The organism is Candidatus Devosia phytovorans (assembly GCA_029202405.1).
Classification (GTDB): domain Bacteria; phylum Pseudomonadota; class Alphaproteobacteria; order Rhizobiales; family Devosiaceae; genus Devosia; species Devosia phytovorans.
Map to the genome: position 1 here is coordinate 62,672 of CP119312.1, position 55,167 is coordinate 117,838.

The 55,167-nt window shown below is 61.9% G+C and carries 59 protein-coding genes, 2 tRNA genes and 1 pseudogene (2 of these 62 only partly in view); 29 read left to right on the forward strand and 33 right to left on the reverse strand.

Going from position 1 to position 55,167, the window contains the following annotated elements:
• The 3 genes in view from P0Y65_00285 to P0Y65_00295 are tightly spaced (each overlapping or abutting the next) and all read right to left on the reverse strand, a layout consistent with a single transcriptional unit that may run on beyond the window.
• Positions 1-2,777 carry the 5' portion of an error-prone DNA polymerase gene (locus P0Y65_00285; GenBank protein WEK04733.1) on the reverse strand. 484 nt of this gene lie to the left of the window's left edge, so only the first 2,777 of its 3,261 coding nucleotides appear in the window; its start codon is at positions 2,775-2,777; the stop codon falls past the left edge of the window.
• Positions 2,774-4,297: a DNA polymerase Y family protein gene (locus P0Y65_00290; GenBank protein ID WEK04734.1), complete on the reverse strand. Its 1,524-nt coding sequence runs from the start codon at positions 4,295-4,297 to the stop codon at positions 2,774-2,776. Before P0Y65_00290 ends, P0Y65_00285 begins: the two co-directional genes overlap by 4 nt.
• Complete coding sequence (locus P0Y65_00295; GenBank protein WEK04735.1) at positions 4,212-4,973, reverse strand: ImuA family protein; 762 nt, start codon at positions 4,971-4,973, stop codon at positions 4,212-4,214. Before P0Y65_00295 ends, P0Y65_00290 begins: the two co-directional genes overlap by 86 nt.
• Before the next feature lie 152 nt (positions 4,974-5,125).
• Here P0Y65_00295 and dinB point away from each other — a divergent pair, with 152 nt between their 5' ends.
• From dinB to P0Y65_00310, 3 genes are all read left to right on the forward strand, one after another.
• Positions 5,126-6,250 carry a DNA polymerase IV gene (dinB, locus tag P0Y65_00300; protein ID WEK06688.1) on the forward strand — a complete coding sequence of 375 codons (1,125 nt, stop codon included), beginning with the start codon at positions 5,126-5,128 and terminating at the stop codon, positions 6,248-6,250.
• A 63-nt stretch (positions 6,251-6,313) separates the two neighbouring features.
• Entirely contained in the window at positions 6,314-7,063 is a 750-nt protein-coding gene (locus tag P0Y65_00305; GenBank protein WEK04736.1) for a DNA polymerase III subunit epsilon, read from the forward strand.
• 60 nt (positions 7,064-7,123) lie between these two features.
• Positions 7,124-7,321, forward strand: coding sequence for a hypothetical protein (locus P0Y65_00310; GenBank protein WEK04737.1), 198 nt, complete (start codon positions 7,124-7,126; stop codon positions 7,319-7,321).
• Between the two features lie 140 nt (positions 7,322-7,461).
• Here the strand turns inward: P0Y65_00310 and P0Y65_00315 are convergent, their stop codons facing one another.
• The 3 genes from P0Y65_00315 to P0Y65_00325 form a co-directional block, all read right to left on the reverse strand.
• Positions 7,462-7,794 (reverse strand): response regulator, encoded by a 333-nt coding sequence (locus tag P0Y65_00315; GenBank protein WEK04738.1) that lies wholly within the window; start codon positions 7,792-7,794, stop codon positions 7,462-7,464.
• Complete coding sequence (locus P0Y65_00320; protein WEK04739.1) at positions 7,794-8,048, reverse strand: hypothetical protein; 255 nt, start codon at positions 8,046-8,048, stop codon at positions 7,794-7,796. The genes P0Y65_00315 and P0Y65_00320 overlap by 1 nt, the downstream gene beginning before the upstream one ends.
• Positions 8,049-8,927: 879 nt before the next feature.
• Positions 8,928-9,593: a hypothetical protein gene (locus P0Y65_00325; protein WEK04740.1), complete on the reverse strand. Its 666-nt coding sequence runs from the start codon at positions 9,591-9,593 to the stop codon at positions 8,928-8,930.
• A gap of 110 nt (positions 9,594-9,703) precedes the next feature.
• On the opposite strand from P0Y65_00325, the gene P0Y65_00330 reads away from it, so the two are divergent.
• Complete coding sequence (locus P0Y65_00330) at positions 9,704-10,054, forward strand: helix-turn-helix transcriptional regulator (protein ID WEK04741.1); 351 nt, start codon at positions 9,704-9,706, stop codon at positions 10,052-10,054.
• A gap of 88 nt (positions 10,055-10,142) precedes the next feature.
• Here the strand turns inward: P0Y65_00330 and P0Y65_00335 are convergent, their stop codons facing one another.
• The 5 genes from P0Y65_00335 to P0Y65_00355 form a co-directional block, all read right to left on the reverse strand.
• A complete protein-coding gene (locus P0Y65_00335; GenBank protein WEK04742.1) occupies positions 10,143-10,529 on the reverse strand; it encodes a hypothetical protein in 387 nt (128 codons plus the stop codon).
• Complete coding sequence (locus tag P0Y65_00340; GenBank protein ID WEK04743.1) at positions 10,522-11,115, reverse strand: hypothetical protein; 594 nt, start codon at positions 11,113-11,115, stop codon at positions 10,522-10,524. Before P0Y65_00340 ends, P0Y65_00335 begins: the two co-directional genes overlap by 8 nt.
• A 536-nt stretch (positions 11,116-11,651) precedes the next feature.
• Positions 11,652-12,323 carry a hypothetical protein gene (locus P0Y65_00345; protein ID WEK04744.1) on the reverse strand — a complete coding sequence of 224 codons (672 nt, stop codon included), beginning with the start codon at positions 12,321-12,323 and terminating at the stop codon, positions 11,652-11,654.
• Entirely contained in the window at positions 12,323-13,609 is a 1,287-nt protein-coding gene (locus tag P0Y65_00350) for a tyrosine-type recombinase/integrase (protein WEK04745.1), read from the reverse strand. Before P0Y65_00350 ends, P0Y65_00345 begins: the two co-directional genes overlap by 1 nt.
• Positions 13,610-13,855: 246 nt before the next feature.
• Positions 13,856-15,250 (reverse strand): L-serine ammonia-lyase, encoded by a 1,395-nt coding sequence (locus P0Y65_00355; GenBank protein ID WEK04746.1) that lies wholly within the window; start codon positions 15,248-15,250, stop codon positions 13,856-13,858.
• Positions 15,251-15,398: 148 nt separating this feature from the next.
• Between P0Y65_00355 and P0Y65_00360 the strand changes: the two genes are divergently transcribed.
• Both P0Y65_00360 and P0Y65_00365 read left to right on the forward strand, forming a co-directional pair.
• Complete coding sequence (locus P0Y65_00360) at positions 15,399-16,001, forward strand: alpha/beta hydrolase (GenBank protein ID WEK04747.1); 603 nt, start codon at positions 15,399-15,401, stop codon at positions 15,999-16,001.
• 76 nt (positions 16,002-16,077) lie between these two features.
• Complete coding sequence (locus P0Y65_00365) at positions 16,078-16,284, forward strand: hypothetical protein (protein ID WEK04748.1); 207 nt, start codon at positions 16,078-16,080, stop codon at positions 16,282-16,284.
• 1 nt (position 16,285) lies between these two features.
• Here the strand turns inward: P0Y65_00365 and P0Y65_00370 are convergent, their stop codons facing one another.
• On the reverse strand, positions 16,286-16,582 hold the full coding sequence (locus P0Y65_00370; GenBank protein WEK04749.1) for a GNAT family N-acetyltransferase: 297 nt from the start codon (positions 16,580-16,582) through the stop codon (positions 16,286-16,288).
• 65 nt (positions 16,583-16,647) lie between these two features.
• Positions 16,648-17,349 carry a DedA family protein gene (locus tag P0Y65_00375; GenBank protein WEK04750.1) on the reverse strand — a complete coding sequence of 234 codons (702 nt, stop codon included), beginning with the start codon at positions 17,347-17,349 and terminating at the stop codon, positions 16,648-16,650.
• 128 nt (positions 17,350-17,477) lie between these two features.
• On the opposite strand from P0Y65_00375, the gene P0Y65_00380 reads away from it, so the two are divergent.
• Positions 17,478-17,852, forward strand: a complete 375-nt coding sequence (locus P0Y65_00380) for a RidA family protein (GenBank protein WEK06689.1) — start codon at positions 17,478-17,480, stop codon at positions 17,850-17,852.
• 42 nt (positions 17,853-17,894) lie between these two features.
• On the opposite strand, the gene P0Y65_00385 is transcribed toward P0Y65_00380, so the two are convergent.
• From P0Y65_00385 to P0Y65_00395, 3 genes are all read right to left on the reverse strand, one after another.
• A complete protein-coding gene (locus P0Y65_00385) occupies positions 17,895-18,749 on the reverse strand; it encodes a fumarylacetoacetate hydrolase family protein (protein WEK04751.1) in 855 nt (284 codons plus the stop codon).
• Between the two features lie 88 nt (positions 18,750-18,837).
• Complete coding sequence (locus P0Y65_00390; GenBank protein ID WEK04752.1) at positions 18,838-19,272, reverse strand: RbsD/FucU domain-containing protein; 435 nt, start codon at positions 19,270-19,272, stop codon at positions 18,838-18,840.
• A 27-nt stretch (positions 19,273-19,299) separates the two neighbouring features.
• Entirely contained in the window at positions 19,300-20,049 is a 750-nt protein-coding gene (locus tag P0Y65_00395; protein ID WEK04753.1) for a GntR family transcriptional regulator, read from the reverse strand.
• A gap of 121 nt (positions 20,050-20,170) precedes the next feature.
• Here P0Y65_00395 and P0Y65_00400 point away from each other — a divergent pair, with 121 nt between their 5' ends.
• Both P0Y65_00400 and P0Y65_00405 read left to right on the forward strand, forming a co-directional pair.
• Positions 20,171-21,709: an altronate dehydratase family protein gene (locus P0Y65_00400; protein WEK06690.1), complete on the forward strand. Its 1,539-nt coding sequence runs from the start codon at positions 20,171-20,173 to the stop codon at positions 21,707-21,709.
• Positions 21,706-22,035 (forward strand): TfoX/Sxy family protein, encoded by a 330-nt coding sequence (locus P0Y65_00405; GenBank protein ID WEK04754.1) that lies wholly within the window; start codon positions 21,706-21,708, stop codon positions 22,033-22,035. The genes P0Y65_00400 and P0Y65_00405 overlap by 4 nt, the downstream gene beginning before the upstream one ends.
• Here the strand turns inward: P0Y65_00405 and P0Y65_00410 are convergent.
• From P0Y65_00410 to P0Y65_00420, 3 genes are read right to left on the reverse strand one after another with little or no spacing between them, the layout of a single operon-like run.
• Complete coding sequence (locus P0Y65_00410; protein WEK04755.1) at positions 22,032-22,664, reverse strand: 50S ribosomal protein L11 methyltransferase; 633 nt, start codon at positions 22,662-22,664, stop codon at positions 22,032-22,034. The two genes, P0Y65_00405 and P0Y65_00410, sit on opposite strands and share 4 nt — an antisense overlap.
• Positions 22,661-23,575 carry an SMP-30/gluconolactonase/LRE family protein gene (locus tag P0Y65_00415; protein ID WEK04756.1) on the reverse strand — a complete coding sequence of 305 codons (915 nt, stop codon included), beginning with the start codon at positions 23,573-23,575 and terminating at the stop codon, positions 22,661-22,663. Before P0Y65_00415 ends, P0Y65_00410 begins: the two co-directional genes overlap by 4 nt.
• A 60-nt stretch (positions 23,576-23,635) precedes the next feature.
• A complete protein-coding gene (locus P0Y65_00420) occupies positions 23,636-24,532 on the reverse strand; it encodes an N-formylglutamate amidohydrolase (GenBank protein ID WEK04757.1) in 897 nt (298 codons plus the stop codon).
• Between the two features lie 256 nt (positions 24,533-24,788).
• Here P0Y65_00420 and P0Y65_00425 point away from each other — a divergent pair, with 256 nt between their 5' ends.
• Entirely contained in the window at positions 24,789-25,148 is a 360-nt protein-coding gene (locus tag P0Y65_00425; GenBank protein ID WEK04758.1) for a response regulator, read from the forward strand.
• A 123-nt stretch (positions 25,149-25,271) separates the two neighbouring features.
• Here the strand turns inward: P0Y65_00425 and P0Y65_00430 are convergent.
• The 3 genes and pseudogenes from P0Y65_00430 to P0Y65_00440 form a co-directional block, all read right to left on the reverse strand.
• Positions 25,272-25,346 (reverse strand) — tRNA-Val (locus tag P0Y65_00430).
• A gap of 28 nt (positions 25,347-25,374) precedes the next feature.
• Positions 25,375-25,449 (reverse strand) — tRNA-Val (locus tag P0Y65_00435).
• A 123-nt stretch (positions 25,450-25,572) separates the two neighbouring features.
• Positions 25,573-26,189 (reverse strand): annotated as a pseudogene (locus tag P0Y65_00440) (pyridoxamine 5'-phosphate oxidase family protein).
• A 140-nt stretch (positions 26,190-26,329) separates the two neighbouring features.
• Between P0Y65_00440 and msrB the strand changes: the two are divergent.
• Positions 26,330-26,734 carry a peptide-methionine (R)-S-oxide reductase MsrB gene (gene msrB, locus P0Y65_00445; GenBank protein WEK04759.1) on the forward strand — a complete coding sequence of 135 codons (405 nt, stop codon included), beginning with the start codon at positions 26,330-26,332 and terminating at the stop codon, positions 26,732-26,734.
• A 30-nt stretch (positions 26,735-26,764) separates the two neighbouring features.
• On the opposite strand, the gene hrpB is transcribed toward msrB, so the two are convergent.
• Positions 26,765-29,212 carry an ATP-dependent helicase HrpB gene (gene hrpB, locus P0Y65_00450; protein ID WEK06691.1) on the reverse strand — a complete coding sequence of 816 codons (2,448 nt, stop codon included), beginning with the start codon at positions 29,210-29,212 and terminating at the stop codon, positions 26,765-26,767.
• A 58-nt stretch (positions 29,213-29,270) separates the two neighbouring features.
• On the opposite strand from hrpB, the gene P0Y65_00455 reads away from it, so the two are divergent.
• The 3 genes from P0Y65_00455 to P0Y65_00465 all read left to right on the forward strand — a co-directional run bounded on the left by P0Y65_00455 (position 29,271) and on the right by P0Y65_00465 (position 32,213).
• A complete protein-coding gene (locus P0Y65_00455; protein WEK04760.1) occupies positions 29,271-30,134 on the forward strand; it encodes an aldose 1-epimerase family protein in 864 nt (287 codons plus the stop codon).
• Positions 30,135-30,561: 427 nt separating this feature from the next.
• Positions 30,562-31,743 (forward strand): alpha-hydroxy acid oxidase, encoded by a 1,182-nt coding sequence (locus tag P0Y65_00460; protein WEK04761.1) that lies wholly within the window; start codon positions 30,562-30,564, stop codon positions 31,741-31,743.
• Positions 31,744-31,913: 170 nt separating this feature from the next.
• Entirely contained in the window at positions 31,914-32,213 is a 300-nt protein-coding gene (locus tag P0Y65_00465) for a GIY-YIG nuclease family protein (GenBank protein WEK04762.1), read from the forward strand.
• A 5-nt stretch (positions 32,214-32,218) separates the two neighbouring features.
• Here P0Y65_00465 and P0Y65_00470 read toward each other — a convergent pair whose 3' ends face one another.
• The 3 genes from P0Y65_00470 to P0Y65_00480 are packed head-to-tail and all read right to left on the reverse strand — an operon-like array spanning position 32,219 to position 33,952.
• Complete coding sequence (locus P0Y65_00470) at positions 32,219-33,019, reverse strand: anti-sigma factor (protein WEK04763.1); 801 nt, start codon at positions 33,017-33,019, stop codon at positions 32,219-32,221.
• Entirely contained in the window at positions 33,016-33,522 is a 507-nt protein-coding gene (locus P0Y65_00475) for a sigma-70 family RNA polymerase sigma factor (GenBank protein ID WEK04764.1), read from the reverse strand. Before P0Y65_00475 ends, P0Y65_00470 begins: the two co-directional genes overlap by 4 nt.
• Before the next feature lie 31 nt (positions 33,523-33,553).
• Positions 33,554-33,952, reverse strand: coding sequence for a hypothetical protein (locus P0Y65_00480; protein ID WEK04765.1), 399 nt, complete (start codon positions 33,950-33,952; stop codon positions 33,554-33,556).
• A 244-nt stretch (positions 33,953-34,196) separates the two neighbouring features.
• On the opposite strand from P0Y65_00480, the gene P0Y65_00485 reads away from it, so the two are divergent.
• Together P0Y65_00485 and P0Y65_00490 are read left to right on the forward strand one after the other, a co-directional pair.
• Positions 34,197-34,802 carry a TRAP transporter small permease subunit gene (locus P0Y65_00485; protein WEK04766.1) on the forward strand — a complete coding sequence of 202 codons (606 nt, stop codon included), beginning with the start codon at positions 34,197-34,199 and terminating at the stop codon, positions 34,800-34,802.
• Positions 34,799-36,286, forward strand: coding sequence for a TRAP transporter large permease subunit (locus tag P0Y65_00490; protein WEK04767.1), 1,488 nt, complete (start codon positions 34,799-34,801; stop codon positions 36,284-36,286). The genes P0Y65_00485 and P0Y65_00490 overlap by 4 nt, the downstream gene beginning before the upstream one ends.
• A 55-nt stretch (positions 36,287-36,341) precedes the next feature.
• On the opposite strand, the gene P0Y65_00495 is transcribed toward P0Y65_00490, so the two are convergent.
• Entirely contained in the window at positions 36,342-37,448 is a 1,107-nt protein-coding gene (locus P0Y65_00495) for a TRAP transporter substrate-binding protein (GenBank protein WEK04768.1), read from the reverse strand.
• Between the two features lie 219 nt (positions 37,449-37,667).
• On the opposite strand from P0Y65_00495, the gene P0Y65_00500 reads away from it, so the two are divergent.
• Positions 37,668-38,612 carry a carbohydrate kinase gene (locus P0Y65_00500; protein WEK04769.1) on the forward strand — a complete coding sequence of 315 codons (945 nt, stop codon included), beginning with the start codon at positions 37,668-37,670 and terminating at the stop codon, positions 38,610-38,612.
• 150 nt (positions 38,613-38,762) lie between these two features.
• Positions 38,763-39,638, forward strand: coding sequence for a cytochrome c (locus P0Y65_00505; protein WEK04770.1), 876 nt, complete (start codon positions 38,763-38,765; stop codon positions 39,636-39,638).
• 2 nt (positions 39,639-39,640) lie between these two features.
• On the opposite strand, the gene P0Y65_00510 is transcribed toward P0Y65_00505, so the two are convergent.
• The gene (locus P0Y65_00510; protein WEK04771.1) at positions 39,641-39,940 is read right to left on the reverse strand and encodes a type II toxin-antitoxin system RelE/ParE family toxin; all 300 of its coding nucleotides are present in this window, start codon (positions 39,938-39,940) and stop codon (positions 39,641-39,643) included.
• Positions 39,930-40,202 carry a type II toxin-antitoxin system ParD family antitoxin gene (locus tag P0Y65_00515; protein ID WEK04772.1) on the reverse strand — a complete coding sequence of 91 codons (273 nt, stop codon included), beginning with the start codon at positions 40,200-40,202 and terminating at the stop codon, positions 39,930-39,932. The genes P0Y65_00510 and P0Y65_00515 overlap by 11 nt, the downstream gene beginning before the upstream one ends.
• 129 nt (positions 40,203-40,331) lie before the next feature.
• Here P0Y65_00515 and P0Y65_00520 point away from each other — a divergent pair, with 129 nt between their 5' ends.
• The 5 genes from P0Y65_00520 to modB all read left to right on the forward strand — a co-directional run bounded on the left by P0Y65_00520 (position 40,332) and on the right by modB (position 43,362).
• A complete protein-coding gene (locus tag P0Y65_00520) occupies positions 40,332-40,778 on the forward strand; it encodes a hypothetical protein (protein ID WEK04773.1) in 447 nt (148 codons plus the stop codon).
• An 87-nt stretch (positions 40,779-40,865) separates the two neighbouring features.
• Complete coding sequence (gene eda, locus P0Y65_00525) at positions 40,866-41,501, forward strand: bifunctional 4-hydroxy-2-oxoglutarate aldolase/2-dehydro-3-deoxy-phosphogluconate aldolase (GenBank protein WEK04774.1); 636 nt, start codon at positions 40,866-40,868, stop codon at positions 41,499-41,501.
• Between the two features lie 2 nt (positions 41,502-41,503).
• The gene (locus tag P0Y65_00530) at positions 41,504-41,872 is read left to right on the forward strand and encodes a LysR family transcriptional regulator (GenBank protein ID WEK04775.1); all 369 of its coding nucleotides are present in this window, start codon (positions 41,504-41,506) and stop codon (positions 41,870-41,872) included.
• Between the two features lie 66 nt (positions 41,873-41,938).
• Positions 41,939-42,670: a molybdate ABC transporter substrate-binding protein gene (modA, locus tag P0Y65_00535; protein ID WEK04776.1), complete on the forward strand. Its 732-nt coding sequence runs from the start codon at positions 41,939-41,941 to the stop codon at positions 42,668-42,670.
• Positions 42,671-42,681: 11 nt separating this feature from the next.
• On the forward strand, positions 42,682-43,362 hold the full coding sequence (modB, locus tag P0Y65_00540; GenBank protein ID WEK04777.1) for a molybdate ABC transporter permease subunit: 681 nt from the start codon (positions 42,682-42,684) through the stop codon (positions 43,360-43,362).
• Here modB and ligD read toward each other — a convergent pair.
• A complete protein-coding gene (gene ligD / locus P0Y65_00545; GenBank protein WEK04778.1) occupies positions 43,359-45,902 on the reverse strand; it encodes a DNA ligase D in 2,544 nt (847 codons plus the stop codon). The two genes, modB and ligD, sit on opposite strands and share 4 nt — an antisense overlap.
• Before the next feature lie 194 nt (positions 45,903-46,096).
• Between ligD and P0Y65_00550 the strand changes: the two genes are divergently transcribed.
• The 3 genes from P0Y65_00550 (at position 46,097) to P0Y65_00560 (ending at position 48,928) form a co-directional block, all read left to right on the forward strand.
• Positions 46,097-47,083: an SPFH/Band 7/PHB domain protein gene (locus tag P0Y65_00550; protein ID WEK06692.1), complete on the forward strand. Its 987-nt coding sequence runs from the start codon at positions 46,097-46,099 to the stop codon at positions 47,081-47,083.
• Between the two features lie 15 nt (positions 47,084-47,098).
• Positions 47,099-47,551, forward strand: coding sequence for an NfeD family protein (locus tag P0Y65_00555; GenBank protein WEK04779.1), 453 nt, complete (start codon positions 47,099-47,101; stop codon positions 47,549-47,551).
• A gap of 114 nt (positions 47,552-47,665) precedes the next feature.
• Positions 47,666-48,928: an outer membrane beta-barrel protein gene (locus tag P0Y65_00560; protein ID WEK04780.1), complete on the forward strand. Its 1,263-nt coding sequence runs from the start codon at positions 47,666-47,668 to the stop codon at positions 48,926-48,928.
• Positions 48,929-49,153: 225 nt separating this feature from the next.
• Here P0Y65_00560 and galU read toward each other — a convergent pair whose 3' ends face one another.
• Positions 49,154-50,041 (reverse strand): UTP--glucose-1-phosphate uridylyltransferase GalU, encoded by an 888-nt coding sequence (gene galU / locus P0Y65_00565; GenBank protein WEK04781.1) that lies wholly within the window; start codon positions 50,039-50,041, stop codon positions 49,154-49,156.
• Between the two features lie 97 nt (positions 50,042-50,138).
• On the opposite strand from galU, the gene galE reads away from it, so the two are divergent.
• The 3 genes from galE to P0Y65_00580 all read left to right on the forward strand — a co-directional run bounded on the left by galE (position 50,139) and on the right by P0Y65_00580 (position 53,559).
• Entirely contained in the window at positions 50,139-51,125 is a 987-nt protein-coding gene (galE, locus tag P0Y65_00570; protein WEK04782.1) for a UDP-glucose 4-epimerase GalE, read from the forward strand.
• Between the two features lie 2 nt (positions 51,126-51,127).
• Positions 51,128-52,330 carry a lytic murein transglycosylase gene (locus P0Y65_00575; GenBank protein WEK04783.1) on the forward strand — a complete coding sequence of 401 codons (1,203 nt, stop codon included), beginning with the start codon at positions 51,128-51,130 and terminating at the stop codon, positions 52,328-52,330.
• Between the two features lie 74 nt (positions 52,331-52,404).
• Positions 52,405-53,559 (forward strand): DUF459 domain-containing protein, encoded by a 1,155-nt coding sequence (locus tag P0Y65_00580; GenBank protein ID WEK04784.1) that lies wholly within the window; start codon positions 52,405-52,407, stop codon positions 53,557-53,559.
• A gap of 1 nt (position 53,560) precedes the next feature.
• On the opposite strand, the gene hpt is transcribed toward P0Y65_00580, so the two are convergent.
• Together hpt and P0Y65_00590 are read right to left on the reverse strand one after the other, a co-directional pair.
• Entirely contained in the window at positions 53,561-54,109 is a 549-nt protein-coding gene (hpt, locus tag P0Y65_00585; GenBank protein WEK04785.1) for a hypoxanthine phosphoribosyltransferase, read from the reverse strand.
• A gap of 109 nt (positions 54,110-54,218) precedes the next feature.
• On the reverse strand, positions 54,219-55,167 hold the 3' portion of the coding sequence (locus tag P0Y65_00590; protein WEK04786.1) for a glutamate synthase subunit beta. 479 nt of this gene lie beyond the right edge of the window; only the last 949 of its 1,428 coding nucleotides appear in the window; its start codon lies off the right edge, out of view; the stop codon is at positions 54,219-54,221.

The window sequence follows — 55,167 nt, forward strand, 5'->3', positions numbered from 1 at the left end:
TCCTCGCGGAGAAACGCAACAGGATGGGCCTTCAAACTCAGACTGGCACTGGCGTAGTCCTGGACGACCTCGGCACCTGCCGGCATCGGCCGTAGCAGGACGTTAGATTCTACGACCTCAGCGATGAAGCGCTTCTCTGCTTCGGCGGCTGCGGCGAACAACGGCAGCGGGTCGTCCCGCAGTGCCTTTATCTCCCAGAGCGCTTGGCGGCGCTTGACGCCCAACGATGGCCGGAACGCATCGCCTTTGGCCAGCAGGACGAGCGAGGACGCAGGCACGCCCGCCCGGTGCCAAAGCTCGTCGACCGACTTGTAGCCCGTATTCGGTCGCGCGCCGATCAATGCTGCAGCATCAGCGTTCGGGAAGCCGCGTATGACTTTGAACCCCAGACGGACGGCGAAGGAACCATCCTCGTTTGGTTCGAGGGAGGTGAACCAACGAGATGCATTGACGCAAACGGGCCGCACCTCGACACCATGTGCTTGGGCATCCCGGACGATCTGCGCAGGCGCATAGAATCCCATGGGTTGGCTGTTCAAAAGTGCTGCGCAAAAAATCTCGGGGTGGTGGCACTTCATCCAGGACGAGGCGTAGGCGATCAGGGCAAAGCTGGCTGCATGGCTCTCCGGAAAACCATAGGATCCGAAGCCTTCGAGCTGCTTGAAGGTGCGCTCGGCATAGTCCTGCTCGTAGCCGTTCCTGACCATGCCCCCGACCAACTTGTCTCGGAAATGGCTGACGCCGCCGGTGAACTTGAACGTCGCCATGGCTCGACGCAATTGATCGGCTTCGCCTGGGGTGAAACCGGCGCACTCAATCGCCACCCGCATGGCCTGTTCCTGGAAGAGCGGAACGCCCAGGGTCTTGCCCAAGACCTTCTCGAGCTCGGGCTTAGGATAGCTGACCTCTTCCCGGCCTTCGCGGCGACGGAGATAGGGATGGACCATATCGCCTTGGATAGGCCCAGGCCGGACGATGGCGACCTCGATGACCAGGTCGTAAAAGGTGCGGGGTTTGATGCGCGGCAGCATGGACATCTGCGCGCGGCTTTCGATCTGGAATACACCGAGCGTATCGGCCTTGCGGATCATTGCATAAGTCCGCGGATCCTCGGCGGGGATCGTCGCCATGTCCAAATGTACGTCCTTATAGTCGGCAAGCATGTCGAAGCTGCGCTTCATGCAGCTCATCATGCCGAGCGCCAGCAGGTCCACCTTCATGAACTTGAGGGCGTCGATGTCGTCCTTATCCCATTCGATGATCTGGCGATCATCCATAGTCGCCGGTTCAATTGGTACCATCTCGTCGAGACGGTCATGGGTGAGAACGAAGCCGCCGGGGTGCTGGCTGAAATGGCGCGGTGTGCCGATCAGCTGCTGGGCGAGTTCGATAGCCAGAACCAGCCGACGATCGTCGAGGTTGAGGTTGAGTTCTGCAGCCTGCTTCGCGCTGACGCCTTCCCGCGACCAGCCCCAAACCTGGCCGGACAGGAGTTTGGTCACATCCTCCGGCAGCCCAAGCGCCTTGCCGACATCGCGAATGGCCCGCTTGGATCGATAGCGGATAACGACGGAGGTCAGGGCGGAGCGATCTCGACCGTAGGTCTCGTAGACCCACTGGATGACGATCTCCCGTCTTTGGTGCTCAAAGTCGACGTCAATGTCAGGTGGCTCTCGCCGCTCCATGGAGACGAAACGCTCGAACAAAAGATCGTTTCGATCAGGATCGATGCTAGTGATACCCAGAACGTAGCAGACGGCAGAGTTGGCGGCCGAGCCTCGCCCCTGGCACAGAATGTCCTGGCTGCGGGCGAACTCAACAATGGCGTTCACCGTCAGAAAATACGGCGCGTAGCCGAGCTGGTCGATGAGGTTGAGTTCGTGCTTGAGCGTGTCCACGACTTTATCGGGCACGCCCTCCGGATATCGGCGATCGGCGCCGGCCCATGTCAATTGCTCGAGGGCCTGCTGCGGGGTCAACCGCGGGTCGGTCACCTCCTTGGGATACTGGTACTTCAGTTCGTCCAGGCTGAAGCGACAACGGTTCGTCACCTCGATCGTGCGGGCCACGGCATCCTGATGGCGGGGAAACAGGCGCATCATCTCCGCTGGAGGTTTGAGATACCGATCGGCGTGGCGCTCGCGGTCGAACCCGACATCGTCGATGGTCGTCCTGTTCCTGATGCAGGTGACGACATCCTGCAGAATGCGCCGGCCGGGTTCATGGAAGAGGACGTCATTGGTCACGACCGCGGCGACGCCCATCTCGATGGCAAGTTCCGACAGCTCGTGGAGCCGCAGCTGGTCGTTCGGCCGGCGTAGCAGCGTCAGTGCTAAATAGCCTCGGTCACCAAATGTCTCTCGCAGCCGACGCAATTGCATGGCGCAGGTGTCGTCGGCGATGTCGGGGACAAGAACAGCGACTTGTCCATCGCTGTAGAGCACCACATCGTCCCAATGGAGCTCGCATTTGCCCTTCCCTGCTCTTCCCTTGCCGAGCGACAGCAGGCGGCACAGCCGACCGTAGGCTGCGCGATCCGTTGGATAGAACAGCAGGGACGTGCCATCGACCAGATCGAGGCGGCAACCGACGATCAGGCGCACGCCTGTCGTTTTCGCAGCCTCATGGGCGCGGACAATGCCGGCGACCGAATTGCGGTCGGCGACGGCCAATGCCTCGATGCCCAGTTCAGCCGCCGTGGCGAACAGTTCCTCCGCGGCGCTGGCGCCGCGCAGGAAACTGAAATGGCTGGTGACCTGGAGTTCGGCGTATCTCATCCGAAGACGCCATGCAGATACCAGCGATGGCTTCCGGTCCCCGGGTCCACCCCGTCACCGGCGCGATAGATCCAATATCGCTCGCCAGCCTCGTCCTCGACACGGAAGTAATCGCGGACGGCGGCGACCTCTTCGTCCCGTTTCCACCACTCGCCGAAGATCCGTTCAGGCCCGTCCGCTGCCTTCACCTTCCGGCGGATGCCGCGCCAGGTGAACCAGACCGGCGGATGATCCGGCAGCAATGCCATGGTCTCGATCATCTCCGGATGGACAAGCAGTCTGGTCGGGCGCGGCCAGCGGCTCGGCCAATCGGCGCCATCGTCATCGGCCATGGGCGCCACTTTCCGGAACGAGCGCTCGGGCACATCGCTGGCCACCGGCGCCATCCTGTAAATTGCCTTCTGCCCCATGCGGTTGGACAGGAGGTCGACGAGGGCGGAGACGTCGGGATCGCCGTCGTCGATCAGCGACGATAGCATCTGTTCGTGATCGAGCGGCTCTGCCAGAACCGCGCAGAGGCGCATGCGTTCGATGCCGAAACCCGGATCGATCTTCTCGATCTTGTCGGAGAGCATTCGGGTCAAGCGCTTGGTGTCGCGAACGGGCAAGGCCATGCCGATGCGCACCGTAGCGATGGTGTTGTCGACGCGGACCACGATCAGATCGACGCGCTTGGCGCCCAGTCCTTTCAGCTCGAGGTCGCCCACCAACCTCTCCACGAGCTGGGCAATGTATTTGGCGATCGTCTCGGCCGCCCCGATCGGTTCGCCGAAGACGCGTTCGACCTCGCAGGTTTCCGGCAGACGGATGGGCTCAATGGGCTCGCCGACAATTCCCAGGGCCTGATCGATATGTCGGCCGACCTCCGGGCCGAAGCGCATGGTGAGGTTGGCGCGCGGGGTCGCGGCCAGGTCACCGATGGTTTCAAAGCCCAAGGACCGCAATCCTTCGATCGTCTTAGCCGGTAGTCGCAGAGCATTCATCGGCAGTGCCGTTACGATGTCCCGACCTTCTCCCGGCTCGACCAAAACGGCCGGATGGCGATGGAAACGCGCCAGAGCGTGGGCTGCACCCCAACTGTCGGCAAGAGCCGCCTTGCCGGACAGTGAGGCGGCTTCCAATTGCTCGAGGATCTTCCGGAGCACTGCCTCTTCGCCGCCGTGCAGATGTTCAGCGCCGGCGATGTCGATGACGATACCGTCGGGGGCATCGGCCGCGACCAGTGGCGAGAACCTTTGCAGTGCCCACAGCGCCAAGCGATCAAGGGCCTTCTCGTCCCCGATCGGATCGAAGTCGGCGACGTGCAGGCCCTTGATCATGGACTGCGCTTTGCTGATGGCGGTGCCTTTGCGGAGCCCCAACGAGGTGGCAACAGCGTCGAGTGCGATGATCTCCCGCCGGTTACCGCGACGCGGGACCATGACCAAAGGCTGGTCAGCCGGCGGCGCTTCGCTTCCAAGCACGCGCCGGTACCGGTCTGTCGGGAAGGTCGGAAAATACACTGAGACGACCCTTGGCATCACAAGCCTCTACTTCGAAATCCGCCGCTTCGGCGCCGCGGCAACGCATCAACTCCACCAGCCATCGGGGCCTTCCCACACCCGGAACCGGAAGTCGTCGGGATGGCAGGGTGCTGACCCTCCATCGGGTGACAGCTGCGGTCGGCTGACCGAAATCGGCGGCCTCCGTGTGCCGACGCCATCGCCTGATAGCGATACCGATCGCGCCAGAACTCTCCGCCGCGAGTTGCAGCCGCCGGGATGCGGTCATCGACAGCTTGGCGACTTCGGCCACGATGCCGCCCAGTCCGCCGTGGCGCATGCCTTCCTCGAAAGCTTCGAGCACCGCCTTCTCGTCGCCGGCCTCGACATAGATCACCCGGCCAGGCGACAGCCCAACTTGGGCGATGGCCGGGGCGAACAGGTCCTGTCGTGTCACGCACCAGAGCACCTTGCCCTTCGTCCGCGCGACGACCCCCGCAGCGAACAACGCAGCCGCTGCACCGTCGACTGCGCCATTGCCGCCGCCTGCGACCTCGTGCAACGCGCCCATGGCCAGTCCGCCGCCAGGGAGATGCCGATCGATCGTTTCAACACCGAACGGCAAAGCTTCGCGCTTCGATGTCGAGCGCCCTTCGAGGAGCTCTATCCGCTCGCGGAGATCGGCAATTAAAGCACTGTCAGGAGGATGGGCCATATTCAGTTCGAAACGCTCCGATCGACTTCCCAAGCGATCGGGATGGGATTATGTTCCGCATTTGTTCACTCACGAAGAGCGAAGAGTCAATTGCCTCGCTGACCGCCTGTGCGAATGTGATCGACGCGAGGATCTGCATGTCAAAGGATTCAATGGCCTACGGCGATGGTGCCGATGGGGATAATTTGGGCGACGACGAGGTGACTCATCGGATCCGGAAGATCGTGCATGTCGACATGGACGCCTTCTATGCTTCCGTGGAGCAGCGAGACGATCCCACTCTTCGCGGTAGACCAGTCGCGGTCGGTGGCGGCCAACGCGGCGTCGTCGCTGCAGCCAGTTACGAGGCCCGAACGTTCGGCGTCCGCTCTGCAATGCCCTCGGTTACTGCGGCACGCCGGTGTCCTGATCTGGTTTTCGTCAAACCGCGCTTCGACGTCTACAAGGCGGTATCGGCACAGATCCGGGAGATCTTCGCAGAGCACACCGATCTGATCGAGCCGCTGTCGTTGGACGAAGCCTATCTTGACGTGACCGAGAACAAGCAGAGCATCGTGCTGGCCACCGATGTTGCCAACAGCGTCCGCGCTCGTATCAAGGAGGTGACCGGCCTCAATTCAAGTGCGGGCATCTCGTACAACAAGTTCCTGGCCAAGATGGCGAGCGGGCACCGTAAGCCGAACAACTTCTACGTCATCCCGCCCGGACGAGGCGCGGCATTCGTCGCTGGACTGTCGATCGAGAAGTTCCACGGCGTTGGACCAGCAACTGCGGCCCGCATGCATGACCTCGGCATCAAAACCGGCGCCGACTTGGCCGCACTGTCGATCGAGGAGATGCGAACCCGGTTCGGCCGCTCGGCCCAGTATTGGTTCGACTTGAGCCGGGGCATCGACGAGCGCCAGGTCAACCCCGATCGGGAGCGCAAGTCGATCGGCGCAGAGGACACCTTCATGGAGGATATCACCGCCATCGAAGACGCCCGTGCGATGACAGCGCCGCTTGCGGATAAGGTGTGGCAGGTCTGCGAGGGTCGACAACTCTTCGGCCGAACGGTAACCCTCAAGGTCAAGTTCGCCAATTTCGAACAGATTACCCGCACACGTAGCCTGCCTGCAGCGGTCCGGGATCGCCATGTCCTCGGCGCCGTGGTCGAGGAGCTGCTGGCTGCGACGTTCCCACCCAGGATGGCCGTGAGGCTGCTGGGCGTGACGGTTTCAAACTTCGATCGTGGCGAACAGACAGATCAGTTCCAGATGGCGCTTCCAATTGAATGAGGAAGCAGCGTCACCTCCGGGCATTGAATGCGTTGACCGATAGACACCCTGCAGGAGGTCTTGATGGCCGTACGTAGAATCCGTGTGATCGATCTCGAAACGGCTGGCGATGCCGGTACAGATGTCTGCGAGATCGGTTGGCAGGATGTCGTCTCCATCGATGGCGGCGGATGGGCACTCGATCCAGAGCGTGGCGCTCGGTTCGTGAACCCAGGGCGGCCGATCTCGCCCGATACAATGGCGATCCACCACATCCTCGACGAATGGGTTGCCGACGCTCCGTTCTGGAGGGAAATGGCGGCGGAGGTACTGCAGCCTGATGGCGGGGTTATCGCCTTGGCGGCGCATCGTGCAGCGTTCGAGCAGCGCTTCTGCACGCCGAGATTGGCCGGTGGTGCCGACTGGATCTGCACATGGAAAGGGGCACAACGGGTCTGGCCGAAGCTGGAGGGCTTTTCCAACCAGATGCTGCGATATCAGAGAAGACCTGAGGGCTTGGTGCATGAACTAGGCTTGCCGGCGCATCGCGCTTTGCCAGACGCCTATGTGACAGCACATCATCTGCGCGACATGCTGAACGTCGTGGGCCCAGAACAACTGATCACCTGGAGCCGGCAACCGGGTCTGCTGCCTCGGGTGCGCTCGGGCCCGGAGCGGGGCAAGGCGTGGTCGGCGCTGAGCGCCTCCTCGTTGGAGGACCTGGCTCGAGACAGAGACATCGACACCCGTTTCAGCGCCCAGACTGAACTGCGACGGCGTGGGGATTTAGAGCAGGAGATCCCCCGCCAAAACAGTCAACAGGAGCTGTTCTAAGCTTGTCGGAAACCTATTTTGATCGAAGCCATTAGGCCGAAACAACAGAGGAGCGAAGCGATGACGGACAATCAGCTGACGCCTGCCGAGCTTAAGACCCTTGCCTTCTTCGAACTCGCCGACCTGCCATCGGAGATTGATCCCGCGCATTTCGCCAAGCTATTGTCTCTGGCGATGCTCGAGCAGAAGGAGGGCGGCCCGGTATTAACTGAAACGGGCCGAGCACGCCTTGCTATGGGCGCAAGCCCTCTACCTTAGATACCGAGGTAGCGGCACGCCCTGCGTTAGGGGCCCGTTAGCAGGCAAGCTGCCAATAAGCGTTACGGCCTCAGGCTCGAAAACCTTCATGGTTTCCCTCTACCGCCCTACTCTCATGAAAACACGCCAGATTGGCTGGCCTACAGCGAGACGGCTCGCAGCCCGACATCGTTGATCGGCTTGTGTAGGCTCTTGCGGGTGCCGCAGAATTCCGGAAGGCCAACGGGCTCCGTCGTGGTCACTATCACCGGAACCATTTGTTGGTCGCACTCATCCAGAACAGCTTCGCAAGTGTCGGAACCGAGGTGGGTATCGACGAAGGCGATGTCGGGCCTCTCGCGCCAAAGTAGTTCAAGCGCGGAAGAACAGTCGGGCGCCGGACCGATCACAACATGGCCCTGTGCGATCAGAACCGATTTCAACGCGTCGGCCAGCTCCGGTTCATCCTCGACGATGAGTATCCGTGAAGCCATCACCATGTTCCCTTAATACGGTCGATGATCTGGGACAGCATGAGTTGTCCGCCGTCGGTCAAATGAAGCCGATTGTCGGTCTTTGTGGCCAATTGCTTTTGGACAAGCTCGTCGATGGCCGCTGGGTCGGCTCTGTGGCCTGACGGATCATTTGATACGACGCTCGTCACGACATCGCCACTGCTGAGCTGGTGGTAGGCTGCGAACGCAAATACCGCTAGCGCCTGATTGGAAAGATCGTTGGGTGTGGTCATCGGGTCATCGCCTTGAGTAACGGGCAACGGTATGACGCACGGGTCGTTCCAAAACGCCGCAAATCTTCAACCTCAAGGCCTCGAGCAGGCAGCAGCGAGAGGGATCGCACTGCCGAGGATTTCTCCCGCAAGACGACTGGCTGTATGAGTCATTCCCTATTGCGCCATTTCGCTTTTGGCTGTGCTACCACGGCAAAACTCGCCGTTTTCGGGTAGCTTCGCGATGTTTCGGTGCGAAGCGAAACGGGTTTTTCAATTTTCCAGAAATAGTCGGGATTCGGGCTGCTGCGCCACCGCATGCTTTCGGCCCCCTGTCAGGAACCTAGGGGGTGCGGCAGGGTGGGGGGTGTTGCGTCTAGAGACAGGTGCGCGGTCTGGTCGATGCTCGGTCATGCGCGCATGCATGGTGGGGTGAGGGCTTGGGCATGCGTGTCGCGATGCAGAGGCGTGTCGCTCTCTCCCTCTCGGTTCCCTCGCTACCACTGCCCCGCGCACAATGGGATTTATGTTTCAGGGCGTGGAGTGTTGGGAGCGTGCTTAGGCGCTGTTGCAAAGGTTGGGTTGCGGGTGCGGTGCCCCTCCCATGTGTGAGCGTGTGCATCCCTTGCTTCTATCTCTGTCTGTCTCTGTTTATCGAACCTGGAGGATTTGGGGTGATGAGACATTGGCAACTTGTTGGTAGGCAGGGTGGTGGAAAGGCGTGAGTGGAACTGCGCCTTTCCCACGGGGACAGTCTCAGAGGTTGTCTGCTAACGTCGTGCACTTGCTCCTCTAATCGTACTCTACCGATATCGGACCAGACAGACGCGCAGTCGTCAAACGTCTCGAAATAGGGTGTACCGGGTTTGTGCGAGCGCTTACCACGACCTGTCCCGCCGACTATTCGAACGACGCAAGTGCGGTACTAATCAGCTCAACCTGACCACGCAGATCACCCTCATCGATGTCGAGCACAGGAAACCTCTTTTCCGTGATGCTGGTCACGTATCTCACCGCCGAAAAATGTTGCATAGCCCGTCCGTTCATCGGCGTTACAACTGCATCGCCATTGTTTCTGCTGAGCAGAAAGAGCCCGCCCGCAGCCACTGTCCCCACGCCCTCACAGAATGCGAACGATCTATTCTGGACGCTATTTATTTTGCATCGAACTGCAGGCCAGCGATCCTGCCTTATGTATTCAAGCGTTAGGCCCTCTTCGATCTCCTTGATCTCCGCCGCCGTCAATTCGAAGTGCTCTCTAATCGCAGCTTCTTCGGCCCTCTGCTGCTCACGACGGGCATCACGTTCGTCAGCCCATGCGTTGGGTTCTTCGTACCCCGCAGCACTCGCGCTGAGCTGATCAAGGTAATCGAGATAGCCTTCGGACCTGGCATCCTCATCGGTGGCCCAAATAAGACCGATGACGGAGAAAATGGCTCCGAAAAGCGCTATCGTAACAGCGTTCCATCCCCTACGCCGCTTGCCTTTGGCGAACAAACCAAACCCAAGGCCGACGAGGATGGACACGAGGCTAACGGCAAGCACAAGAAACAATACGATCTGCATGGCAAACTCCAAATTGCCATACACACACGACTTATCCTCGAAGACTAGTCAACTGTAAATTCGTCTTGAGAGACGTTCAGGCGGCAGGTCGAACAGTCCATCACTGTTTCATGGGCGCCAACGAAGAATCATCGCGAATGGTGGCGGGTCTGGGCGACCGGATCCGTGCTGGGAGAGCACGCAAGCAATTGACGCAAGAGCGTCTGGCTGCCTTGGCGGATCTCTCGCCGATCACACTCAGCAAGATTGAGCGCAATACGGGCATCCCTTCGCTGGACATCATCCTGAGGATTGCAATCGTCTTGGAGGAGTCACCAAATGAGCTGTTTGGATGGATTTCGACCGACGTCCCCGATGCAGCGAAGAAGAGGGCATTGCTGGTGGCGGATCTTATATCAGCATCGGAACGCCACTCTGATGAGCATTTGGCCGCGCTGATCCGGCTGCTTCGAACAAAATAGAGTTTTTCAGCAAGTCCTCAATGCAAAACGAGGCAGCTAGGTCGGCTGAAGTCAGGTTCGGCCGACCTATGCAAGCACCGCACGGTTTTCAACGCTTGGCGACGCTCCCTTTTTCAAATGGCACGTACTTAACGACACGAGGGGCGCCATTGGTCTCGCTGACGGTCAGTTTGGCACCTTTGGCAATTGAAACTGTCATCGCTAGAACACCGTCCGATCTAAAGACACGCGCTGTTCCGAAGATCCCCAATTCGACCAACGCGCGGCACGCCGCGTAAATGGGCACACGATGGTTAGTGATGAGCCGCGCCTCGCCGAACCACACGTCAAACTTCAGGCTTCCATTTGGACGTGCAGAATTTCTGGCACCAGGCATAAGGAGCAGGTCGACAAACTGCTCAACGTGCGATTGAGGGGAAGCCGCCTGCACCCAATTGAACAGATCCATCTGGTCGTCAGGTGCTTCGTTAATCATGACGCGAAACTCGTCGGCTGGCTTTCGTGCGCTCGCTGCGAGACTTTGGAAAGATCCAGATGTCGTCGCCGGGGAACCGTTTGAGGTCCAGCGACTTCAAGACATAGGCCACAGCCTTGCCGGGGGTCTCCTTGATGTCCGCGCAATGGATGGACATGAGGTGGCATGCATCTTTGAAGAGGTTACCGTTCTCCTCCAGTGTCGAAGCGAGGGTTCGGCCATTTCTGGTGCGGATCGGCTTCAGAAATACTGCATGAGCGTGGAGGCCGTCATTGATCGTGGCGACGACACTAATTTTGCGATGTTTGAAGAGGGGTAGGTCTGGCATCCCCACCATGAGCGGCAAATTGGTGATCGGTCCCCGATGGGGGTGATGGATCAGCCTCGTCAGGCACAAGGAGTAAAACTGCGCCAGGCTTTTCCCGATTGCTTCAGGGGGCAATGCCCGGTTGTCCGGCATGGGATTGAAGGTGAACGTAAGCAGGGAGGGATGCCAGCCCTGTTCAATCCGCTCTCGGATCATTTGCTGGTACGCCGCAATAGCGGTATTTTCGTAGCGATTAGGATTGGCCTTGAAGGTCTTCATATCTCTCTCAATTGATTGCTATCTGCCGCTGCGAACGCAGTTGCAGAGTATGTTTTGAGGGCGAGCAGAAGCCGCCGTGGAGAATCCACTGGCTGCTCCAAACTGGCGATTTCAGGGAAATCCGCTTTCAGCGGGTTACCGGCCCAAGTGGGGTCGATGTAGAGGCCGGCAAAATGGAAGCGTTTGCCGAATGGCTGCCCTCGCGACCCGCGTTAGTGGATCTAAGCGTCGCTCGTCGACGTCTTAATCTGAGCTGCAACCCAGATATCAAGATCAACCCGACGGTACCGAACTACTCGTCCCAACTTTGCGAAGGAGGGACCTCCACCCGTCAGGCGCAGCTTCTCGAGGTACTGTCGGGAAAGCTGGAGGTGTGCGGCGGCGGCAGGAGTATCAAAGAGGTCGGGGTTGGTGACCTGTGAGGTCGTTTCCATGGTATCTCCGTCGGGTTCGATAGGATCGAATACGGACGGATGGTGCCGCAAAGCATCCAAGCTCGCCTAGGGTAGTTTGGGCGTCTCCTTTGCGAGGTCAAACTACCCTACGTTTTTGAATCTCTCCTCAAGCCATTGCCGGGTTGGCACCTCAGGGCCGTTATCGGGTAGGCTAAGAGCGACCCAAAGCTCCATTGCGAAATCCACCACCACCTTCTTTGCAACACCTGCTGGCTCGGTCGTTATATGTTCCCAGATGGCTCGGACCGCTTTCACGTACTCTGCAGTCATCAACCGGGTGTTTGGCGGTGGCCGTTGTAGCCCGGCTTCTTCCGAGGTCACCAAATTCTCGATGCAGTCTAACGCCTTTTGCAGAGCCTCGGTCGCTGAAGTTAGCACCTCGGCGTCGTTCTGAAGGTCGACGTCATATTTTTCCTGCGTGGAAAGGCAGTGATCCAAATTGCTCTCGAGTTCCTCAAGTAAGTTCCGCATGGCTCTGATCGTTTTGGGACGACCTCTCACTATCGGGCGCCGTTTATTCACGTGCTGCCGGTGTTGCCAATCCAAAAGAAGCTCGCCCCAAACCTCCCAGCAGGCCCCCTCGATCTTGGTCCAGATCTCCTCATCGGAAAGCTCTGGTTGGGCATAAGCACGAATGAACTGCACAGGTCTGGAAAGATCGAGGAAGTCTGAACGCAGTGCATCACCCAGGACGGCAACATCTTTCGGCAGCAACCCATCCTGCGCCTTACGCCGCATCACTTTGCGCGCCATTACGGGATGGCCCTCAATGGTCGGACGCTGTTAGCTCGCGCATCCTCAGCGATATTTATCTGCCGTGCCACCGCGTCGGCTGCAGCCTTCAGGGCGTCATCCGCTAGATGAGCGTAACGCTTCGTGGTCTGGGCTTGAGTATGCCCCAACAACGCACCGATCATGGGTAGCGACGCGCCGCCGCTCACAGCGACGCTGGCAAAAGAATGACGCAGATCATGAATCCGCACTCCCTCTAGCCCGGCCAGCTTGCTGACCGCGGCCCAGGGACGTGCCAGATCCGCCTTGGGCTTCTCGGGATGGGATGAGCCGATAACGTAACGTCCTACTCGAGGCTGCGCCACGATGACCTCGAGCGCCGGAGCAGGAAGTACGATGTACCGCCACCCGGTCTTTCCAAAGACCCGGAGGCGAGCAGACGCCACATCCACATTCGCCCACTCGGCGTGGAGGATCTCGCGGAGGCGGGCACCGGTGAAGATTAGCAGCCGAAGGGCCGCTGCCGCACCCGCGTCGATCCGCTGCGGGGGACGGTGCTTGGGGACATGCTTGTGCCGCTTGCTGTCCCGTTTCGGCGGCTCGTACGGCACGCCCTCTGTTTCGGCCTTAGTTATCGCTTGGCCCAGGGACGCGAGCTCGGCGGGGGAGAGGAAGCGCTCCCGCAGCCTCTCGCGGTTGGCCGCTATCCCGGCTGCTGGATTAGTACCGCGTGGGACCAGCAGGTCAGAGGCGGCGTTGCGGTAGATTGATCCGACAATCTCCAGGCACCTGTTGGCGGTCGCCGGCTGCGCCAGCTTGACCTTGTCGAACAGGCGCTTGACGTCGGCACCATCGACCTGATCGAGACGCTTGTTGCCGAACGACGGAAGCACATGTCGCCGCAGCAGCGACCGGTAGGTGGCGATGGTTCGCGGCCGCAGCGTGGCGGCCTCTGGTTGGGCGAGCGCCATCTGCTCGGCCCCGTCCAGCCAAGCGGTTGCAAAATCCGCTACCGTTGGTGTCAATTTGTCCTTGGCTTTGCGCGCCGCCGGATCCTTGCCCTGCGCGACCTCCAGCGAGAGGGCTTTCGCCTCCTTGCGAGCTTCGTCGGGCGTGAGTGCGCCACCCTTGCCAATGGTCATGCGGCGAACCGGTGCCAGCCGTCCGGATCCTGCACGATATTCGAAGGCGTAGGTTATGCCGTTCTGAGTGCGTCGGGCTTGAAATCCCTTGAGGTCCTCATCCCGCAAAACGGCACCGGGCTCGTGCTCCATAAGACCGTCGATGGCTCGTTTGGTGATCCTCAAATGCGCAACCCTCCGCTTTTCCAGTCGTCACCGGATCGTCACCGTGAAGAAAACTTGGTACGATGACGGGGGACAGCATAGGGCGAAGAGTGCCGGATTGCCTACAGAAATAAGATGGGGTAAAAGCAGGTAGTAGATGGTGGGGGCGACGCCGTCGTTCTCATAACCTGAAGGTCGCAGGTTCAAATCCTGCTCCCGCAACCAAAAAGGCCCAGCAACTCAATGAGTTGGCTGGGCCTTTCCTTTTCAGCAGGCTACGACGTTGACGGCTAGGCCAGCAAGGCTGGTTTCCTTGTAGCTCGCGCTCATGTCGAGTCCGGTCTGGCGCATGGTTTCAATACAGGCATCGAGCGGCACGGCATGGGTGCCGTCGCCCTTGAGGGCCAGCGAAGCGGCCGTCACGGCCTTGACCGCACCAAAGGCATTGCGCTCGATGCAGGGGATTTGCACCAAGCCTGCTACCGGGTCACAGGTCATGCCGAGATGGTGTTCCAGCGCAATTTCTGCGGCATTCTCAACCTGTTCAGGCGTGCCGCCCATGATGGCGCAGAGGCCTGCGGCAGCCATGGCGGAAGCCGAGCCGACTTCGCCCTGGCACCCCACTTCGGCGCCGGAAATGGAGGCATTGTGCTTGATAATGCCGCCGATGGCAGCGGCCGTCAGCAGATAGTCGCGAATCGCCTGCGGACCGGCCGCCGCGTTGAACTTGAGATAGAATTTCATCACGGCGGGAATGACCCCGGCAGCACCATTGGTCGGGGCGGTCACGACACGCCCTCCGGTGGCATTTTCTTCATTGACGGCCATGGCATAGAGGCTCAGCCAGTCATTGGCCATGAGCGGCGTCAGCTCGTTGCGCTGCCACTGGGCATCGAGCTGGCTGAAGATGCCGCGCGCCCGGCGCTTTACATTCAACCCGCCGGGCATGATGCCATCCTGGTTGATGCCGCGGGTAATGCAGGCGTCCATGGCGCTCCAGACCTCGTCCACGCCGCGATCGAGCGACAGGCGGCTGCGCGACGCTTCCTCATTTGCCCGCTTCATCCCGGCAATGGAGAGACCGGAACCGGCCGCCATGGCCAGCATGTCTTTGGCATTGGCAAAGGGATAGGGCACGTCGGCCTGGGCTGGTGACGCGTGCTTGAGGGCTTCCAACTCTTCTGCACTGACGACGAAGCCGCCGCCGATGGAATAGTAGGCCCGGCGCAGCAGAAGCTGGCCGTCGGTATCATAGGCGCAAAATTGCAGCCCGTTGGGATGGCCGGGCAGGGCATTGCGCTTGTCAAAGATCAGGTCGACTGCCGGGCGAAAACGGTAGGCAGGATGGAGCGGGGGGTGGACGTTACCGGTTTCTTCAACAGCGGCAATGATATCGTCCATGGTATCGGGGTCGACATGGCGCGGATCCTCGCCACAGAGCCCGAGAATGACCGCGCGACCACTGCCGTGGCCGATGCCGGTAAAGGCCAGCGAACCATGCAGGCTTGCCGTCAGGGCCGCAGGCCTGGCGTTTTTGGCGCGCGGCCAGTCGCCCAGGCGCAATTCGTCGAGGAAGCGCTTGGCGGCGGTCATCGGGCCCATGGTGTGAGAGCTGGAGGGGCCGATACCGATCTTGAAAACGTCGAAGACGGACAGGAACATGGAAGCATTCTGCACGAATGCCAACGCGCATCAATTGACGTAAAGAGCCGACTGTTCCGTCATCGGCAACAGTGCGTGGCGGGGTTGGGCAGTTGCTCCGACCACGGTGAGGCCCGATATTCCGGAGATGTTCAATCGGAGATCAGGCATGGCCGAGTATAACTATCGAGAGGGCAAGGGCTCGGATGCCACGGCCCCGCTGTTTTTTGTCTTCCACGGCACTGGTGGCGATGAAAACCAGTTCTTTGAACTGGCGGGTCAGTTGATCCCAGCCGCGCGGGTGATTGCGCCGCGAGGCGATGTCAGCGAAGGCGGGGCGCTGCGCTATTTTCGGCGGACCGCGGAGGGCGTCTATGACATGGACGATCTGCGGCTGCGCACCGCGCAGATGATTGCCTTCGTAGAGACGCGAAAGGCGGAGGGTGTTGCCAACCAAGTGATCGGATTGGGCTATTCCAACGGCGCCAATATCCTGGCGTCAGTACAATTTGCCGCGCCCAACCTGTTCGACGCGACAATCCTCATGCATCCGCTGATCCCCTTTTTGCCGCCCAAGGGAGAGTTTTCGGGGAAAAGGGTGCTGATCACCGCCGGGCAGCGTGACCCGATCGCTCCGGCTAGCGCGACGCAGGCGCTGCACGATTATTTCGCCGCCAATGGGGCAGACAGCCGGCTGTTCTGGCATCCGGGCGGGCACGAGCTACGCCAGGAAGAGTTGAGCGAGACGCAGGCGTTCATCGGCGGGCAATAGCGCGTTGGTGTGTTGACGGAAAGCGATCAGCCTGCCAGCCTTGGGTTTACCGAGGTCGGGGGATGCTCGCTTTTCGATGCGCTTCAAGGTCACCTATTCGCGCTATTGGGGAGAGCGGCGTCGGCTCGAATTCGCCGCGTCCGGCGAGCGCAATGGCTGCAGCTTCACTGTAGTGACCGAAGTCAAATGCCTAAAGGAACCCAAGACGGCCGAGAACGTCCACTTGGTGGCGCTGGCGCGGCTGACGGAATTGTTCCGCCAGCGCAGTGCTTCTGGCCGATAAGTCAGGCGCGCAGGTCAGCCCATTCCGGGTGGCGGCGAAACTGGGCGACGACATAGGAACAGACCGGCAGGATTTTGAAGCCCTGTTCACGTGCATCTGCCACGGCCCTGTTGACCAGTTTGGCGGCGATGCCGCGACCTTCGTACTCGCGCGGTACGCCGGTATGGTCGATGGTGATTGTGCCGTTCTCCGCCTTGTGAAACGTCATCTCTGCTTCAAAGCCGGGCGCGAGCCGAATGACATAGCGGCCGCGGGTGGCACCATCTTCGCGCTGCACGATGAGTTCGGATTCGGTCATGTCGGCTCCTTGCATCTGTCAGGCTAATGTGGAGCGCCGGCCGCGGGTTGCAAGCGCGATGCCGCCTAGTGGCTGGTTTCCTGTCCGGCCCAGCGGGCCTGGATCGACCGGCCGAAGCCGCCAAGCCAGGGCGCGAAGAACAGCAGGATTCGGCGGTGGTAGTGCAGCAGGATGAAGAGCGCTGCGAGGATCAACGTGCCGAAGACGATGACCAGTTCAAGCGACAGGCCGATCGACTTGAGCCAGGCGGTCAGCAACATGCCCGGCAGGATATGGGCGGCGGCCCAGGCAAAGGCCGAGGTCACGTTGATGATGGTGAAGTGGCCATAGCGCATGCCCATGATACCGGCGACGCCGGGGATCACGGCCTTTACGCCCGGAATGAAGCGGCCGATGAAAACGGCCTTGCCGCCGTGCCGGGCGAAGAAAGCTTCGCCCTTGGCGATGAGGTCGCGGTGATTGCGGAAGGGCCAGATTTCCTTGATTTTGTCCTTGAGGAAGTGGCCGATCGTGTAGGAAATGGCGTCGCCGATGATGGCGCCGATCACCGCGGCGAAATACACTTCCCAGAAGGGCAGGCGACCCTCGGCAATGATGCCGCCGGCCAGCAGCAGCACTGGCGTCGAAGGGACGAAAAGCCCAAGGATGAAGACTGCTTCGCCGATGGCGACGGCGAAAATGAACCAGAAAGTCAGCCAGAAATTGCCGGATATCGTGTTGAGAAAGCCTTCGAGATAGGCGGACACGGTATGGAAGATATCGAACATTCGGGATGAATCTTTCGGCGCCGGTGCGGCATGATAGATCATGCAGGGCATAGACTTTATGACGGCGAGCGCGTTGCCGCTCAAGCCCTATCGCGTAGGAGTGTTACTTGAGCGAATTATTGCATCACATGATCGCATCCGGACCTCGTCCGGTGGCGCCTTTTTCCCATGCCGTGGAAGCGGATGGCTGGGTGTTCATCACCGGGCAGATGCCAACTGATCCGGCCGCGCCAGATGCCCCCCTGCCGGAGGGAATCGAGGCGCAGACGCGTCGTGTGGTGGAAAATTTGAAGGTGGTGCTGGGGGGCATCGGGCTGGGGCTCGAGCATGTCACCATGGCCCGCATCTACATGACCCAGTTCGAGCGAGACTATGACGCGCTCAATGCGCTATGGCCAGATTTTTTTGCCGAGGGCGAGCTGCCGGCGCGGACAACCGTAGGGGTTACAGCGCTGGCCGTGGGTGCGCTGGTCGAGATCGATCTGGTCGCCAGGCGACCATAAGGAAGAAGCCCCGGGTTCTGGAAGAGAAACCGGGGCGATCCATCAGTTGGGGCTGTAAGCCTTGACGTTCTGGCGCTGTTCGCCAAGGCCTTCGATGCCGAGATGCATCACATTGCCGGGCTTGAGCCAGACGGGGTCGGGCTTGATGCCCATGCCGACGCCGGGCGGGGTGCCGGTGGAGATGATGTCGCCTGGCTGCAGGCTCATGAACTGGCTCACATAGGCAACGACATTGGCGACGCCGAAGATCATGGTCCGGGTGGAGCCGTCCTGGTAGCGCTTGCCATCAACGTCGAGCCACATGCCGAGCTTTTGCGGATCGGCGACTTCATCCCTGGTGACGAGCCAGGGGCCGATCGGGCCGAAGGTGTCGCTACCCTTGCCCTTGTCCCACGTGCCGCCGCGTTCGGTCTGGAAGTGGCGTTCGGAGACGTCGTTGATAACGCAATAGCCGGCCACATGGTCCATGGCGTCGGCTTCCTCGACATAGCGGGCTTCCTTGCCGATGACGACGCCGAGCTCGACTTCCCAGTCGGGCTTGATGGCATTCTTGGGAATGATCACATCGTCATTGGGGCCGATGATGGCGCTGGTGGCCTTCATGAAAATGATCGGCTCGGCCGGAATGGGCGCGCCGGTTTCAGCAGCATGATCGGCATAGTTGAGGCCGATGCAGATGAACTTGCCGACATTGGCGACGCAGGGGCCGATGCGGTCATTGGCATCCAGTTTCGGCAGGACACCGATGTCCGTAGCGCGGATCTTGGCCAGGCCTTCGCTGGTCAGCGTCTGGCCGCCAATGTCGGAAACAATGCCCGACAGGTCACGAATGGAGCCGTCTTCGGCCAGGATAGCGGGCTTTTCCGAGCCCTTGGGGCCGACACGCAGCAATTTCATGGATCAATACTCCCTTTATCCGTAAGTGGAGGCTTAGCGGCTGACATGTTAGCTGTCGAGCGCAACCTTGGTGCAACTGGTTTGCGCGTCACTGGCCGGGGCGAATGACGCCCTTCTTGAGCAGGACGTTACCATAGAGGCGACGCTCGCCCGATTGGATGACGGCATATCCTTTGGAAACGCGGTCGTAGAATGCGAAGCGCTCCATGGAAGAAAGGCCCATCTTGGGCTCGTGCCTTTTGATGATCACATCCATTTCGTCCATGACGGGCTCGCGCTGATCGGGTTTGCCCACTACCTGCATGCAGATGGCGGCCTGGTCGACAAAGTCGTCGAGCGGCATCAGCGTCAGCACCGCGTCGAGGATGTCGGTGATGGAGATGCCGTCCATGCGCACGAGGGCCGGACCGGCGGAGTCGGCGGGATAATTGGCGTCAACGATGGCGATCTCGTCGCCATGGCCCATGGCGCGCAGGATGCCGAGCAGATCGGGGCCGAGGATGGGTGGAATATTCTTGAGCATGGGTCGTTCCCTCCTTGGAACGATTGATTAGCCGAAGGGGAAGCTGTCGCTGTCGCTCCCCAAAGTATCGCCATCGGCGAAAACATCAGGGTGCTCGCGGGCGAAGGCGAAGAGCTCGATCATGACCGCATCGATATGGCTGCGCATGGCCTTGCTGGCCTGTGCTGCGTTACCCGACAGGATGCCGTCGAATATGGACTGGTGCTCGGCGATAGTCAGCGCCAAGCGGCGCGGGGTGATGATCAGGCGCCGCGCGCGGTCGAGATTGGCGCGGGCGCTGTCGATGATGGTCTTGATGCGCGTGAAGCCCAGCGAGCGATAGATGATGTCGTGAAACTCGATGTCGATCTGATGGAAGGCTTCGGCATCATCGCGCTCGGACGCTTCGCGCTGGGCTGCCATATTGGCATGCAGGGCCTCGATCAGGCTCCTGTCGTGGCTGCCGATCAGGACGCGCAGGGCTTCGGATTCGAGGCCCTTGCGGATCAGCATATATTCGCGGACATCGGCAATGCGGACCAGCGATACGGTGGAGCCGCGTTGCGGCGCAATATCGACAAGGCCCTCGGCCTGCAGGCGCGCCAGGGCCTCGCTGACCGGGAAACGCGATACGCCTAGTTCGGCGCAAATTTCGGTCTTGTCGATCACGCTGCCGGGCGGCAGGTCGAGCGTCACGATCGCCTGCCGGATGGCCTGCGTCACTTCGGCTGTGACATTGCCGCGGGTCAGCGTCGTGGGGCGCGCCAAAAAAGAATAGGAACTTGTATGGTTGTTCATGCTAACATGTTAGCCAGTGCTAAAGCGCCCGGCAATGGTCGCGGCAATCTGGCGGCAAACCGGGGCGGCGTAAAGCACAGTTGAGACCCTTCTGCCCGAAAGTGCCTTCATGTCCGAGACAATGACCCGCCCCCGGCCGACAACGCTGGTGTTGAATGCCGCCGACAATATCGCCGTGGCACTGACCAATCTCGATGTTGGAACCGCTACGCCGCAGGGCGTCAACATTATGCGACGTGTGCCGCGCGGGCACAAGTTTGCCACCCGCGGCATTACGGCGGGTGAGGCGGTGGTCAAGTTCGGGCAGATCATCGGTTTTGCCAAGGAAGCCATTCCCCCCGGCGATTGGGTGCATGAACATAATTGCGGCATGGGCGGGCCGGACGGTACGCTGAGCCACGACTATGCCTTTGCCGAGGGCGCGGTGGCGCCGGAAATGATTCCTGCGTCCCAGCGTGCGACGTTCGAGGGTTATCTCCGTCCCAATGGCAAGGTGGGAACACGCAATTACATCGGCATCCTGACCTCGGTGAACTGTTCGGCCACCGTCGCCAAATTTGTCGCCGAGGCGATCAATCGCTCGGGCATTCTCGACGATTATCCAGAGATCGACGGCGTGGTGCCCTTCGTCCATGGCACCGGCTGCGGCATGGAGAGCCGTGGGGAAGGCTTCGATATTCTGAAGCGCACCCAGTGGGGCTATACATCCAATCCAAACCTGGGCGCGGCGCTGCTGGTGGGTCTGGGCTGTGAAGTGTTCCAGATCGGCCGGATGAAGGAAATCTACGGCGTCGAGGACGGCGAGACCTTCCAGACGATGACGATCCAGGAGCGCGGTGGCACGCGCAAGATGATCGAGTGGGGCGTCGAAAAGGTCAAGGAAATGCTGCCGGTGGCCGCCGCCGCGCGGCGCGAGACCATGGATGCGTCCCATCTGACGCTGGCGCTGCAATGTGGTGGATCGGATGGCTATTCAGGCATTACCGCCAATCCGGCGCTGGGCTATGCCGCTGATATCCTGGTGCGCAATGGTGGCACGGCCATCCTCAGCGAAACGCCGGAAATCTATGGCGCGGAACACCTGCTGACGCGCCGTGCGGTCAATCGCGAAGTGGGTGAAAAGCTGATCAGCCGGATCCACTGGTGGGAAGACTACACCCAGCGCAACCGGGGCGAAATGAACAACAATCCCTCGCCGGGCAACAAGCTGGGCGGGCTGACAACGATTTTGGAGAAGTCGCTTGGGGCGGCGGCCAAGGGCGGCACAACGCCGCTGACGGCCGTCTATGAATATGCCGAGCCGGTGACCGAAAAGGGCTTTGTCTTCATGGATACGCCGGGGTTCGATCCGGTCTCGGCGACGGGGCAGGTGGCGGGCGGTGCCAATCTTTTGGCCTTCACCACTGGCCGTGGCTCGGCCTATGGCTGCAAGCCGGTGCCATCGATGAAATTGGCGACCAATTCGGAAATGTATGCCCGCATGACCGACGACATGGACATCAACTGCGGCGACATCGTCGAGGGTGTGTCCATCGAGGACAAGGGGCAGCAGATTTTCGACATGCTGCTCGATATCGCCTCGGGAAAGCGCACCAAGTCGGAAGAACTGGGCTATGGCGACAATGAATTCGTGCCTTGGCAGGTCGGGGCAGTGATGTGAGCAGCCAGCAGTCGACCATCGACTATATCCTAGAGCAGAGCGCCGGCGCTGGTACTATGACTGCGAAGAAGATGTTCGGCGAATATGGGCTCTATTGCGGCGGCAAGGTGATGGCCTTCGTCGCAGATGATAAGCTGTTCATCAAGCCGACCGAGGCGGGCCGCGCCTATCTGGGCGAAGTCACCGAGGCGCCGGCCTATCCGGGTTCGAAAATGTACTTCCTGATCGACGGCGAACGCTGGGACGATGCCGAATGGTTGGCTGGGCTGGTGAAGGCGACCGCCGACGACTTGCCGGTACCCAAGCCGAAGAAGACCAAGGTTTAGGCCTTTAGCTGATAGACGGTGCCGGTGCGATCTGTCGCCGAACGGGCGTCGCCAACGTCGCCAACGGGGTAGGCGGCGAGTGGCGTGAGCCGCTCGAGTGGCAGGTCGCGGCGGCCGGGGTCGCCGATCAGCACGGTCATTCCTGCTGCGGCGCAGTGGGTGAGGAATGGCAGCATGCGGCGCGCAACCTCTGCCAGATAAAAGACATCACCAGCGGCAATGATGTCGAAATTAGTTGGCGGCTCGCTGGTGACGTCCACGTCGATTAGCGGCAGGGTGACGGCATTGGCCTCTGCATTGAGGGCGAGTGCAGCGCGGCCGTTGGGATCGATCTCTGCGGCGCTGGCCATGGCGTCCATTTGGGCTGCAACGATGCCGACAAGGCCAGATCCCGCGCCGAGGTCGAGCAGGCGCTTGCCGCGCACAATATCCGGATGCGCCCGAAAATGATGCGCGAGGGCAAGGCCGCCGGCCCATTGCCAGGCCCAATAGGGTGCTGCGTCATCCGGGCCGGACAGGCGCGACAGGCGGCTGCCGGGGTGAGCCGTGTAGAGCCAGACATCGGGAAGTGCCGGAACGGGCTCCAGCCGAAGATTGGAGCGGATGAAGCCCGTTGGATCGGTGGTCAAGGGCGCTGCAACCCTTTGGCCCTGACGTTGATGCTCAGCAGATACTGGCTGGAGGTGATGAAGAGCTGGTCGCGGTTCGGACCACCGAAGGTCACGTTGGAGGTTTTGGCACCGGTCTTGATGCGTCCGAGCAGAGCGCCCGAGGCATTGTAGACATTCACTCCAAGACCGGCGCTGGTCCAGATATTGCCTTCCGTATCGAGCCGGAAGCCGTCGGACAGGCCGGAATCGATGTCGGCGAAAACCTTCGGATTGGTCAGTGTCTTGCCGTTGACGCTGAACTGACGGATCTGCGCCGGCCAATCCGGATCGTGGCTCTGGCCGGTATCGGAGACATAGAGTGTGGTTTCGTCGGCCGAGAAGGCGAGACCATTGGGCTTGGCGAAATCGTCGGCCACGACGGTCAGCGAGCCGTCTGCGGGATCGAAACGGTAGACGAAGCAGCCGTCCTGTTCCTGATCGGCCTTGTAGCCTTCGTAGTCGCTCAGGATGCCGTAGCTGGGGTCGGTGAACCAGATGGTGCCGTCGGATTTGACCACGACGTCATTAGGGGAATTGAGCCGCTTGCCCTGATGGCTGTCGACCAGCGTCGTCACCGTGCCATCCCATTCGGTGCGCAGCACGGCGCGGGCGCCGTGCGAGCAGGAGACAAGACGTCCCTCTAGGTCCCGGGTATTGCCGTTGACGAAATTGGACGGCATGCGGAATGGGGTGACACCCAGTTCGGGCACGAACTTGAGCATGCGGTTGTTGGGAATGTCGCTCCAGACCAGAAATTGGCCGTCGCCGAACCAGACGGGGCCCTCGGCCCAGAGGCATTGGTCGAAATGCACCTGCAGCGGCGCGTCGCCGATCGTCAGGTCCCTGAATGCATTGTCGATGATTTCGAGCGCGTCGCCGCCGATAGCCATGCCGTTCCTCCCGGTCTTTGTCGGCATTTGGCTTGGCTTCCAGGCGTCGCGCAAGAGGCTTTACTCGGCGGCAAGGCTCGTGATCGTGGGCTGAACACCGACCAGGGAGACGAGATCGAGGCCTATCAGGGCAAAGATCAGCCGGTCGATCACCGCGTTGATCGCCTCGAAGCCGTCATTCTTGGCCAGGGTCACCTCGTTCATATAGAGGTGGCGACTGATCTCGATCTGAAGGGCATGCACGCCATGCTGCGGGCGACCGTAGGTCCGGGTAGCGAAGCCGCCGGCATAAGGACGATTGCGTGCGACATTGAGGCCGGCGCTGGTGAAAATGGTTTCAGCCAAATCAATCAGGGCCGGGGCGCAGGTCGTGCCATAGCGATCGCCAAGCACAATATCGGGCGCCACCTTGTCATTGGAACGGGTGATGCGCGGCATGGAGTGACAGTCGATCAACAGGGCCACGCCAAAGGCGCTGATGGCTTCCCCCAGCAGGCGTTGCAGCGCGGCATGATAGGGGTGATAGATGCCTTCGATGCGCATGCGGGCATCGTCCAACGTCAGGCGATCGCGATAGATCGGCTTGTTCTCGGCCACCACCCTGGCCAGCGTGCCCAAGCCGGCGGCGACCCGGGGTGACGTCGTGTTGAAACGGTCGGACAGCGGCTCGACGAACATGGTCGGGTCGAGTTCCCACGGCTCGCGATTGACGTCGAGATAGGCGCGCGGAAAATGGGCGCGGATCATCGGCGCCCCAAGATGGGGAGCACGGGAAAAGAGTTCGTCCACCCAGGCGTCTTCAGACTGGCGGATCGACAGGTGGTCCAGCCGGGTCATGGCAAGGAAGCGTTCGGGATAGACGCGGCCGGAATGGGGCGAGTTGAAAACCAGCGGCGCAACGAGCCGGCGTGGCCGGATGGTTTCAAATGCTGGCTGATCCCAATAGTCGGACCGCACGCTGCCTCCCCGATGATGCCGATTTGAGGCACCCTACTGATTTGTCTGGAGATTGTGGGCCCTCGCGGCGAAAATGTCCAGATTGTCACATGCCTGCGCCGACGATGGGCCGGCAGCTTTCCCCATTTTGCCCGGTTTGAATTTGCGATTGAGAAAACTTCGCTTAAACATCGATGGATATAGTGCGACTCAGTGGCGCCCGAAGAGCGCGCCGGGTAATCACCCGGCCTTAGAGGTTTAACGGCCGGAGAACCCGATGAAGCGAATTCTGCTCGCTGAAGACGACAACGACATGCGCTCGTTTCTGACGCGCGCCCTCAAGAATGCGGGATATGAGGTCGTCTCCTTCGACAATGGCCTATCGGCCTACGAGCGGCTGCGCGAGGAGCCGTTTTCGCTGCTGCTGAGCGATATCGTGATGCCGGAAATGGATGGCATCGAGCTGGCGCGCCGCGCCACCGAACTCGATCCGGATCTCAAGGTCATGTTCATCACCGGCTTTGCCGCGGTTGCGCTCAACCCGGACAGCGATGCGCCCAAGGATGCGTCGGTGCTGAGCAAGCCGTTCCACCTGAAGGATCTGGTGAACGAAGTCGAGCGACTGCTGGCTGCGTAAGCTTGAGCGGATTGCTACACACATCATCCCCGCGAGAGCGGGGATTTTTGTTTGTCAGTCGCCGATGCAGAGGCGCAGCCCTGATCGCTCAGAAGTGGCTGACGTTTTTGGGTAGAAGGGAAATGGTGGGAGTAACAAGGATTGAACTTGTGACCCTTCGCGTGTGAAGCGAATGCTCTCCCGCTGAGCTATACTCCCGTCGCCAATGGCGAAAGTCTTAGAGAGATGGTGGGCGTAACAAGGATCGAACTTGTGACCCCCTCGATGTCAACGAGGTGCTCTCCCGCTGAGCTATACGCCCATCTCTCCGGGAAGGAATGGCCGCTAAGCCGTTCCAGTGGCGCGGGTAGACCATAAAACTTGGGCGGGGGTCAAGAGGGCAAATCCGGCTTTGTGGATATGTCCTGAAAAGACCGCCCGGCGGTCACCACATTGTCTTTGCCGCTCGTTCGGGCCAGGCCGTGTCATAGGCCTGTCCGCCGACCTGGTTTTCGCTCATGGCGGCGAGAATTTCACCTGGCGTCGGCAGGGATTTTGGGTCGATGTGCCGGGCCGGATTCCACAGTTCCGAGCGGACGATGGCCCGGGCGCACTGGAAATAGAGCTCGTCGATCTGCATGACGATGACCGAGCGCGGTGGCTTGCCGTCGACGGCGAAGCTGTCGAGTAGGTCCGGGTCGATGCTGAGATGGGCGCGGCCATTGGCGCGAAAGGTGGTGCCGCTGCCCGGCAGCAGGAAAAGGAAGGCGGTACGCGGGTCGCGGACGATGTTGCGCAGCGAATCCACGCGGTTGTTGCCGCGGCGATCGGGCATCATCAGGGTCTGGTCATCATGGATGCGGACGAAGCCCGGTTGGTCGCCGCGTGGCGAGCAATCGATGCCCTCGGGGCCGATCGTCGCCAGGGCCGCGAAAGGGCTGGCTTCGATCAGGCGGCGGTATTCCGGGGTCATGCGATTGGCCACCTTGACGGTGGAGGCGGCAACGGGCGCGGGGGCGAATAGAGCGCCTCAAGCTGTTCGACGGATTGAATAATGCTCATGGGCAGGCCTTTACGGCGGATCAGCCCGAAGTGATGCGACGGGAGTATGGGCTTTCGTCTAACCGATCCTATATGATGGTGGAATGACAAGGCGAACGAGTCTTTAGTCGTGTCTCCCCGCGCCCCAAAAGGAGAAAATCATGGATAGCCATGCCTATAAGGTGACCCATACCGATGCCGAATGGCGCGCCAAGCTGACGCCGGAACAGTATTATATCATGCGCGAGCATGGCACGGAGCGGCCCGGATCGTGTGCGCTGCTGTATGAAAAGCGCCAGGGCGCATTTTCCTGCGCCGGTTGCGATACGCCGCTGTTTGAATCGACGCTGAAGTTCGAGAGCGGCACAGGCTGGCCGAGTTTCAATGATCCGCTGCCGGGTTCGGTCGAGACGACGACGGACCGCAGCCATGGCATGGTGCGGACGGAATGCCATTGCGCGACTTGCGGCAGTCATCTGGGGCATGTGTTCCCGGATGGTCCGCCACCGACGGGACTGCGCTATTGCATCAATGGTGTGGCGCTGAATTTTACGCCCGCTGAATAGCTTAGAGGCCCGGAGCGATCCGGGCCTTTTTCATGTGCCGCGTGGCTTAGCTCTTGCAGTGGCGGCTGCGGTGATGGGATCGTCGGGCCAGAAGTGGCGGGGGTAGCGGCCCTTGAGATCCTTCGCGACGTCTTTCCAGGAGCCGCGCCAGAAGCCGGGGAGGTCGCGGGTGGTCTGGATCGGACGGTGGGCTGGCGACAATAAAATGAGCAGCAGCGGGACTTTACCGCCAGCGATGGCGGGGTGGCGGTCAAGGCCGAAGAGCTCCTGAACGCGGATTTCGAGAGCGGGACCATTCTCGGCAGCATAGTCGATGGGGAGGTAACTCCCTGATGGCGCTGTAAAATGACTGGGCAAGAGCCGGTCGATCTCCTTACGCTGCGACCAGGGGAGCACGGCGTCGAGGGCGTTGCCGAGATGAGCGGCGGTGATGGCGGAGAGCTTTGTTTCGCCGAGAATATAAGGCGATAGCAGGGCTTTAGCATTTACTGCCAAGGCGTCGTCGGAGAGGTCGGGCCAGTCGGTGCCGAGGGTTTGGTGCAGGTAGGTGGAGCGGGCGCGGAGGGCCTTCTGGTCCCTGGTCCAAGGAAGGGCGTTGATGTTTCTGGCGGCGGCTTCGGCCAGGAGGTCGGCGGCGGTGACCAGATCGGTGATGGGGACCGGCTCGTCGCTCAGGCGTAAAGCGTCGAGAGTGCGCGTTTTTCTGGCGCGGACACTGCCGGACTGAGCGTCGAAGGAGAGGGTTTCCGTCTCGGTTGTCTGGTGATCATACAAATCCTCGATAGTTGTACGATCAATCGCGACGGCGGAGCGAATGCGACTGCTGGCGGCGGCGCCTGTCATATCGGTCACAACAAGATACTGAGCGCTGGCAAGAGGTTCGGCCTCGTCGAGGCTGGCCTGGCGGCCATTTGCCAAGCGGAATTTGCCCCGCGCGCCGGCCGCCTGGGCGATGCGGTCGGGAAAAGCATGGGCCAGATGCCAGCATGCTGGACGACTTCTTGTGGACTGGCCGCCAGCCAGCTTGCTCCAGCGTCTTGCGAGGGCACGTGCGTCGTCGGCACGCCTCGAACGGTCGGTTCGGAAGCGGTCGAGACGATGGGCGAGGTCGACGGCATCGCCACCCAGACCCCGTTCGGTAACCAGCACGGCGAGCTCGGCAGCGGTGTCCGGATCGCCATCGGCGGCGACCACCATATGAGCAAGACGGGGGTGGAGGGGGAGCCGGGCGAGGGCTTTGCCCGCGGTGGTGATGCGGCCATGGTCGTCGAGCGCATCGAGCGACTTGAGCAGGGTGATCGCCTCGTTCCAGGCCGGAGCGGGGGGTGGATCGAGCAGCGCGAGCGCTGCGGGATCGGTGACGCCCCAGTTGGCGAGGTCGAGGGCAAAGCCGGACAGGTCGGCGGCGAGGATCTCGGGGGTGTCAAATTGTTCGAGCGCGGCGGTCTGCCCCTCGTTCCACAGGCGAATGGCGATGCCGGGGCTGGTGCGGCCGGCGCGGCCACGGCGCTGGTCGGCGCCGGCGCGGGAAACGCGGGCGGTGGCGAGCGTGGTGAGCCCGGTGTTGGGTTCGTAGACGGGGATGCGGCGGAAGCCGGAGTCGATGACGATGCGGACCCCGTCGATGGTCAGCGAGGTTTCGGCAATCGAGGTGGCGAGGACCACCTTGCGACGGCCGGGTTCTGCCGGGTGGATGGCGCGGTCCTGCTCGGCGGGGGTGAGTTGGCCATAGAGCGGGGCGATATCGACATTGGTGGCGACGCGGGAGGCGAGGCGTTCGGCGACGCGGGTGATTTCGCCCTGGCCGGGGAGGAAGACCAAAGCGGAGCCGTCGTGCTCGCGCAGCGCGGAAAGAACGGCGGACGTGACCTGGTCCTCGAGGCGCTGCAGCGCGTCGGGTTCGCGGTGGATGGTTTCGACCGGGAAGGCGCGACCGAGGCTTTCCACGACCGGGGCATCCTGCAGCAGGCGGGCGACGCGGGCGCCGTCGATGGTGGCGGACATGACGAGGACGCGCAGATCTGGCCGGAGGGCGGCGGCGTCGAGCGCCAGGGCAAGGCCGAGGTCGCCATCGAGGCTGCGCTCGTGGAATTCGTCGAAGAGCACGGCGGCGATGCCGGTTAGTTCGGGATCATCGAGCAGCATGCGGGTGAAGACACCTTCGGTGACGATCTCGACGCGGGTGCGGCTGGAAATTTTACTGTCCATGCGCACGCGATAGCCGACGGTGTCGCCGACATTTTCGCCGAGCAGGCGCGCCATCTGGCCGGCGGCGGCGCGGGCGGCGAGGCGGCGCGGTTCGAGCACTATGATGCGCCGGTCGCCCCGCCAGGGTGCATCGAGCAGGGCAAGGGGGACGCGCGTGGTCTTGCCGGCGCCGGGCGGGGCGACGAGGACGGCATAGGGCCCGGCCTCCAGCGCAGCACGCAACTGGGGCAGGGCGTCGTCGATCGGTAGCGGCGGCAGGGACGAAAGCATTGCCGGTTCATGGCGGATCGGCGAGGGTAGGGCAATAGGCAGGACGGGAGACTGACGCATGGCATTGATCCGCATCGGCAATGAGGATTTGAGCGTGGAGGTGTCATCGCTCGGCGCGGAGATGCAGTCGCTGGTCACCAGTGATGGCCAGAACTGGCTATGGGATGGCGATGCAGCCTTCTGGGGCGGACGCTCGCCGGTGCTGTTCCCGATCGTCGGCAAGGCGCCTGAGGATCATGTCAGCATCGCGGGAACGCGCTATCCGATGGGGCAGCATGGCTTCGCCCGGCGCAATGAATTCGAGCTGATGAACAGCGGTCCCGATTTTTGCCGGTTCGAACTGCGGTCGAGCCCGGCGACGCGGGCAATCTTTCCCTTCGATTTCGTGCTGGCTTTGGAGCATCGCGTCGAGGGGCGTGCGGTGAAGGTGACGGCGGAGATAACCAATGCCGATGACCGGCCGATGCCATTCGGGATCGGTTTTCATCCGGCCTTCGTCTGGCCGCTGCCGGGCTGCGAGGGGCTGGATCATAGCGTGATCCTGGATGATGGCGGTGAGCCGGAGCTGCAGCGGCTGTCGGGCGGGTTGCTGGGGACGCACAAGCTGCCGTCGCCCTTCAGCAATGGGGCGCTGACGCTAAAACATCACCTGTTCGATGCCGATGCGATGATCTTCCCCGAAGGAGCCGGCGCGGGCGTGACCTATGCGGCCAAGGACAAGGCGGTGCATTTCACCTGGGACAACCTGCCGAACTTTGCCATCTGGTCGAAGGCTGGAGCGCCGTTTGTGTGTCTGGAGCCCTGGCGGGGGATGGCGGCGGAGGCGGGCGGGACGGATGCGCTCGAGGAGCGGCCGTATACGGAGGTGCTGGGGCCGGGGGCGAGTGGGCGATATCAGTTCAAGGCGGAGCTGGTGGGGTAGGTGCTTCCCAACACCCGGTGTCACCCCGGCCTTGAGCCGGGACCCATCCCGAGGTCGCGCTGCAGCCGCAAGGTGGCGGTGATTTCACTGACTACCTGGCGGCTGCGCCGGCATCTCAGGATGGGTCCCGGCTCAAGGCCGGGGTGACATCGGGGGTGTGGAGGTGGTTGTGAACACCCGCATGGGCGCGGCCTACGGAACGCTCAGAACCCCTCATCCTGCTTTTCTGCTGAACGCAGAAAAGCTGTCCCTCTCCCTCAAGGGGAGAGGGTTGAGATCGAGTGGGTGGAGCGTCTGGGCCATTCGGGCATAGCCCTCATGGCCTTCAAGCCTAAAATCGCTCCGCTGGAGCGATTTTGCCTGCGGTCGGCTTGAAGACTAACATGTTAGTTGCTAGGGCAGGGGAAATTTCGGAGTTTCCTGCGCCATGGCTGCACTCGACAAGATTTTGACCGTTGATGAAATGAAGCGCAGGGCGCGGCGGTCGGTGCCCAAGATGTTCTTCGAGTATGCCGATAGCGGATCCTATACCGAGGGGACCTATCGGGCCAATGAGAGCGACTTCGAAAAGATCAGCCTCAACCAGAAGGTGGCGGTGAACCTCGAGGGGCGCAATCTCAAAACCCAGATGCTGGGCAAGGAGATCACCATGCCGGTGGCGATTGCGCCGGCGGCGACGGGCGGCATGCAGGTGGCCGATGGGGAGATCAAGGCGGCCAAGGCGGGGGAAAAGTTCGGCATTCCCTTTGCCCTGTCGACGATGAGCGTCTGCTCGATCGAGGATATCGCCGAGAATACGACGGCGCCGTTCTGGTTCCAGCTCTATGTGATGCGCGATCGCGACTTCATCAACCGGCTGATCGACCGGGCGAAGGCGGCTAAGTGCTCGGCGCTGGTGCTGACCATGGATCTGCAGATCCTGGGGCAGCGGCACAAGGACATCCACAACGGGCTGTCGACGCCGCCCAAGTTCAATGCCTATTCCGTCTGGCAGATGATGCAGCATCCGATCTGGTGCGCGCGCATGCTGGGCACCAAGCGGCATACGTTCCGCAATATCGTAGGCCATGTGAGCGGTGATCACGACCTGGCGTCGCTGTCGTCGTGGACGGCCAGCCAGTTCGATCCGACGCTCAACTGGGCGGATGTGAAGTGGATCAAGGAGAGGTTCGGCGGGCCGGTGATCGTCAAGGGCGTGCTCGACCCCGATGATGCGCAGGCGGCGGTGGACAATGGGGCGGATGCGATCGTCGTGTCCAACCATGGCGGTCGCCAGCTCGATGGCGCGCCGTCGACCATTCGCGTGCTGCCGGAAATCGTCGATCGGGTCGGCAACAGAACCGAGGTCTATCTCGATAGCGGCATCCGCTCGGGACAGGATGTGGTCAAGGCGCTGGCCTATGGCGCCAAGGGGACGTTCATCGGCCGGCCGATGCTTTATGGGCTGGGCGCCGGTGGCGAGGCGGGTGTGACGCGCGTGCTGGAGATTATCCGGAAAGAGCTGGACACGACGATGGCGCTGTGTGGCGAGCGGGACATTCTCAATGTCGGGCTGCATAATATTTATTCGAATGACATTCCGGTGCGGAATGCGCCGAAGCTAGCTTAATCCTGGGTCGTCATTCCCGCGAAAGCGGGAATCCCCCTGGATCGTGCCCGGGCCATAGGGAGATTCCCGCTTTCGCGGGAATGACGCGGTGGGTTGAGTGGAATGACCTGCTGTAGCGGCGGAAGTAATGTAGGTTAGGTGGTCACCGGGCGGCTGTTGGGGAATGGTCGTTGAAGAAATTCTTCGTCTACATCCTGACGAACAAGCATCGCAACGTGGTCTATACCGGCGTGACGAGCAATCTCATTGGCCGCACCTTCGTCCATCGCAATGATCTCGTCGACGGCTTTTCACGGCGTTACAAGGTGCATGATCTTGTCTGGTACGAGCAACACCTGACAGCGCTTTCTGCAATTCAGAGAGAAAAGCAGATCAAGAAGTGGCGCCGCGCCTGGAAAGATCAATTGGTCGCCGACTTCAATCCCGAATGGCGCGACCTCTATGACGACGTCGCCAGGCATTGGATCTAGTTGCCCTAGCCTCGATAAACCCGTTCCGATGCCGGGCCAGGGCTCAACTGGGCGAAGACCGTGTTGGCAATGGCCTGGAAAGTTTCGGGTTGTTCGTTGCCGACGATGGTGCAGGTGATGAGGGGATTGGCCCAGTAGAGAGCCGTGTCGGCGCCGAAGTTGACGCTTTCGTAGTCGGGACCATCCACGCCTTGTGAGGGTGTGATGTAGAGCGTGAGGCGCTCGCCGCCGACATCTTCATACATGAGCTGGGCGGCGCGGCCGCCCGGAATGGCGGGGGCGGGGAGGAGGCGGCCACCCATGAAGGTGAGGCCCTGGGCCGTGAGGTCGGGCATGGGGAGATTGGTGGCGAGGCGGTTGGAGAGCCAGGAGCTCAGATGTTCAGCGTCGGTGCCGGCGACCTCCACCGCATGGCGGTTTTCGGCGACATAGACGGTGTGGGCGCTGACGGCGTCGGCGATCAGGCGATCATAGAGCGGGCCGGGCTGGGTGGTGGGGCGCAGCAGCCAGCCGGCGGCCATGCCGGCCGCAAGGAGCAGGGTGATCATGGCGGCGCGCTGCAGCGTCTGCCAGCGGCGCGACTTGTGGACTTCAGCCAGCCGGGTGGGCTTGAGGCGCGCGGGAACCGGCTCGGCGCCGGCGGGGGCGAAGAGGGTTTCTATCGCAAGGTTCTGGCGCTGGATGAGCGCGACTTCGGCAGCGGCGTCGGCATTGGAGGCCAGATGCGCCTGCACGGCGAGGCGGTCGGGCTCGGATAATTGCCCGTCGGCAAAGGCCATCAACATGTCGCGGGTGATCGGCGTCATTTGACGGTCCTCAGGTGCGGTTCGGATGGCGTGCCGGTGGCCAGCCGCAGGGCGGCGCGGGCGCGGCCGAGGCGGCTCATCAATGTGCCGATGGGGATATGCAAGATGTCGGCGGCCTCCTGATAGGGCAGGCCCTCGAGGGCAACCAGCAGCAGGGCTTCCTTCTGCTCGGGCGGCAGGGTGTCGATGGCGCGGGCCATTTCGGCCAGGGCGATGTGCCCGGGCTGGGGCGGTGGGGTGGCCATCTCCGGGACGGTGTCGATGTCGACCTGGGTGCCGCGGCGGAGCGTGGTGCGGCGCGCATTGCGATGCAGGTTCAGCAGGATGGTGAAGAGCCAGGCGCGGACCGGGCCGGTGGGCCGGAACAGGCCGCGCCTGGCGATGGCGCGTTCGAGACAGTCCTGCACCAGATCATCGGCCAGGTCGATATTGCGCGTCAGCGCCCGGGCATAGCGCCGCAAGGCCGGTACGCAGGCTTCCAACTGGTCGAGAAACTGGTCCAAGACGTCTATTCGCTATTGGCTGATCTGCGCCCTATTCAACGGCAAGATGCCAGACGCCACCGACGCCGTCACCCTTGATATCGCCGGCAGCGACATCCTCGTACCAATAGTAAAGCGGCCAGCCGTCATGGGCCCACATCATGGTGCCATCATCGCGGGTGACCACGGTGAAATCGCCTTCGGGGGCGGCACCGGCTTCGGCCATCAGCGGCGGCCATTTGACGGCGCAATCGCCGTTGCAGACGCTCTTGCCGTCGCCCTTGATGTCCTTGTCGAAAGTATAGAGCGTCATGCCATTGGCGTCGGTGAGCACCATCTTGCCGCCGATGTCGGTCGATTTGACGGCGCCGCCCATATAGTCCTCGGCGAGGGCGGGCATGGCGAGAAGGGCCAGCGCGGCGGCACCGGCGAGAAGCGATGGAAACTGCATGGGGAAGTTCCTCCTGTTGCGGGGCCAGCTGTGCGGCCTCCACTGAGAACAACACCGCGCAAGCAGGTTTCATCCGTCTACTTGCTCACAATTTCCTCTTCGGGGCGGTTCTGTCTTATGTGGTCGCGTTTCCGAAGCGCAAAACCGGTATCCACTTTTGCTGGAAACGCTCCAGTGTTTGATTTGCAAAAGATTTGTGACGTGCCATGACTTAGGGCGATGCAAACGACGGGGAGGGTCGAGCGTGTCCATTGCCTTGCGCTTTACGCGCATTGTCGACGAGATCAGTCGACGGGTTGGGCTGATAGCAGTGTGGCTGGTGCTGTTCTCGGCGCTGGTGAGCGCCTTCAATGCCATTTTCCGCTATTCGGTGGCGGCGATGATTTCGCTGGAGCGGAGCATTGGGGGCGGCGTGTTCGGGGGGATGGTGTGGATCTATACGCATTACTCCAACGTGCTGTCGGAGAGCGTCTGGTACATGTTCGGCGGCATGGTGATGCTGGGCGGCGCCTGGACGCTCAAGATGAACGAGCATGTGCGGGTGGACCTGCTGTATGGCGCGGTCAGCGAACGCACGCGGACCTGGATTGACCTGCTGGGCGGGCTGTTCTTCCTGATGCCGCTCTGCATCCTGCTGATCTATTTCACCTGGCCATGGTTCCTGCAGGCGTGGAACCAGAATATCCAGTCCAATGCCGCAGGGGGGCTGCCGCGCTGGCCGGTGCGGCTGATGCTGCCGGTGGGCTTTGCCGTGCTGATGCTGCAGGGGGTGGCCGAGATCGTCAAATGCGTGCTGGCGCTGACGACGAATTACGTCCGCGAATTCGCCTATGAGAAGCCCGTGCAATGATCGATCTCATTCGCGAGAATATGGCGCCGATCCTGTTTGGCGGCCTCGTCATCTTCCTGTTGATCGGCTATCCGGCGGCGTTTTCGCTGGCGGCGGTGGGGCTGTTTGGCGGGCTGGCTGCAATCGAGCTGGGGCTGATCGGGCCGCAGTTTCTGGGGAACCTGACCTATCAACTCTATGGCGTGCTCAGCAACGAACTGCTGCTGGCGATCCCGTTCTTCACGCTGATGGGGGTGATCCTTGAAAAGAGCGGGCTGGCCGAGGACCTGCTGGAGGGTTTTGGCCAGCTGTTCGGCGGGGTGCGCGGGGGCTTGAGCTATGCGGTGATCATTGTCGGGGCGATCCTTGGCGCGATTACCGGGACAGTGGCGGCGTCGGTGATTGCCATGGGGTTGATCTCGCTGCCGGTGATGATGCGCTATGGTTATAATGTGCGACATGCGACGGGGGTGATCGCGGCCTCGGGGACGATCACACAGCTGATACCGCCGTCGCTGGTGCTGATCGTGCTGGCGGACCAACTGCAGCGCTCGCCGGGCGAGATGTATATCGGGGCGACCGGGGCTTCCATTGTCCAGGTGCTGCTGTTCATGGGCTGGGTGTTCATCCTATCCATCATCCGGCCGCAGGACGTACCGGCGCTGCCGCCCGAGGCGCGGACGCTCAAGGGCTGGCCGCTGTGGCGGACGATCATCCGCGGCACGGTGCCGAGCCTGGCGCTGATCTTTATCGTGCTGGGGACGATCCTGCTGGGTCTCGTCACGCCGACGGAAGCGGGGGCCATGGGCGTGGTGGGGGCGCTGCTGCTGGCCTGGATCAACGGGCGGCTGAGCTGGGCGGTGACCTGGGGCGGGATGCTGTCGACCATGCGGCTCACGGCGATGGTGGTGTTCATCCTGCTCGGGGCGCGGGTGTTTACGCTGGTGTTCCAGGGCGTGGGTGGCGGGCACTGGATCGAGGAATTGCTCAGCAACCTGCCGGGCGGGGTGGTGGGCTTCCTGATCTTCGTCAATATCTTCGTCTTTATCCTGGCCTTCTTTCTCGACTTCTTCGAGATCGCCTTCATCGTCATTCCGCTGCTGGCACCGGTGGCGGAGAGCATGGGGATCAACCTCGTCTGGTTCGGGGTGATGATCTGCGCCAATATGCAGACGAGCTTCATGCATCCCCCGTTCGGCTTTGCGCTGTTCTACCTGCGGGGCATCGTGCCGCGCGACAAGGTCAAGACGACGGACATCTATATGGGAGCGATCCCGTGGCTGGTGTTGCAACTGATCCTGGTGGGTCTGCTGATTGCCTTTCCGCAACTGGTGACGTTCTTCCTCGAAGCGCCGGTGGATGTGGATCTCGACACGATCCAGATCGTGCTGCCGTCGAGCGGTGCGGGCGAGGTGGCGACGCCCAGCTTTACGGCGCCGCCGCCACCGAGTTTTGGAACACCGCCGGCGCCGAGTTTTGAAACGCCTCCGCCACCGGCGTTCTGAGACGAAAAACCCCGGGCCATTGGCCCGGGGTTTCTGATTGTTCGAGCCTGAGCTCTCAGAGTTTGTTCGCGCGTTGCTGGCTTTGCATGAAGGCGTCGTAGTTGAGTTCGGCGATCTGGTTCCAGAGATAGTGGTCCTTACGGAAGGCTGTGATGGAGTCCCAGATGGTCTTGAAATGCGGGCTGGATTGGCTCAGTTCGGCATAGGTTTCATTGGCCGCTTCGAAGCTGGCCTCCATGATTTCCGGGCTGAAGGGGCGGAGCTGGGCGCCGGCGGCGACGAGCTTCTTGATGGCGGTGGGATTGACGAAATCATACTTGGCCAGCATGTCGGCACTGGTGGCCTGGCAGGCGGTTTTCAGCAGCGACTGGTACTGTGCTGGCAGTTCTTCGAACTTGGTCTTGTTGATCAGCGCGTGGACGGTCGGGCCGCCTTCCCACCAGCCGGGATAGTAGTAATAGGGCGCGACCTTCTGGAAGCCGAGCTTTTCGTCGTCATAGGGGCCAACCCATTCGGCGGCGTCGATCGTGCCTTTTTCCAGCGCATTGTAGATTTCGCCGCCCGGCAGGGTCTGGGGGATGACGCCGAGCTTGGTGAGGATGGTGCCGGCGAAGCCGACGCGCATCTTGAGGCCCTGGAGGTCGGCGACGGTATTGATCTCCTTGCGGAACCAGCCGCCCATCTGGGCCGCGGTATTGCCGCAGGGGAAGCCGACGATGTTGTAATCGGCGAGGAAGGCATTGGTGATGTCGAGGCCGCCGCCATAATAGTACCAGGCGCTCATGCCGCGGGCATTGAGCGAAAAGGGAATGGCGGCCATGGCGGCCCAGGCAACGTCCTTGCCGGAGAAATAATAGCCCACGGTATGGGCCATTTCGATCGTGCCTTCGGAGACGGGGTCGACCACTTCAAAGGCCGGAACAAGTTCGCCGGCGGCAAAGACGTCGATGGTGAAATTGCCGTCGGAGGCTTCGCTGACATATTTGGCCAGGGTTTCGCCGCCGCCATAAATGGTGTCGAGACCGGGCGGGAACGAGCTGGCCAGGCGCCAGGCAATCTTGGGCTGGCTCTGGGCAATGGCCGGCATGGCCAGGCCGGTTGTGGCGGCAACGGCGCCAGCGCCCACGGCACTGGCCTTGGTAAAGAACTTGCGACGATCCAACGAATATTCCTCCCTCAAAAAGACCGGATCTCCCCTTCCGGTCGGCATCAACAATACACGGCGCAAAACCCAAGTCCAGACAGGGTTTTGTGCCAGTTGTGCGGAAGAATTTACTTGTGATGGCGCCGCGTGCCCGCCGGTTGGGCAAATGCTCTGGGTGCTGGTGACAGGTCCGGCAAAGATGGTATGTGAGCCGTCGAACAAACGGGAGGTGACTGCATGTTCGTGGTGGGTGGCGAGAGCCTGATTGATCTGGTGCCAGCAGCGCCCGGCCCGGCGGCCGAGCGGCAGCCGGTGGCGGGTGGATCTCCGTTCAACTGCGCCATTGCCCTGGCCAAGCTCGGCAATCAGACAGGCTTCCTGTGTCCGATCAGTACAGACTCCTATGGCGACATGCTGCTCCAGCCGTTGGCCGAGGCGGGGGTAAATGTGTTGGTCAAGGAGCGCGTCGATGCGCCAACGACCAAGGCGATCGTCACCTTTAACGAGAAAATGCAGGCAAGCTATCAGTTCGAGCGCGGAGCCGAACGGGCTTTCACCCAGGACAGCCTGCTCGAGGCGCTGCCGGGCGATGTCGAAGTCCTGCAACTGGGTGGTTTCGTGCCGATCGAGACTGCGGATGCGGCGGCCTGGCAGGCAGTCGCGCGCAAGGCTATTGCCGGTGGCGCAGTCTTGACCATGGATATCAATGTGCGGCCGCTGCTGGTTGACGACGAGGCAAGCTATCGGCTGCAATTGTCGCAACTGCTCGACCTGGCGCATGTGATCAAGCTGTCGGACGAGGATCACGTCTGGCTTGAGCCCAAGCTGAGTATCGAAGCGCATGCCAGACTGTTGCTGGCGCGAACCAATTGCCAGCTGGTGATCGTGACACTGGGCGAAGAGGGCTCGCTGGCCTTTACGTCGGAGGCGGAAGCCAAGAGCGCAATCTATTCGCCGCCGGTCTTCGTCGACACGGTCGGTGCTGGCGACAGCCTGATGGCGGGTACACTGACCTGGCTGGGTGAGCATGGCGCGTTTCATGCTGGCGGTTTTGCCGGCCTGGACACGGCGGGCCTCGAAGAGATGCTGCGCTTCGGCGCGGTGGTGGCGGGGATCAATTGCGGTCGCAAGGGCTGCCAGCCACCGACGCGCGCCGAGGTCGATGCCGTGCTAGGGAAATAATCCCGGACTGCACCTTAACATTTCCGTTAGTTGCCAGTGGCTTTCGGCTCTGCTCTCTAGATTTTGAGTGATCGCGCTTTCGAACCACAAAAGTGGTGTCCATTTTTGCTGAAAACGCTCAAGCTCGTGACAGCGGCAAGGGGTTGAGCAATGCGGCGTGGTCTGGTGATTCTGGGCGTCCTGGCCGTGGCGGCTGTGGGCGCTGGTGTGTATTTCCTCAAGCCGGTCAATGGTCCGGCGCGTGACCTGACCCTTACGGGCGACGCGGCGCGCGGCGATTACCTGATGCGACTGGGCGGCTGCGTCGCCTGCCATACCGATGTGGCCAATGGCAAAGCCTTCCTGTCAGGGGGCGCAGGGCTGGAGACACAGTTCGGGATTTTCGTGCCACCCAATATCACTTCCGATCCCGAGGCCGGCATCGGTAGCTGGACGGTGGCGCAGTTTTCCGATGCGATGAGCAATGGCATGGGGCCGCAGGGCCATCTTTACCCGGCCTTCCCCTATGAGAATTATACGCTGATGAGCGACCAGGAGATCGTCGATCTCTATGCGGCGCTGATGGCGACCGAGCCGGTGAGCGAGCCGGCCGCGGAAAGCCAGATCCCTTTTCCCTTCAATATCCGCCTTGCCATGGCGGGCTGGAAGAATCTGTTCTTCACGCCGGAACGCTTCGTGCCGGAAGCGGGGCGATCGGACAGCTATAACCGCGGCAAGTATCTGGCGCTGGGGCCGGCGCATTGCGTCGCCTGCCATACGCCGCGAAACGCGCTGGGGGCATTGGAATGGGATCAGGCCATGGCCGGTTCGCCGGGCGGCACGGGCGGTCGGGCGCCAGCGATCACGCGACAGGCGCTGCTGGACGGCGGTTATGACGAGGCGAGCCTGGCGCAGACGCTGATGGATGGTTTCACGCCCAATTTCGACGTGCTGGGCGGGCCGATGGGCGAGGTGATCACTGATTCCACGTCGCTGTGGACGGATGAGGATCGGGCGGCGCTGGCGGAGTATCTGCTGGCGGAGTGACGCTAGAGATTTTTGAGTGCCTCCTTGGCATTACGTGCGGCGTGCAAGATACGCAGGACAAACACCGCTCGGGGAAGCAGCCGATAGTAGATGACGTAGTTCCCGAGCGGGATCGATCTTATGCCGTCGCCCAGTTCCGGTCTGGGCTGTCCAGACTCTGGATAGTCACCGGCGCGTTGACTGACGGCGATGATTGAATCGATAATATCGTCGGCTGCGCGGACGCTGTCATTTGCGATGTAGAGCCAGATGTCCTGGCGGTCCTGTTTGGCTGCAAAGCTTTCCCTGACCTCAAGCCGCATTTGACTTGGCTCGTTCGGCTAATATGCGTCGGCCCTCTCTCTTGATTTCCTCAGCATCCATAGGTCCGGCGTCGCCACTGTCGATGCCGTCCTGGATCGCCTTTTTCAGCTCGTTCAATTTCCACTCACGCAGGGCTTCGCGTTCTTCCATCAGGCGCATGCCGTCGCGGAGGACTTCGCTGACGCTGGCGTAACGGCCTGAGGCGACGAGATTTTTGGCGAAGGCCTCGTAGTGATCGCCGAGGGAATAGCTGGATGGCATGATGGGCGCTCCTGAAAATATCAATTTATGATAGGATCGGAGGGTTGAGCCGGCAAGTCCATCCGTAGAAATGCTTGCATGATCCGGCATTGCCCCTAAGCTATTGCCCCGATGGCAGGGGGCTTGCCGATGGGTGGACGGGACGATGACGGCTTGGGCGAAGAGGCCCAACGTGGCTTTGCCAATGCTACGGATTCGGTCGGCGCCTATACCGATATGCAGGCCATTGTCCTGATGGGCTATCGCTACCGCTGCGTGCTCACCGGCGCACAGTTCGGCAAGCAGGTGCTGCATCTGCATCCCGATCTCGACGTCGTTGCCATCCAGCCGCTGGACCAGGGCGGGCAGCTGACGATCGGCAATTTCCTGCCCATGTTGTCGTCGCTCAGCGGACCGTTTGGCGATGGGCTGATCACGATCGATGACGACTACCGCATCGTGGTGCCGCATCCGGATCTGCTGGGCCGGCAGTTGGTGGACGTGTTGCGGCATGGCCTTGATCTGCCGGGGGAAGAGCTGTTCAAGCCAGGCACAGGATTTCTTGCCTATCACCGGCGTTATGCTCTGGGGCGATGATAATTTCGTCGCATCGGGGTGAACGGGCTTGCGGCGGACCGGGCTTGGTCCTAACCCTTCTGGCACAGTTACCGACGAGGTTCGACCATGCCGCAAGACGCAGCCGCCATTCGTTCCATTCTCTCGCTAGCGCCGGTCGTACCGGTCATCATCCTCGATGACGTGAGCCAAGCGCGGCCGCTGGCAGAGGCGTTGGTGGCGGGTGGCTTGCCGATCCTCGAAGTGACGCTGCGCACGCCGAACGCGCTGAAAGTCATGGAGGAAATGGCCAAGGTGAATGGCGCCATCGTCGGCTCGGGTACGGTGCGGACGCCGCTGCATATGAAGCAGTCAGTGGATGCCGGTTGCCGTTTTATGGTGTCGCCGGGAATTTCGCCGCGTATTCTAGACGCTGCCGATGATATCGGCATTCCGCTGCTGCCGGGTATTGCGACGCCGAGCGAGGCGATGACGGCGGCCGAGCGCGGCTACAGCTTTCTCAAGTTTTTCCCCGCCGAGGCCAATGGCGGCGCGCCGGTGCTGAAAGCCTTTGCTTCGCCGCTGCCGGATATCACCTTCTGCCCGACGGGCGGGATCGATCCGGCCAAGGCCAAGGTCTATCTGGGTCTGCCCAATGTGATCTGTGTGGGCGGCAGCTGGATCATGCCGGCCGATGCGATCGCGGCTGGCGACTGGGGCAAGATCGAAGCGCTGGCGCGCGAGGCGAGCGCGCTGCGCGGCTAGCCATGGCCGAGGTGCCGGAGGACGGGCTGAGCCATCTGCGGGTCACGCTGAGCGAGACGGCCTATATCGGGCCGGGTCGGGCTGACCTGCTTGAGTTGATCGATCAGACCGGGTCCATTTCTGCTGCGGGCAAGGCCATGGGCATGAGCTACAAGCGGGCCTGGGGACTGGTGCAGGCGCTTAACGAAGGGTTTGGCACTCACCTGGTTGAATCCAGCCGCGGTGGAGCGGCGCAGGGCGGGGCGCAGTTGACCGAGGCGGGACGGCTTGTGCTCGACCACTATCGGGGGATGCAGGAGAGGACGCGGGCGGCGATTGCCGGGGACGTCGCGGCGCTGCGGCAGAAGTTCGATATGTCTGGACGGAAATAACGCTTGCTTCGGGTTGGAACGGCGGGCGACAACCGATATGAAACGAAAAACATATCGGAGCCTTCGATGAACCGCGTCCTCCTGGCCCTCGTGACGGGCCTGCTTGCTTCCACTGGCGCCCATGCCGAAACGGTCAATGTGGCCGTGGCGGCCAATTTCACCAAGGTGGCCGAAGAGCTGGCGCCGATCTTCAAGGCCGAGACCGGCCATGACGTGGTCTATAGCTTTGGTGCCACGGGGCAGCTTTACACCCAGGCAACTCAGGGGGCGCCGTTCGAGGTGTTTCTGTCGGCCGACGATGTGCGGCCGAGCCAGGCGGTGAGCGACGGGATTGGCGTCGAGGGGACAGTGTTCACCTATGCCATTGGTGCGCTGGCGCTGTATTCGACGTCGTTCGACCTGACGGACGGCAAGGCGGTGCTCGAGGCCGGTGATTTCGACAAGATTGCCATTGCCGATCCGGAAACCGCGCCTTACGGCCGCGCTGCAACCGAAGCGCTGGATGGGTTGGGGCTGACCGAGGCGGTGGCGGACAAGCTGGTGACGGGCGAAAACATCACCCAGACGCTGCAGTTCATCGAAAGCGGCAATGCCGAGCTCGGCTTTACAGCGGCGAGCCAGGTTGTGGGCAAGTCGTCGGTGTGGCTGGTGCCGGCCGATCTTTATGAGCCGATCCGGCAGGATGCGGTGTTGCTCAAGACCGGCGAGGCCAGTCCGGCGGCGTCGGCCTATGTGGACTTCCTCAAGAGTGATGCCGCGGTGGCCGTGATCGAAGCGGCGGGTTACGTCGTCGAATAGGCAGGAGCAGGATGTATCTTGGCGATATCTGGACGCCGGTCAGTCTGACGCTGACGCTGGCGGGGATCAATACGCTCATTCTTTTGCTGCTCGGCACTCCGATTGCCTGGTGGCTGGCGCGCAGCAGGAGCCGGTTTCGCGAAGTGGTGGGGGCGGTGGTGGCCATGCCGCTGGTGCTGCCGCCGACGGTGCTGGGGTTTTACCTGCTGCTGGCGCTCGGGCCCTATGGGCCGGGCGGGTGGATCGCCGGGCTCTGGGGTGGGCGGACGCTGGCGTTTTCGTTTACCGGCCTCATCATCGGGTCGTTCTTTTATTCGCTGCCCTTCATGGTTCAGCCGCTGCGCAATGGCTTCATGGCGATCGGCGATGATGCGCTGGAGGCGGCGACGAGCCTGGGGGCTTCGGACTGGCAGCGGTTCTGGCGGGTGGCGGTCCCCCTTGCCCGCCCCGGCTATATTACCGGCGCGGTGATGACCTTTGCCCATACGGTTGGGGAATTCGGCGTGGTGCTGATGATCGGGGGAAATATCCCGGGGCAGACCAAGGTGATCGCCATTGCGCTCTACGATTATGTCGAGCGGCTGCAATGGGGCGAGGCGCATGTGGTGGCGCTGGGCATGGTGATTTTCGCCTTTGTCGTCATTGCGGTGACGCTGAGCATTGATCGGCGGGTCAATGTGCCGATGCCCTAGTCGAGCTTAGCGACCATGGTCTTGGTGATGGCCTTGCTGGCGGAGAAATAGTCTTTCCAGGGGTCGGGCTGTTTGGCGCGGGTGGCGGCCATGGCCAGGGTGAACTGGTTGGCGGCCTTGATCTCGGGCAGTTCGTCCCATGAGACGGGGACGGCGGCGGGAGCGCCTTCGCGGGAGCGGGAGGACCAGGGGGCAATGGCGGTGGAGCCGCGCTCGTTGCGCAGATAGTCGATGAAAAGCTTGCCCTTGCGCTTGGCCTTGCTCATCGTGGCAACGAAACGGTCAGGTTCATTGTCGGCGAGGTGCTGGGCGAGGCCCTTGCAGAAGGCTTTCACGAGCGGCCATTCGGCGCTGGGGCGCAGTGGGGCGATGACGTGGACGCCCTTGCCCCCGCTGACGAGGGGATATGATCCCAGGTCGAATTCGGCCAGGGCTTCGCGGATGGTTTGGGCGGCATCGCGGACGTCAGAAAAGCCGAGGCCTTCGTCTGGATCGATGTCGAAAATGATGCGCTCGGGCTTTTCGACATTGCTGTTTCGCGAGCCCCAGAGGTGCCATTCGAGGACGTTCATCTGGGTGCCGGCGATGAGGCCCGCGAGACTGTCGATATAGAAATAGTCCTCCTTGCTACCGTCCTTTTCGGCGATAAGGAGGCTCTTCATGGCATCGGAGAAGCCGCCGGTGTCGTGCTTCTGGAAGAAGCAGTATTTGGCGCGGCCCTGTGGGCAGCGCAGGAGGCTAAGAGGGCGGTTTTCGACATAGGGCAGCATGGCATCGGCGACAGCGGCGAAATAGGCGACGAGGTCGGCCTTGGTAACGCCCTGGCCGGGGTAGATGACGCGGTCGGGGCTGGTGAGCTTGATGCTGGCCGCTTCGGCGGCGGCAATGCCGGCGTCGTCGGTGAGGGAAGCGGGGGTTTCGGCTTTGACGGATTTGGCGGGCTTGTCCTCGCGCAGCGCGAGGAAGGACGGGTGGCGAAGAATGCCGTCGGGGGTGAATTCGGTGTAGCCGATTTCGGCGACGAGTTCGGGCGTAACCCATCTAGCGCCGCGCGCAATGGTCTTGGGCACGGTGTCGAAGGGGCTGGTCTTGCGGGCGCGGGTGTCGAGCTGCTGTTGCAGCTCCTGCGCGCTGTTCGCGGTGAAGCCGGTGCCGACGCGGCCGCGATAGGTGAGCTTGCCGTTTTCCCAGGTGCCGAGCAGGAGGGAGGCGAAGGTTTTCTTTTTAGTCGAGGGGGACCAGCCGGCGATGACGAATTCCTGGCGTTTCGTCCCCTTGATCTTGAGCCAGCTTCGGGTGCGGGTGCCGCTATAGGGAGCTGACGCCTCCTTGGCGATGATGCCTTCGTGGCCCTGGCGGGTGACGGTGTCGAAGACCTTCTGGCCATTGCCGGTGACATGGGCGGAAAATTGCACGAGCGAGGAGGATTCGATCTTGCCGAGCAGCTTTTCGAGCCTGGCCTTGCGGTCGGTCAGCGGCTTTTTGGTGAGGTCCGTGCCGTCGAGTTCGAGCAGGTCGAAGGCGAGATAGACCAGGGGGCCACCGTTGGACAGGTGGTCCTTGAGGGTCGAGAAGTCGGTGCGGCCCTTGTCGTCGAAGGCGCAGAGTTCGCCGTCGATCAGGGCCGTGCCCTTGGTGATGCGGGCGAGGGGCGGGACGATGGCGGCGAATTGCTCGGTCCAGTCCTTGCCGGTGCGGGTGTAGAGACGGACCTGATCGCCTGAGATGGCGGCCTGGCAGCGGTAGCCATCATATTTCATCTCGAAGATCCAGTCGCTGCCCTCCGGCACGTCGGTAACGAGGGTAGCGAGCTGGGGCTGGCGGAATTTGGGCAGCTCGGAAGTCTTGCCGGAGCGCTTTGCAGGGAGGGGATTGTCGACGGATTTGTCACTGTCGGAATGCCAGACGGCGTCGGCTCTGGTCTCGGTCTGCTTTTTGGGTTTGAGGCCCTTGGCGATGCCATCGAGATCGCGGCCGGTCGAAACGGACTTGGTGAAGCGGGTGACGAGGGTTTCCTTGTCCTTGGCATAGTCGTCGCGGTGCTTGATGAGCAGCCAGTTTTCGCGAGCCGGGCCGGATTTGCGTTTGGTGTCGCGGCCCTTCATGTGGACGAGGACATATTCGCCCTTCATGCGGTGGCCATTGAGCTTCATCTTGAGGTCGCCGCCTTCGAGCCCCTCATGGGGATCGCCGATCGGTTCCCAGGTGCCCTCGTCCCAGAGCATGACGGTGCCGCCGCCATATTCGCCTTCGGGGATGGTACCCTCGAAAGAGCCATAGTCGAGGGGATGGTCTTCAACGCGAACGGCGAGGCGCTTGTCCTCGGGATTGTCGGAAGGGCCCTTGGTCACGGCCCAACTTTTCAGCACGCCGTCGAGCTCGATGCGGAAATCATAGTGTAGGCGGGTCGCGTCATGCTTTTGCACGACGAAGCGATAGGCGGCCTCACCCTCGCCGGCCTTGCCGGAGGGTTCCTGTGTCCTGGTGAAGTCGCGCTTGGAATTGTATTCCTTGAGCAGGGTTTCGGCTTTGGCGGCCATGGCGCGGAACACCTTTTTGCGCAATCTGACGAGCAGCCAAGGAGATTCCCTGACAGGCTCGTGGCGCTGGTTTCGGTTGGCTTTCCAACGAGTCGAAATGGCTAACCGTTCCGATCCCTGCAACGTTGCGCCAAGTGCTCGTCGACAATATGGTCGCGCGCATGAAGACGAAGGGAGAATCAGCGATGGATTTGATGAATGGCTTTGCGCTGGACGGGCTCAGCATTACGCTGATCGTACTGGGCATTCTGGCGCTGCTGGTGTTGTTTGCCGGCGCCAAGACGGTGCCGCAGGGCTATAACTTCACCATCGAGCGGTTCGGCAAGTATACGCGCACACTGAAGCCAGGCCTCAACCTGATCGTTCCCTTCATCGATGGCGTGGGCAAGAAGATCAACGTCATGGAGCAGGTGCTCGACGTGCCGCACCAGGAGGTCATCACCCGCGACAACGCCTCGATTACCGCCAATGGCGTGACCTTCTACCAGATCCTTGATGCGGCGGCGGCGGCCTATGAGGTCTCCAATCTCGAGAATGCCATTCTCAATCTCACCATGACCAATATCCGTACGGTGATGGGTTCGATGGACCTCGACGAGTTGCTGTCGAACCGCGACGAGATCAATCATCGCCTGCTCAAGGTGGTGGATACGGCGGTATCGCCCTGGGGCGTCAAGATCACCCGTATCGAGATCAAGGATATCGACCCGCCGAAAGACCTCGTCGACTCGATGGGCCGGCAGATGAAGGCCGAGCGCGAGAAGCGTGCGGCAATTCTTGAGGCCGAGGGTCGTCGGCAGTCGGCCATCCTCAAGGCCGAGGGCGAAAAGCAGGCGCTGGTGCTGGAGGCCGAGGGCCGCAAGGAAGCAGCCTTCCGCGATGCCGAGGCGCGCGAGCGTTCGGCGGAAGCCGAAGCCAAGGCGACCACGATGGTCAGCGAGGCCATTGCTTCGGGCAGCGTGCAGGCGATCAACTATTTTGTTGCCAATAATTACATCGACGCGCTGGGCAAGATTGCCACTTCGCCGAACCAGAAGGTGCTGATGCTGCCCGTAGAAGCGGCCAGCGTCATCGGCTCGATTGGCGGCATTGCCGAGATCGCGCGCGAGACGTTCGGTGGCGGTTCGCCTGCCACACCGGCGCCACGGCCGAGCCGTCCGCCGACGGCTGGTTCGCTTTAAGGGGAGCGCCACGCCATGCAGGTGGTGGATTTCATTGCCAGCAATGGGCCGTGGTCCTGGCTGGTGGCGGGGCTGGTGATGCTGGCGCTGGAACTGGTGGTGCCAGGCGGGTTCCTGCTGTGGATGGGCATTGCCGGGATCATTACCGGGCTGATCACGCTGGTCTGGGCCATTGGCTGGCCGGCGCAATGGCTGATCTTCGGGCTGTTCTCACTGGTGGCGATCGGGCTGTGGGTGCGGTTCACACGCGGACGCGGTGACCGGTCGGACCGGCCGCTGCTCAATCGCCGGGCGGAACAGTTCACCGGGCATGAGGCCGTGCTGGAACAGGCGATCGCGCAGGGTTTTGGCCGGGTGGTGCTGGGCGATACGGTCTGGCGTGTCTCGGGGCCCGACTTGCCAGCGGGCACCACAGTCAAAATCGTGGGTAGCGACGGCAATGTGCTGAAAGTTGAAGCCGTCAGCTAAGCGCTTGAAATGGATCATTAACCATAAACTGTGAGGATCGCAGCGAGCCGGGTGCGTCGCGCTGCGGTCCTTTTGCTTTTGTGGAGTGTTGCGTTGGCGTGGTGGCGGCGGCAGATGGCGGGACGGGCGGCGCTGGCATGCGCGCTCTGTGTTGCCGGCCCGGTGCTGGCGGCCTCGGACCATTCGCTGGGCGACGGCTCCAAGACCGACAATGCGCGGCTGTTGCCCGATGTCTATCCGGGCGATCCGGTGCTGGTCGATGGCAGCGCGGGCGGCGAGCCTTATGATCCCTTCCTCGACGTTGACTGGTCGGTGGCGCTACGCGGCACCTATACCAAGGGGACGGACGGGGAGCGGTTCGATACCTATCTCGTGCCCAGCGTCAGCCTCGAGCATACCGGCACGCGGTCGGCGCTGCGTTTCGACGGCAGCGCAGAAGTGGTGCGGCCCGACGAGGGCAATGAGATCGACATTTCGGCGCTGCGACTGGGGCTGGACACAGCCTATCAGCTCGATAGCGCGACACGGATCACTGGCAGCGGCAATCTCTCGGTCACGCGGGCCGTGCCTGGAACGCCGGGGCTGGCCAGCGATGTGGTGGAAGCGTCACGGACGGTCAGCGGCGGCGGGACGGTCGGGATTACGCGCGAATTCGGCAAGTTCAACCTGTCGCTGACGGGTGGGGCGCAACGCACCACCTACGGCCCGACGACCTATGCCGATGGGCTGGTGCGAGACAATTCGGTCGACGACTATTGGGCGCTGGACAGCGGGCTGCGCGTCGGCTTCCAGGTGACGCCGATCTTTGAGGTGTTCGGGCAGGCAACGGTCGGACGGGACATGTTCGACAATGACTCGCCGAGCCTGGGCGTGTCGATGGATGCGGCTGACTATACGCTGCGGGCCGGGGTGACCGGGCGCTGGAACGAGGTGCTCGAGGTGACGGGCTCGGCGGGCCTTGGCCTGCGCAAGTTCGATGTGGCGGATCTGGGCGAGGTGGTGACGCAGCTCTATGATGCGCAGCTGATTTATACGCCGGACCCGACCTGGCGCTTCACGGCAGGCTTTGCCACCACGGTGACGCCGCCCGGGCCAACAGGGAGCGGCGTGGTGCGAGTGGATCACACGGCGACGGCCGAAGTGGGCTATACGGTCAATTCCTGGCTGGCGCTGCGGGCGCTGGCGGACTGGAATATGGCGCGCTTCGAGGGCAGCGACAATGAAGAGACCGGGCACGGGTTTGCCTTGGGCGCCGACTACACGGTCAACGCCCATACCGCGGTTTCAGCCGACTATGGCTATGATTATTCCGATAGCACCAGCTATGGGGTGCAGGATGCGCATCGGGTGACGATGGGGGTAACCATCGCCAGGTAGCGCGGCGGTGTTCTTGTCCACATAAGTGCCACACCCACGATGTCACCCCGGCCTCGAGCTGGGGCCTATCCCAAGATCTGATCGCAACCGCACGGTGGTTGTGATGAAATGAGTGACCTCGCGGCGAAGCTGACATCTCGAGATGGGCCCCGGCTCAAGGCCGGGGTGACACCGAGTTTGTGAGTGCCATGGTGGCAAACACGCGCGCAGGGCGCAGACTTACGCTCAGAGGTGGTCGTCGAGGTCGAGCTTGCGGAGTTCCTTGACGAAGCCGGGGCGGATGTCGTCGCGGTCGAGGGCGTAGACGACATTGGCGGTCAGGAAGCCGGTCTTGGAGCCGCAGTCGAAGCTCTTGCCCTGGTATTTGACGCCGGTGAAGGGCTGCTGCTTCATCAGGGCCTGCATGGAGTCGGTGAGCTGGATTTCGCCACCTGCACCGCGCTGCTGATCGGCCAGCAGCGAGAAGATTTCCGGCTGCAGAATATAGCGGCCCGAGATGATGAGATTTGACGGTGCGTCTTCGCGCTTGGGCTTTTCGACCATGCCGGTGAGCTGGAAGCCGGTATCGGGGCCTTCGCCGCGGGCGATGACGCCATAGGCGGAGACTTCCTCTTCCGGCACTTCCTCGACGGCGATGATATTGCCGCCGTCGCCGGCTTCATAGGCGTCCATCATCTGGCGCAGCACGCCGGGCTCGCCCTTGAAGAGCATGTCGGGCAGGAGCAGGGCGAAGGGATTGTCGCCAACGATATCGCGCGCGCACCAGACGGCGTGGCCCAGGCCGAGCGGCTCCTGCTGGCGGGTGAAGCTGGTGCGGCCGGCCGAAGGCAGGTCCTTGCGCAGGGCGTCGAGCGCCTGGGTCTTGCCGCGGGTTTCGAGCGTGGTCTCGAGCTCGAACTGGCGATCGAAGTGATCTTCGATCACGCCCTTATTTCTGCCCGTAACGAAGACGAAATGTTCGATACCGGCTTCGCGGGCTTCATCGACCGCATATTGAATGAGGGGACGGTCGACGACCGTCAGCATTTCCTTGGGCATGGCCTTGGTTGCTGGCAGGAAGCGGGTTCCCAGACCGGCAACGGGAAATACGGCGGTTCTGACGCGTTTAGGCAAATCACACACTCCAATGCGATGGCTGATTGTAAAGCTATCTCAACGATCTGGCAGATAACATCAATTGGGACGAAAATTTGGAATTCGGGGTTAATCGATGACAGTTCTTGTAACCGGCGGCGCGGGCTATATCGGCAGCCATATGGTGCTCAACCTCGCCGATGCGGGCGAAAAGGTTGTCGTGCTCGACAATCTCGTCACCGGATTTGACTGGGCGATCGATGGTCGCGCCACATTCGAAAGCGGCAATGCGGGCGATATCGAACTGGTGCGCCGTTTGATCGACAAACATGGCATTACCGAGATCATCCATTTCGCGGGCTCGATTGTGGTGCCGGAATCGGTCACCGATCCCCTCAAATACTACGCCAATAATACGGCTACATCACGAAACCTGATCGAGGCCGCGATCAAGGGCGGGGTGAAGCATTTCATCTTCTCCTCGACCGCGGCTGTCTATGGCATGACGGGGCTGGCGCCGGTGGTGGAAACCACGCCGCTCAACCCGATGTCGCCCTATGGCCGCTCCAAGCTGATGACCGAATGGATGCTGGCGGATGTGGCGGCAGCGCATCCGATGACCTTTGGCGTGCTGCGCTATTTCAACGTGGCGGGGGCCGATCCGGGCAAGCGCAGCGGGCAGTCTACGCCGCTGGCGACGCATCTGATCAAGGTGGCCTGCCAGACGGCGCTGGGCCAGCGCGCCAGGATGGACATTTTCGGCACGGACTACGAGACGCCGGACGGCACATGCGTGCGCGACTATATCCATGTGACCGACCTGATCGCGGCGCATGCGCTGCTGCTCAAGCATCTGCGCAAGGGCGGGGAATCGACGACGCTCAACTGTGCCTATGGCCAGGGCTATTCGGTGCGGCAGGTGGTGGAAACGGTGCGCAAGGTTTCGGGCGTGGACTTCAAGGCCGAGGAAGGTCCGCGTCGTGCGGGAGATCCGGCCTCGATCACGGCGACGGGCGAGAAGGTGCGGAGCCTGCTGGGGTGGGTGCCACAGCATGACGACCTCAACGAGATCGTCGAGACGGCCTATGCCTGGGAGCGTCATCTGATGACGCGGAACCGGTAGGGATGAACAGGGCTCTCAAGACGATCGTCGCTCTGATGCTGATGGTTGCGCCGGTTGCGGCGCAGCCGGTGGAGAGTTTTGAGAGCTTTTTGGCCGGGCTCCGGGCCAAGGCATTGGCTGGTGGCGTCAGTGCAGGGGTCTATGATGCGACGATGGGTGGGCTGACGCCGGATCCGCGGGTGCCTGACCTTGTCACCACGCAGCCCGAGTTCACCACGCCAATGTGGGACTATATCGAGGGGCGGGTGACCTCCGGGCGGATCGAACGCGGCAAGGCGGCGATCGGGCGGAACCAGGCGCTGTTTGCTGCGGTGGGGCAGCAATATGGGGTGGATCCCTATCTGCTGGGCGCCATCTGGGGAATGGAAACCGATTATGGCGCGGTGCTGGGCAATGACGGGCTGATCAGGCCGATCGTGCGCAGTCTCGCGACGCTGGTGCATCAGCGGCGGACGCGGCTGGTGGAGGATGAAAAGGACCTGATCGCGGCGCTGCTGCTGGTGCAGCGTGATGGTGTGGTGCCGGTGGGTTCATGGGCCGGGGCGATCGGGCATCTGCAGGTCAATCCGAGCAATGTGCTGGCGCATGGCAGCGATGGCGATGGCGACGGCAAGGTGGACCTGCATGGATCGCTGGCCGATGCGCTGGCGACGAGTGCGAAATTCCTGCGCGATCTCGGCTATCAGCCGGGTGTGGACTGGGGCATGGAAGTCGTGGTGCCGGAGGGGTTTGACTACCTGTTGGCGACGCGGACGGAAATGCGGCCGGTGTCGTTTTTTGCCGAGCGCGGGATTGCGCGGGTGGCGGGACGGCAGTTTGCCGATCCAAACCTTGCGGTGTTCCTCTATGTGCCGGCCGGCAAGGATGGGCCGAAATTCCTGATGACCGGGAATTACCTGGTGCTCAAGGGCTATAATTTTTCGGACAGCTACGCCATGAGCGTGGCGCATATGACGGACCGGCTGAAGGGTGGGGGCGGCTATGTCGATGACTGGCCGCGCAGTGTCGCTCTGCCCAATCTCGGCCAAAGGCAGGGCATTCAGCAGGCACTGCTGCAGCTGGGCTATTACCAGGGCGCGGTGGACGGGCGGCTGGGGCCGGTGAGCCAGGAGGCCTATGCGCGGTTCCAGGCGGCACGGGGCGAGGTGGCCGACGGGTTCATCACCCGGGCCAGTTACGATGAACTGGCTGCGGCGGCGCGGTAACGTGATGCGGACCGCGTGGCTTTGTTAAGCACGGCTTGCTAGAGATTTCTGGCTGAAATGAGCACGAGAGCCTGATGCGTTACGTCGTGGCATTGCTGGTGGGATTGCTTGTCGTCACCGACATGACGCCGGCGTTTGCGCAGGATTCCGTACTGGTGGCGCAGGAGCAGCGGCGACGGACATTGTTCGATCTGCTGTTTGGCGATGAGCCGCAGCAGCCGGCGCCGGCGCAGCAACAGCCGCGGCGAACACAGGCGGCACCGGCGCCACAGGCGGCCCTGCCGCCGCCCAAGCCGCAGGTGGAAAAGGCGCTGGACGCGACGCGGCTGGCGGTGTTCGGCGATAGTCTTGCCATCGACCTCAGCCGGGCGCTGGAGCGGTTCTATGCCGAGGATCCGAACCTTGTCGTGGTCAAACAGGGCGTGGGCAATTCGGGCTTCGTGCGTGAGGATTATTTCGACTGGGATGCGGCGATCGATCAGCAGATTGCCGAGGACAGTTTCGACCTCGCGGTGGTAATCATCGGCGTCAATGACCGGCAGGAAATCCGGGTCAATGGGACCAATTATGCGCCTCTGACCGAGCAGTGGACGGCGGCCTATCAAGCACGGATCAATGCGTTTCTGGGGAAGTTGCGGGCTGCACGCAAGCCGGTGATCTGGGTGGGGCTGCCGCCGATGGCCAAGGCGGAATATTCGGCTGATATCAGCCAGATCAGCAATATCCAGCGGCTGGCGAGCTTTTCCGGCGGGGCGGAATTTCTCGATATTTACGAACGGTTTCTGGGCGAAGACGGGAAGTATTCGTCATCGGGTCCGGATGTGAACGGGCAGACGGCGCAGATGCGCAAGGATGACGGGATTCACTTTTCGGCAGCCGGTTCGGACAAGCTGGCCTTCTATATCAGCCAGAGCATCAGTGCGTTTTATCGCGGGGGCAGTGTTTCCATCGCAGTGGCCGATCCGCTGCTGGGAACGGATGGTGCAGCCATGCTGCGGCCGCCGTATCAGGGGCTGGGGCAGGTGCGGCTGCTCGAAGTGGCGGGGGCGGTGATCCCGATCAGCCGGGTGCCGGCGCGGGCGAGCGAGCTGCTGACAGCCAATAGCGTGCCGGTGGTGGCGCCGCCGTTCACGTTGGAACAGCTGATGACGGCGCCGATGGGACGGGTTGATGACTTCGGTGTCGGGGTGGATCCGGCGGCCGAGGCGGTCAATCCGGGGCAGCAGTAAGTTACTGGGGCTCTTCGACGAATCGAACTGCGCCGATGTGGGGCAGGTTGCGGTTGCGCTGGCCGTAGTCGATGCCGTAGCCGACGACGAATTTGTCGGGGATGTCGAAGCCGACCCATTTGGCCGATATGTCGGTTTCGCGGCGGCTCTGTTTGTTGAGCAGGGCGCAGACTTCCATGCGGCGGGGATGGCGGGTCTCGAGGATTTCGAGGACGTGCTTGAGCGTATAGCCGGTGTCGACAATGTCTTCGACGACGAGGACGTCGCGGCCGCCAATCTCACCGCGCAAGTCCTTGAGAATACGCACTTCTCGCGATGACTCCATGGCATTGCCATAGGAGGAGGCTTCGAGGAAATCGACTTCGACGGGGAGGTCGAGTTCGCGCACCAGGTCGGCGATGAAGATGAAGGAGCCCCGCAGGAGGCCGACGACGACGAGTTTGTCGGTGTCGGCATAGTGGGTGGAAATCTCCTTGGCCAGCGCCTCGACGCGGGCGGCGATGGCTTTGGCGGAGATCAGTTCATCGACGATATAGGGCTTTTGAGTCATGGCCATTTCCGAGTCACGCAAGGTGCGAATGCGTTAGCAGACTGCTAGCACTGACGGTAGCTCAAGCGCGAAAAAGCGAACTCCCGCCATGGGCGGGAGTTCACATATTTTAGCGTGGCAGGTCCGTCTTGCCCATGAGATCGAAGTCGATGGAGCGGGCGGCCTGGCGGCCTTCGCGGATGGCCCAGACGACGAGGGACTGGCCGCGGCGCATGTCGCCGGCGGCGTAGACGCCCGGGACGGTGGTCTTGTAGCTCATGGTGTCGGCGAAGAGATTGCCGCGCTTGTCGAGCTGGCCGCCGAGTTGTTCGAGCATGCCTTCGTAAACAGGCGAGGCGAAGCCGATGGCGAGGAGGACGAGGTCCGCCTTGATGATGAACTCGGTGCCGGGAATGGGCTGGCGCTTGCGGTCGACGCGGGCGCATTCGACGCCGGTGACCTGACCCTTGGCATTGCCGATGATCTTCATCGTGCCGGCGGCGAATTCGCGGATGGCGCCTTCGGCCTGGGAGGACGAGGTGCGCATCTTGACCGCCCAGTTGGGCCAGTTGGTCAGCTTGTTCTCGAGCTCGGGCGGCATGGCGCGGACGTCGAGCTGGGTGACGGCAATGGCGCCCTGGCGGAAGCTGGTGCCAACACAGTCGGAGGCGGTATCGCCGCCGCCAACCACGACGACATGCTTGCCGGCAGCGGTGAGCTGGGCCTGCTCGGACACATCCTCGCCGCCGAGGCGACGGTTCTGCTGCACGAGGAAGGGCATGGCGTAGTGGACGCCGTTCAGTTCGGTGCCTTCGCTGTCGACATCGCGCGGCTTTTCCGAACCGCCGCAGAGCAGGACGGCATCATGCTTGCTCTGAAGATCGGACAGGGGACGGCTGATGCCGATGTTTTCGCCATAGTGGAAGGTGACGCCTTCGGCTTCCATCTGCTCGACGCGGAAGTCGATGTGGTCCTTCTCCATCTTGAAGTCGGGAATGCCATAGCGCATCAGGCCACCGGCCTTGGGCTCGCGCTCATAGAGATGAACATCGTGGCCGGCGCGGGCGAGCTGCTGGGCC

Coding starts and splice junctions, on each gene's coding strand:
- P0Y65_00395 (WEK04753.1), bottom strand. CDS start 20,049: ATGAACAACCATACAAGTTCCTATTCTTTTTTGGCGCGCCCCACGACG.
- modB (WEK04777.1), top strand. CDS start 42,682: ATGTATCTTGGCGATATCTGGACGCCGGTCAGTCTGACGCTGACGCTG.
- P0Y65_00580 (WEK04784.1), top strand. CDS start 52,405: ATGCGTTACGTCGTGGCATTGCTGGTGGGATTGCTTGTCGTCACCGAC.
- P0Y65_00295 (WEK04735.1), bottom strand. CDS start 4,973: ATGGCCCATCCTCCTGACAGTGCTTTAATTGCCGATCTCCGCGAGCGG.
- P0Y65_00315 (WEK04738.1), bottom strand. CDS start 7,794: ATGGCTTCACGGATACTCATCGTCGAGGATGAACCGGAGCTGGCCGAC.
- modA (WEK04776.1), top strand. CDS start 41,939: ATGAACCGCGTCCTCCTGGCCCTCGTGACGGGCCTGCTTGCTTCCACT.
- P0Y65_00510 (WEK04771.1), bottom strand. CDS start 39,940: ATGCGGCTTGAGGTCAGGGAAAGCTTTGCAGCCAAACAGGACCGCCAG.
- msrB (WEK04759.1), top strand. CDS start 26,330: ATGGATAGCCATGCCTATAAGGTGACCCATACCGATGCCGAATGGCGC.
- P0Y65_00505 (WEK04770.1), top strand. CDS start 38,763: ATGCGGCGTGGTCTGGTGATTCTGGGCGTCCTGGCCGTGGCGGCTGTG.
- P0Y65_00520 (WEK04773.1), top strand. CDS start 40,332: ATGGGTGGACGGGACGATGACGGCTTGGGCGAAGAGGCCCAACGTGGC.
- P0Y65_00425 (WEK04758.1), top strand. CDS start 24,789: ATGAAGCGAATTCTGCTCGCTGAAGACGACAACGACATGCGCTCGTTT.
- P0Y65_00325 (WEK04740.1), bottom strand. CDS start 9,593: ATGCAGATCGTATTGTTTCTTGTGCTTGCCGTTAGCCTCGTGTCCATC.
- P0Y65_00460 (WEK04761.1), top strand. CDS start 30,562: ATGGCTGCACTCGACAAGATTTTGACCGTTGATGAAATGAAGCGCAGG.
- P0Y65_00455 (WEK04760.1), top strand. CDS start 29,271: ATGGCATTGATCCGCATCGGCAATGAGGATTTGAGCGTGGAGGTGTCA.
- P0Y65_00355 (WEK04746.1), bottom strand. CDS start 15,250: ATGTTCCTGTCCGTCTTCGACGTTTTCAAGATCGGTATCGGCCCCTCC.
- eda (WEK04774.1), top strand. CDS start 40,866: ATGCCGCAAGACGCAGCCGCCATTCGTTCCATTCTCTCGCTAGCGCCG.
- ligD (WEK04778.1), bottom strand. CDS start 45,902: ATGGCCGCCAAAGCCGAAACCCTGCTCAAGGAATACAATTCCAAGCGC.
- P0Y65_00385 (WEK04751.1), bottom strand. CDS start 18,749: ATGAAATTGCTGCGTGTCGGCCCCAAGGGCTCGGAAAAGCCCGCTATC.
- P0Y65_00530 (WEK04775.1), top strand. CDS start 41,504: ATGGCCGAGGTGCCGGAGGACGGGCTGAGCCATCTGCGGGTCACGCTG.
- P0Y65_00330 (WEK04741.1), top strand. CDS start 9,704: ATGGGCGCCAACGAAGAATCATCGCGAATGGTGGCGGGTCTGGGCGAC.
- P0Y65_00340 (WEK04743.1), bottom strand. CDS start 11,115: ATGAAGACCTTCAAGGCCAATCCTAATCGCTACGAAAATACCGCTATT.
- P0Y65_00310 (WEK04737.1), top strand. CDS start 7,124: ATGACGGACAATCAGCTGACGCCTGCCGAGCTTAAGACCCTTGCCTTC.
- P0Y65_00360 (WEK04747.1), top strand. CDS start 15,399: ATGGCCGAGTATAACTATCGAGAGGGCAAGGGCTCGGATGCCACGGCC.
- P0Y65_00320 (WEK04739.1), bottom strand. CDS start 8,048: ATGACCACACCCAACGATCTTTCCAATCAGGCGCTAGCGGTATTTGCG.
- P0Y65_00555 (WEK04779.1), top strand. CDS start 47,099: ATGCAGGTGGTGGATTTCATTGCCAGCAATGGGCCGTGGTCCTGGCTG.
- P0Y65_00390 (WEK04752.1), bottom strand. CDS start 19,272: ATGCTCAAGAATATTCCACCCATCCTCGGCCCCGATCTGCTCGGCATC.
- P0Y65_00335 (WEK04742.1), bottom strand. CDS start 10,529: ATGATTAACGAAGCACCTGACGACCAGATGGATCTGTTCAATTGGGTG.
- P0Y65_00365 (WEK04748.1), top strand. CDS start 16,078: ATGCGCTTCAAGGTCACCTATTCGCGCTATTGGGGAGAGCGGCGTCGG.
- hpt (WEK04785.1), bottom strand. CDS start 54,109: ATGACTCAAAAGCCCTATATCGTCGATGAACTGATCTCCGCCAAAGCC.
- P0Y65_00305 (WEK04736.1), top strand. CDS start 6,314: ATGGCCGTACGTAGAATCCGTGTGATCGATCTCGAAACGGCTGGCGAT.
- P0Y65_00290 (WEK04734.1), bottom strand. CDS start 4,297: ATGCCAAGGGTCGTCTCAGTGTATTTTCCGACCTTCCCGACAGACCGG.
- P0Y65_00575 (WEK04783.1), top strand. CDS start 51,128: ATGAACAGGGCTCTCAAGACGATCGTCGCTCTGATGCTGATGGTTGCG.
- P0Y65_00490 (WEK04767.1), top strand. CDS start 34,799: ATGATCGATCTCATTCGCGAGAATATGGCGCCGATCCTGTTTGGCGGC.
- P0Y65_00375 (WEK04750.1), bottom strand. CDS start 17,349: ATGTTCGATATCTTCCATACCGTGTCCGCCTATCTCGAAGGCTTTCTC.
- P0Y65_00415 (WEK04756.1), bottom strand. CDS start 23,575: ATGGCTATCGGCGGCGACGCGCTCGAAATCATCGACAATGCATTCAGG.
- P0Y65_00560 (WEK04780.1), top strand. CDS start 47,666: ATGGCGGGACGGGCGGCGCTGGCATGCGCGCTCTGTGTTGCCGGCCCG.
- P0Y65_00400 (WEK06690.1), top strand. CDS start 20,171: ATGACCCGCCCCCGGCCGACAACGCTGGTGTTGAATGCCGCCGACAAT.
- dinB (WEK06688.1), top strand. CDS start 5,126: ATGGCCTACGGCGATGGTGCCGATGGGGATAATTTGGGCGACGACGAG.
- P0Y65_00480 (WEK04765.1), bottom strand. CDS start 33,952: ATGCAGTTTCCATCGCTTCTCGCCGGTGCCGCCGCGCTGGCCCTTCTC.
- P0Y65_00515 (WEK04772.1), bottom strand. CDS start 40,202: ATGCCATCCAGCTATTCCCTCGGCGATCACTACGAGGCCTTCGCCAAA.
- P0Y65_00345 (WEK04744.1), bottom strand. CDS start 12,323: ATGGCGCGCAAAGTGATGCGGCGTAAGGCGCAGGATGGGTTGCTGCCG.
- P0Y65_00470 (WEK04763.1), bottom strand. CDS start 33,019: ATGACGCCGATCACCCGCGACATGTTGATGGCCTTTGCCGACGGGCAA.
- P0Y65_00550 (WEK06692.1), top strand. CDS start 46,097: ATGAATGGCTTTGCGCTGGACGGGCTCAGCATTACGCTGATCGTACTG.
- galE (WEK04782.1), top strand. CDS start 50,139: ATGACAGTTCTTGTAACCGGCGGCGCGGGCTATATCGGCAGCCATATG.
- P0Y65_00370 (WEK04749.1), bottom strand. CDS start 16,582: ATGACCGAATCCGAACTCATCGTGCAGCGCGAAGATGGTGCCACCCGC.
- P0Y65_00380 (WEK06689.1), top strand. CDS start 17,478: ATGATCGCATCCGGACCTCGTCCGGTGGCGCCTTTTTCCCATGCCGTG.
- P0Y65_00500 (WEK04769.1), top strand. CDS start 37,668: ATGTTCGTGGTGGGTGGCGAGAGCCTGATTGATCTGGTGCCAGCAGCG.
- hrpB (WEK06691.1), bottom strand. CDS start 29,212: ATGCTTTCGTCCCTGCCGCCGCTACCGATCGACGACGCCCTGCCCCAG.